This window comes from Mesorhizobium sp. M0243, assembly GCF_040321775.1.
Lineage (GTDB): Bacteria > Pseudomonadota > Alphaproteobacteria > Rhizobiales > Rhizobiaceae > Mesorhizobium.
The window spans coordinates 111684-167121 of sequence record NZ_JAMYSF010000008.1; the positions used below are offsets into that span (position 1 = coordinate 111684).

A 55438-nucleotide genomic window follows, 5' to 3' on the forward strand; every position below is an offset into this window, starting at 1 on the left:
CGCCAGCTCAACCTGCTGATGACGTCGACCGCTATTCGCGATCGAGGATAGGACAGCCGCGCTCGGTGCCAAAAGTCACGCGCACGCGGTCGCCACCCTGTCTGCCGCGGACCGTGATCTCCCGGCGGCCGATGGACTCAATTCTTGCGCGGCGGATGCCCATTCGCTCTGCCTTGTCGAGAGCCCGGTCTTCCGTGCAGCCTCGTTGACGCCGGTCGCGCCGATCGTCGCGACGGGGACCTTCGCAATCGTCGTAGGCGGGGTCGCAATCTTCCATGAGCTTCAGCCGCGGGCCATGTTTGCCCAATTGCAGCTGCAGATTGTCTGCTTGTGCCGGAAAGGCCGCCAAGGTGATGGCGCCGAGGCCGACAAGCGCCATCAGCGATGAGGTAATCGAAACCTTGCGCATTACGTCCTCCATTTGAACCAACCCATCTATCCTTAGATGGTTCGGCTCTCCACGGCTATTGCCGATAGGAGGTTTGCTGCCAAGATCGATTGTTGCGTTACGGCCGGCGCCAGCCGATGTCACCGCGCTCCGCCCCATCGAGGCGGTCGAGCAGTTCTCTGAGCCGGTCGGGGATGTCGGCCTCGGTGCGGAAGGCCGGCAAGGTGCGCAGAAAGCGGGTCACCGCCTCGGCGCCGAACTGGCGCCTGATCTCGATGGCCAGCCCCTCTGTCTGTTCGCCCATGTTGCGGGTCATCATCTCAAAATCCTGTCTCGGCTTCGAAACTCCTGCAGCAAGAGAATGGTTCCCCCATCATGCCTGTGTGGCAAGCAAAGCCGGCGGTTAAGGTAAAATTTGAATTAAAGTCGAAATGTCTTGCCTGTCATTGCCCGGCCTTGGCCGGCGGCTTCCATAGTCGCTTACCCCTTGATTTTTGGCCGCCAAACATCGATATCGGGCACAAAATCCACATCATTCGAGATTGACGGGAAACGGCGATGAGCGACCAGGCAAAAGACGAACGCGCGCCCGATGAAGTCGAGGCGACCGAGCCCACAGTCGAGCGCACGGAAGGCAGCACCGACGGTGATTATGAAGCCCTTGTGCGGCTGCTGAAGGAAAATGAAGAGCTGAAGGACCGCGCGCTGCGCGTGGCGGCCGAGATGGAAAACCTGCGTCGCCGCACGGCGCGCGATGTGCACGATGCGCGCACCTACGCGGTCGCGAATTTCGCCCGCGACATGTTGTCGGTGTCGGACAATCTGCGCCGCGCGCTGGATGCGATTCCCGCCGAGGCCAAGGCATCGGGTGACGCCGGCTTCAAGGCGCTGATCGAAGGCGTCGACCTCACCGAGCGCGCCATGCTGTCGGCGCTGGAACGGCATGGGGTCAAGAAGCTCGCGCCTGAAGGCGAGAAGTTCGATCCCAATTTCCACCAGGCGATGTTCGAAGTGCCCAATCCGGATGTCCCGGCCAACACCGTGGTCCAGGTCGTGCAGCCGGGCTATTCGATCGGCGACCGCGTGCTGCGCCCGGCCATGGTGGGCGTCGCCAAGGGCGGGCCAAAGTTCGCCGCCGCTGAAGCACCGGTCGAGCCGGGGCCGGTGAACGAACAGGCCGAGAAAGATGCGTGAGGCAGGGAATAGGCAGTAGGCAGTAGGCAGTAGGAAACTAGGGCAGTCGTATCATCGCGCGGCTTCGTGCTATTCATACTGCCTAATCCCTAATCCCTACTGCCTTGGCCTCATGAACCCTATCGCGCTTCTTGATTATGCCGGTGTCGCCGTCTTCGCGGCGACCGGGGCGCTGGCGGCTTCGCGTAAGCAACTCGACATTATCGGCTTCCTGTTCCTGGCCAGCGTCACCGGGATAGGCGGTGGCACGCTTCGCGACGTTATCCTCAACCTGCCGGTTTTCTGGGTCGCCAACTCCGGCTATGTGCTGGTCTGCGCCGCGGTTGCGGTGCTGGTCTTCTTCGGCGCGCATCGTGTCGAATCGCGCTGGAAATGGCTGCTCTGGCTCGACGCCGTCGGGCTCGCCGCTTTTTCGGTGATGGGCGCGGCCAAGGGGCTTGCGATTACAGGCTCGCCGGTCGTGTCCGTCATCACCGGCGTGCTCACCGCCACTTTCGGCGGCATTTTGCGTGATCTCCTTGCCGGCGAGCCATCTGTGCTGCTCAGGCCCGAGATCTACGTTACGGCGGCCCTTGCGGGTGCCGGCCTTTACACGCTTGGCGAACTTGCCGGACTGCCGCCGCTCGCCTCGGACCTCGCCGGTTTTGCGGCGGCGTTCCTCGTGCGCGGTGGTGCGCTCAAATTCGGCTGGTCGTTTCCGTCCTACAAGAGCCGACCCGGCAGGCGGCCGGAAGATATTCCGTGAAGAGAGGGAATAGGGAATGGGGAATAGGGAATAGGGAATAGGGAATAGGGAATAGGGAATAATCAGTAGTCACAGGAGCTTAATCGTGGCGTCATCACTACTGCCTACTGCCTACTGCCTACTCAATCTCACGCCGCGAAGCGCTGGGCTTCGCCGCCATAATAGTTGACGTAGCGTGCGCCGATCTCCTTGACCGGCATCACGACGAACACATCGACCGTCGAGAATTCGCGATCGATGACGCAACCATCGCCGATGCGGGCACCGACGCGCAGATAGCCCTTGACCAAAGGCGGCATCGCGGCGATCGCCGCCTTGGCATTGACGGCCTCGATCGGCATCAGATCCATCGAGCAATAGCGCCCGGACACCGCGCGCACGTCCCAGGCCGAGTTCGTCCGGCAGTGGTGGGCGAGGTAGGTGAGCGCCTCGGCATGCGCTGCCGGCACGGTGCCGTTAAAGGACGCGCAGCCGGTCATCACACCGATTTCGTAATGATTGATGTAAGCCCAGATGCCTTGCCACAACGCCTCGATGGTGCGCTTCGAGCGGTATTCCGGCAACACGCAGGAGCGGCCGAGTTCAAGGAAACGCTGGCCGGGGTGGCGGGCGATGAGCTTGGTCAGCTCGAATTCACCTTCGGAATAGAAGCCACCGGCCGTGGCCGCGATTTCTTGCCGCAGCAGCCGATATGTGCCGACGATGCGGCGATGTTCGGGACCGGAAAGCGTGGTGTCCAAAACCAGCAGATGGTCGCAGAGCGGATCGAACCGATCGGCGTCCCGGCGGTCATGGGCCTGGAACAGGTCCTTCCTGGCGCCAAGTTCGTCGTAGAACACCCGGTAGCGCACTTCCTGCGCGGCCGCGATCTCGGCCTCGTTGCGAGCGAGCCGCACTTCAAGATTGCCTATACGGCCCAGCGCAGCGCCCTTTATGACGGAATCGACGTTACGTCCGGCAAGCAAGGCGCTGCTGGCGTTCGGCCGAGTGTCACATTCCGGCATAACTGTATGCACGAGTGATTCTCCTTCGAGCCATCCCTCTTGGCACGGGGATACGGTGTAGGTGCAACAGGATTGTGACAGTACCGTGATACGACGTCATGGGCAATACTTCGTCGGCTGGCGAATACGATCAACCGGCTACGTTTAAGTGATCGCCCGTGCCGAATGACGGTGGAAAGCTCAGGCCGCGACGACCTGCCCCTCGACAGCATTGACCAGCGCCTCGGGGTCGAGCGGCTTGGTGACAAAGCCGCTGGCGCCATGGGCCAACACCGCATGACGGGTCTTTTCCTGGCTGTCGGCCGACAGCACCATGATCGGCACCGGCCGCACTGCACTTTCTTCCTCATGGCGGCGGATGGCGGCAATCGCGTCCAGCCCGTCCATGACCGGCATGTGCAGATCCATCAAGACCACGTCGAAGCGGTCCTTGTGCGCGGCGCCGGTGACAGCCTCGACGGCGGCCTTGCCGTTGCCGACCACCTTGACGCGATGCCCGGCCTTCAGCAGCGTGGCGCGGGCCAGCATGGCGTTGATGTCATTGTCCTCGGCGATCAGCACCGACAGGCCGCGCTGGCGGTTGCCGACGGCGCGCAGCGTCGGCGCGCCGCGCCTTTCCGGCTGCGGCGGGCCGAGGCTCGGAGCATGGCTGCTCAACAGCACACGCAGAAGTGTTCCGCCACGCACCGGTCTGGCCAGGAAGGTTGCGTAGCCGCTGGCTCGGAACTCGCCAAGCATGCCGCGATCGGTCGGCGCGATCAGCGTGATCGCCTCACAGTCGGAGAAACCGCTTTGGCGCAGGCGCTTGAGCAGCCTTCCGTCGCCTTCTTCCATCGCTGCATCGACCAGGATCGCATCGCAGCCGGCGGCGAAAGGCGCGGCCTGTGCGGCAGTGGTGGCGATGTCGACCGCGCCGCCATTGGCGCGGATGGTGCGGGCGATGGCGTCGGCCTCGACGGCGTTCTTCGACAGGATCACCGCGCGTCTGCCCGAGAGAGCATTCTGGTGGCCCTGCGGCGCTTCGGTGGCCGCTATCGCAGGGATTTCGAAGACGAACTCGGATCCCTGGCCGAGCCGGCTGGATACCGAGATCGTGCCGCCCATGGCGGCCACCAGGCGTCTGGAGATGGCAAGGCCGAGGCCGGCCCCGCCATGTGTGCGTGTCGACGTGCCGTCGGCCTGCTCGAACTCCTCGAAAATGCGCTCCAGGTCGGCATCACGCAGGCCCGGACCGGTATCGGCGATGGTGAAGCATATGCGGTCGCTGGTTTCGGTGCGTGCGCATGCTATGCTCACCAGCACGCCGCCGCTGTCGGTGAACTTGATGGCGTTGCCGATGAGGTTGAGAAGCACCTGCCTCACCTTGCCCGGATCGGCGGTGATCAATTGCGGCACGTCGGGTTCGACATGGCAACCCAGCCCGATATCCTTGGCGAAAGCCCGCGCTGCCAGCAATTCGATGATGTTGTCGGCGATCTCGCGCACCGACATCGGCTGCGGCTCGGGGTCGAAACGCCCGGCTTCGATCTTGGAATAGTCGAGAAGATCCTCGATCAGGGCAAGCAATGCGCTGGCCGAGGTCGAGACCGCGCCGACATAGGTTTGCTGCTCCGGCGACAGGCTGGTGTCGGCGAGCAACCTGGCCATCCCCATGATGCCGTTCATCGGGGTGCGGATTTCATGGCTGACGGTGGCGAGGAAGCGCGATTTGGCCTGGCTGGCATATTCGGCCCGTTCGCGTGCGGTGATCAGCGAGGATTCGGCGCGTTTGCGGGCGGTGATGTCGCGGGCGATGGCGCGGTGCGAAACCGCGCCGCTGTCCTTGTCGCGCACCGACAGTTCGATCCAGGAGAACCAGCGCTGCCCGCTCGGCGTGCTGATAGAGACATCGGTGGAACTCAGGCACTCATGGTCGGAAAAGGCGGCATCGGGAACCATGCCGACCTCGATGCCCAGTTCTGCCAGGGTCTTGCCGGCAAGGTCGCGCTGGTCGATCTCGACGAGATCGGCGAAGACCTTGTTGGCATAGACGATGTAGCCATCGCGGTCGCGATGGATGACGAGATCGCCAAGCGCGTCGATCAGGCCGCGAAAGCGCTCATCGCTCTCCTGCATCTCCCACATGCGGTCGGCCAGCGTCTCGATCTCGGCGCGGCTGCGGGCAGTGGTTTCGTCAAGAAGGGCAGAGGTGCGATGTTCGCTCCGCCTGGCGCGCAGATGCAGGGCAAGACCGGCAAGACCGGTTGCCAGCAATGCGACGCTAATGAAGATTGGTGCCCCGGTCAGATGCGCCAGCCCGGCCACCACCACGATGGCGACGAATGTCAGAAAGGGCAGGCTTTCGCGCCTGGAGAATTCCGGCTCGGGCACCACCGGCGGGAGCACCGCATCGACGTCGTCGCCAGTGTCCGCCTGTTGGCTGCCGGATTCCGCGATCATGCGAAATCCTTGCCAGACAGAGATTATGGAAAATTGCGGCGGATCGTTCGAATTTTAGCGGATGAGCGCTTTTTGCCGAGGCGCGGCGGGTTTGCCGCAGATCTGGCGATTCCATCCCTTCCGGCAGTTGGGCGGAGTCACATATCCACGACGACGCGGCCGCGGATCTTGCCGTCGACGATGTCGCGCGCGGCATCGACGATGCCGTCGAACCCGATGGTGCTGGACAGGCTGGCGAGCTTCTGAAGATCGAGGTCGGTGCCGATGCGGCGCCATGCCTCGAGGCGGACTGCTTTCGGCGCCATCACTGAATCGATGCCGAGCAATGAGACGCCGCGCAGGATGAAGGGCGCGACGCTGGTCGGCAGGTCCATGCCGCCGGCCAGGCCGCAGGCGGCGACCGCGCCGCCATAGGAGGTCATCGAGAGCACATTGGCCAGCGTGTGGCTGCCAACTGCGTCGATGCCGCCGGCCCAGCGCTCCTTGGCCAGCGGCTTGGCCGGCTGGGCAAGCTCGTCGCGCGATATCACTTCGGCGGCGCCAAGGTCGATCAGATAGGGGCTTTCGGCATTGCGGCCGGTGGAAGCAATGACATGGTAGCCGAGGCTGGACAGGATCGAGACCGCGACCGAGCCGACACCGCCGGCCGCCCCCGTCACCACCACCGGGCCGCGATCGGGCAGGATGCCGTGCCGCTCCAGGGCCATGACGCAGAGCATGGCGGTATAGCCTGCGGTGCCGACGGCCATCGCGTCATGCGGGCTGATGCCCTGCGGCAGCGGCACCAGCCAGTCGCCTTTGACACGGGCGCGGCCAGCATAGGCGCCGAAATGGGTTTCGCCGACGCCCCAGCCGTTCAGGATGGCTTTGTCACCGGCGCGCCAGTCGGGATGGGAAGACGAGATGACGGTGCCGGCGAAATCGATGCCCGGCACCAGCGGCCAGCGGCGGATCACCGGCGCCTTGCCTGTGATCGCCAGGCCATCCTTGTAGTTCACCGTCGTTGCCTCGACCGCGATGGTGACATCGCCTTCCATCAGGTCGGCGTCGGTGAGATCGGTCACGGTTACCGACTGCTTTTTCTCGGCGTCACGCGAAACGAGGATGGCTTTGAAGGTTTCGGACATGTCTTTCTCCGCGATCGTGTTTGGCGACATGAACTGTGCGGCGATGGCGGCACGGGGTCAATCCTTCGAAGACTTGGCCTTCGAAGACTTGGCCTTGGAAGGCATGGCTTTGGAAGGCTTGGCGTTGGACGGCCCGGGCTCGCGCCGCCAGCCGAACAGCTCGTCGAAGACGACCAGTGCCGCGCCCACCGAGATGAAGGCGTCGGCAAGGTTGAAGACGGCGAACGACCAGACCGTCGTGTGGAACAGGATGTAGTCGATGACGTGGCCGTAGACGGCGCGGTCGATCAGGTTGCCGAGCGCGCCGCCGACGATCAGCGCAAAGCCGGTGCGGGCAAGGATCTGGGACGGCGCGATCCGCGTCGCCAGGAACAGCACGAAGGCAACGACGGCGAGCGAAATGACGATCAGCCCGGTGTCGCCGAAGGATGAGAACATCGAGAAGGCGATGCCGGTATTGTAGGTGCGAAACAGCGCCAGGAAGGGCAACAGATCAACCTTTTCCTGAAAAGGCAGACCGGCCTCGACCAGGTACTTTATCCACTGGTCGAGCGCGATGGCCGCGACGACGAGCAGTGCGTAGGGAGTCCATGATCTCACGGGCAGGCAACCTTCATTGCTGGTCCAGGATTGGCTCGAGCTTCAGCGCGCCGCGCCGGATCTCGAACAGCATGATGCCGGTGGCGACGGCCAGATTGAGCGAATCGGCACGGCCCGCTTGCGGAATCCTGAGCAGCCTGTCGCAGCTCGCAGCCAGGCTTTCGGGCAGCCCCTGCTGCTCGTTGCCCATCATCAGCAGCACGGGCCCGCGGGAAAAATCGACCGAGCGGTAGTCGACGGCGCCTTTCAGGTGGGTTCCGGCGACGAGGCCTGAGAAGCCGCCTCGCCAGGCAAGGAAAGCCTCGGTCGTCGCCTTGGCTACCGGCACGGCAAAGATCGAACCCATGGTGGCGCGCACCGTTTCCACGGAGAATGGATCAGTGGTATCGCCGACCAGGATGACGCCTTTGGCGCCGACGGCATCGACGGTGCGGATGACGGTGCCGAGATTGCCGGGATCGCGTACCCGATCGAGCGCCACCCAGACGTCGCCATTGTCGGCGCGCACATCCTTCAAGGCGAGGAATTTCTGCGAAAAGACGCCCACCACCATTTGCGGATTGTCGCGGCGGGTGATGGCGACCAGCACCTTTTCCGACACTTCTAGCACCATGCCGCCTGCGGCAACCGTGCGTGCGGCCACCTTCTCCACCGCCGCATTGCCGCGCCCTGCCTTGGCGAAAACTAACGTCCTGATCTGCCAGCCGAGATCGAGCGCATCGATAACCAGCTTCAACCCTTCGGCCATGAAGGCGTTCTGCTGGTCGCGGAATTTCTTCTGCGCGAGCGCCTTGATGTCCTTGACCAGCGGATTGGCGAGGCTGGTGACCTCCTTCACCTGGCCAGGTGCGCCTGCATGCCGCTCGTTCATTCAGCCACCCAACGCGAAAACAGTGAGGTCGAGAGCGCCCGGCCGGCGGACTTTTCACGGATGATCAGCTCACCCGATTCCATCTTGCCGCCCATGCCGGCAAACGTATCGCGCATCAAGGCGTGGATGGCGAAGAAGGAGGCGCGGATGGAATAGGCGGTCAGCACCACGGCAAGCGGCTTCGGCGTCAGGATCGCCCGGCAAAGTTCGGTCAAATCAGGCAGGTCCTCGAACAATTGCCAGACCTCGCCCTTGGGGCCACGGCCATAGGCCGGCGGGTCGAACAGGATGATGTCGTAGCGGCTGCCGCGACGCTCCTCGCGCTCGGCGAATTTGACCGCGTCGTCGACGATCCAGCGGATCGGCTTGCTGCCGAGGCCGGCCATCTCCTGGTTTTCACGGGCCCAGCCAATTGCCTTCTTCGAGGCATCGACATGGGTGACCTCGGCCCCGGCGCGAGCCGCCACCAATGAGGCGAGACCGGTATAGCCGAACAGGTTCAGCACCTTGACCGGCCGCTTCGCCGCCGCGATCAGCCCGGCCATGTGATCCCAATGGGAGGCCTGCTCGGGAAAGACGCCGACATGACGAAACGAGGTGAAACGGCCGAGATAGTCGATGCCGTCATGCTTCATCGGCCAGGTCTCGCCGAGTGGCAGCTTGGGAAAACGCCAGCGGCCGATACCCTCCTCGTCGGTGTCGCCGGTGAAGACGGCGTCGGCGCGCTCCCATTCCTTTGCCGGCAAGGCCTTTTGCCAGATCGCCTGGCCCTCGGGCCGTACGATACGGTAGGGGCCATATTGTTCGAGCTTTTGGCCGGTGCCGCTGTCGAGGAGCGCATAATCGGCATTGGGCGCCACTTCCAGGATCACGGGAAGATGTTCGGCGGGCAGAGCGCCTTCGCGGCGGGCCAGGATGCGCGGCGCCGAGTTCGGTTCGGAACGACTTTCCGTCTTCGCCTCATGGCGCTCGCGCGGTGGCGCTTCCGGTCTGGCGGGAGCCTGGCCGGGACGCGGACGCGACACGTCCGCCGCACCCTTCGCGGATGGATGTGGACGGTTGTCGCGGCGTTTGTCGCGAAAAGACTTCAAGCGGGGGCAACTCCGAACGGGGTGGCCGCTTTTGACATAGGGCAACCGGCTTCGCAACCAAGTCCGACAGGTCGGCCTCTCCGGTTCAGGTTGGCCGCGATGGACCAATGTCAAAGAAACAGGCAAATCTACCGGATGTCCCGCTCCGAACGCCTGCTCGACCTGATCCAGTGCCTGCGCCGGCATCGCCGGCCGGTGAGCGGGCAAGCGCTGGCCGATGAACTCGGGATTTCGATCCGCACGCTCTACCGCGACATCGCCACGCTGCAGGGCCAGGGCGCGCCGATCGAGGGCGAGGCGGGTGTCGGTTATGTGCTCAAGCCCGGCTTCATGCTGCCGCCGCTGATGTTCAGCGACGAGGAGATCGAAGCCATCGTGCTCGGCTCGCGCTGGGTCGCCAAGCAGCCGGACCAGCGTCTTTCGGCCGCCGCTGCCAACGCGTTGGCCAAGATCGCGGCTGTCCTGCCGGACGATCTGCGCGAGGATCTCGACGCGAGCACACTGCTGGTCGGCCCTCCCGCCATGGCCATCGAGACCATCGACCTTGGCCTCGTACGGCAGGCCATCCGCAACGAGCGCAAGCTCGGCTTTCTTTACCGCGACGCTGGCGGCGCTGCGTCCGAGCGTGTCGTGTGGCCATTTGCGCTGGGCTTCTTCGACAAGGTGCGGGTGGTGGTGGCGTGGTGCGAGATGCGGCACGATTTCCGGCATTTTCGCACCGATCGCATTACCGAACTCCATGCAACAGATACGCGCTATCCCCATCGTCGCCAGGCGCTGCTCAAGGAATGGCGGGCAACGCTCGACACGTCGCGTGGTTCGTGACGGCTACTGCCAGAAACTGACAGTAGCGCATCCTATGTTCGCCAAGTCGAAACGCTGAACCTTGGAGAGCAGACATGACCACCCCGAATTTCGTCATCCTCTATGTCGACCAGCCGCAGCAGAGCGGCGCCTTCTACAGCGCGCTGCTCGGCCGTCAGCCGGTCGAAAGTTCGCCGACCTTCGTGCTGTTCGTGCTCGATGCCGGCTTCAAGTTCGGCCTGTGGTCGCGCCATACGGTGGAGCCGGCAGCCGCCACGTCAGGCGGTGGCGCCGAAATCGTGTTTGCGCTGGATACGCCCGATGCGGTCGATGCCGCCCATGCCGACTGGTCCGGGCGCGGGCTGACAATCCTGCAGACGCCGACCGACATGGATTTCGGCCGTACTTTTGTCGCGCTCGATCCCGACAATCATCGCCTGCGCGTCTATTGGCTGTCCGACGGCGCACAAGCCGATGGTGACCAGAAATGAGCGCGTATTGGATCGCGGTGGCATCGGCCGAACATGTCCGGCGGGGTCGCGCAGCCGGCTTCATGCAGGTCAATCACGGCAAGGCGGCACCGCTGCGTCGCGTCAAGCCAGGCGATGGCATCGTCTACTATTCGCCGACCACTGTTTTGGGCGAGAAAGATGGCCTGCAGGCCTTCACCGCGATCGGCACGGTGCGGGAAGGCGGGCCCTATCAGGGCGATATGGGCGCCGGCTTCACGCCGTTCCGCCGCGATGTTGCGTGGGCTAAGGCCGAGGAAGCGCCGATCAAGCCGCTGCTCGACAAGCTCGAATTCACCGTCGGCAAGTCGAACTGGGGTTATCAGCTTCGCTTTGGCCTGTTTTCGGTCAGCGCGGCCGATTTTGCTCTGATCGCAGAGGCGATGGGCGCCAAAACGGCTGCGGCAGCGAATTAAGTCTTCATCGCCTTGTAGACGGCAATGCCGGCGGCAAGATCCTCGAGCGCCGCGCCGACCGACTTGAACAGCGTGATCTCACCGGCGCTCTCGCGACCCTTCTTCTGCCCGCGCGCCAATTCGTGCAGATCGGCGACGATGGTTTCCGGCTTCAGCACGCCGGAGGCCAGCGGCTGGACGATGTCGCCGGCTTCCTTGGTGGCGCCGGCGCGGGTGTCGACATAGACGCGGGCAAGCCTGATCGCGTCGTCATCGCTCTCGCGCATCGTCGGCGTAAAGCCTCCGACCAGGTCGACATGGGTTCCCGGCTGCAACAGCGCACCCTTGATCAACGGCGTGGTGGTGATCGTCGCCGAGGAGACGATGTCGGCCTGCCCAAGCTCGGCATCGAGATCGCTCGCCGCGCTGGCTGCAAAACCCTCGGCGCGCAGGTCGGCGGCGACTTTCTCGGCATTGGCCGGAGTGCGGTTCCAGATGCGGATGGTCTTGATCGGCCGTACGGCCGAGTGCGCCTTGGCGAGGAAGGGCGACAGCGCGCCGGCGCCGACCACCAGCAGCCGCGAGGCATCGTCGCGGGCGAGATAGGAGGCCGCGAGCGCCGAAGCGCAGGCGGTGCGCCACTGTGTCAGCCGCTGGCCGTCGATCAAGGCCTCGGGTTCGCCGGTGGCGCCATTGAGCAGGAGATAGAGCCCCATCACCGCCGGCTTGCCGATGGCATTGTTGTCGGGGGACACGGTAACGATCTTGACGCCGACGTGACCGCCGGCCGACGTGCCGGCCGCGTTGAGATCGGTCCAGGCCGGCATCAAAAGCAGGGTGGAGGCGGCACCATCTGGCCGCTCGATCGTATGATGATGCCTGACCGGCTGCACCGCACCGTCGCGAAACGCCATGCGCAGCGTCTCGACCAGCCTGGCAAAGCTCAGGGCATGGTCAACCTCTGCGGCCGAAATGGTCAGCATGCAAAACTCCGTGGGGACAAAACCGCCAACAGGCGGTTCAAGCGGTCGGCTTCGGCAATGCGGACCCTTGGGCGGACCCGTGGGCGGAGCCTGGGGCCGTTCCCGGAGCCTGGCTTTGTGATACCGCCGGCGCACGGCTGACCGCCTGGCGCAGGTTCTCGGCCTCGACGCCGCGCTGGCGCGCCAGCTTGCGATAGCGGCCCTGCTTGACCCAGGTTGCCAGGCTGCCGACGATCATGCCGATGGCGAGTGCCAGGAACAGGAAGATGAACAGCGGCAAAGTCAGGGTCAGCTTCGGATTGCCGGGGTTGAACGGATCCAGCGTGAAGGCGACCAGTTCGCGGTTGGCAACGGCGAGTGCGATCAGGATGATCGCCAGGGGCACGAAGATCGCGATGAGCATGAAGCGATTGAACATGATGTTTTCCGTCGGAAGCTGGCCTGTCCGAAGGCCGTCAGGCGCTGACGTCGCGCCTACTTGCCGCCGTTCAGCCTTTCACGCAGTTCCTTACCAGTCTTGAAGAACGGCACCCATTTCTCCTCGACCTCGACGGATTCGCCTGTGCGCGGATTGCGGCCGGTGCGGGCGGGACGATTTTTCACCGAAAAAGCGCCGAAGCCACGCAACTCGACCCGGTTGCCGTCGGCAAGGGCGTCGGTGATTTCATCGAAGATGGCGCCGACGATGTTTTCGACGTCGCGCAGGAAAAGATGCGGATTGCGCGTGGCAATAATCTGCACAAGTTCGGACTTGATCATGAGACGGGTCCCCGTGAAAGCAGTGCGGTCAAAATTATGAGGATGATTTTATTTGCTTTTTTCACTTGCCCCAAACGGCGTCTCAAGGGTGCCAGACGGAAACGAGACCGTCAAGAAACAAGCGGTCCGCTCCGAGTTCATGGATGACGTCGCCGCTGTAGGCGGGCAGGCCGAGCGCACTGCCGATGGTTTGCGCCATCGCTTTCGAGAACAGGAAGCTGCCGCGCCGTTCGGTATCCTTCCACTCGACGACCTTGAGCTTGGCATCGACGCCCTTGGTGGCCAGCCAGTCGACCGCTACGGCCTCGCCGCCGACGGCGTCGATCAGCCCGTTGGCAACGCCTTGGCGCCCGGTGAATATCGAGCCGTCGGCAAGCGCCAGCGCTTGTTCGCGGGTCATCTTGCGGCGTTCGGCGACGATGTCGACGAACCAGTTGTAACTGTCGAGGATGAGTTTGCGAACCATGGCGCGCTCGTCGTCATTGGTCGGCTTGAAGGGAGAGGGCGCGGCTTTCAGCGGCGAGGATTTCACCTCCTCCAGCTTGACGCCGAGCTTGTCCATCAGGCCGCTGACGTCGGGATACTGGATCAGCACGCCGATCGAGCCGACGATCGAGGTCTTGCGGGCAACGATGTGATCGGCGGCACTGGCGATCATATAGCCCGCCGATGCGGCGAGCGTGCCGACTTCCGCCACCACCGGCTTGTCGGCGGCCAGCTTGCGCACTTCTTCATAGATCGATTCACCGCCAACGGTGGTGCCGCCAGGCGAATCGATCGACAGGATCACCCCTTTCACCTTCGATGAAAGACGGATGGTTTCCAGGCGCTTGATCAGTTCCTCGTCCTCGGTGATCGTGCCTTCGATCTTGACCTTGGCAATATGGTCGACCGTCGAGCCGCCGAAATCGTCGCCATAGAACCAGGTTGAAAGCGCAATCACCCCAAGGGCTACGATGCCTATGGCGACAACGCGCCAGAATGTCAGCTTGCGCCGCAAACGGCGGCGGTCGATCAGGTCGTCGGCTCTCAGTGCCATGGTCAGCCTTTCAGTCGGCGGAAGGGGACGCTTTTAGACCATGATCCTCTCATCGGGAAGCAGTTCTCTTTCCGGCAGTGTCTCAGTCTGAAGTTTGCGCAAACGGCTAATCCTTTGGCCGAGTTGCGCAAACGCCCTATATACCGGCAAAAGGCATAGGAGATTTCATGATCGCCAAACACACAACCGCCGAAGATATGGCTCGAACTGTAGGCGTCGACCCGAACACATTCCGCCAAGCGTTGCGTAATGTGAAGCACCCTCGGAAACGCAACACTGATTGGGAAGTGAAAATTGGCAGCCCATCGTATTCGGGAATGCGCACCGTTCTTGTTGGTCTCATACAGAGGAAGGCGGCCTGACGCCGACCGGATCTAAAGCCAAAAGCGTCCCGCCGACGTGATCGGCAACGCCGCATACACGATCGGCCAGGCTGGCCAGGCGGGGCATCCGACATCTCCCCTCACGTTTTTGGGCAATTACCGCGAGGTCGGGCGGCGAGACAGGCGCTGATAAATTTTACGCCGCGTGTCTGTTTCTGCTATGGAGAACACGCAGTTGTGCGGACTTCGTTTTCGTCTGTACAAAGGCGGTTGTCACACTTTTGCAGTTTTCGTGGGCTTGTGCTTGCTTGAAAGCGCCGGCGTCCCACCTATAGGCGGTGCTCAAGGGCGGGCAGGGTTAGAAGAAAGCAGTGAATGTTAGCGCGACCTATTGAACCAACCAACGCCGAGGCGGTGTTGGCTCCCCCGGCGGACGGCCGGACGCGCGGCGATGCTTTCGACCGTGCACAGCGTCATTCGCGCCGCGTGCGCGTTCTCAAATTTGCCGTGCCAGTGGCCGCGGCACTGATAGCGGTCGCTTTCCCGGTCTATTCCTATCTCGCCGCACCCGTCGCCGTGAAGGTTCAGGCGGAAGGCACTGCCTTTTCCAACGGCAAGCTGGTGATGGCCAATCCCAAGCTCAACGGTTTCACCAAGCAGAAGCAGCCTTATTCGATGACGGCGCTGCGTGCCATTCAGGATGTCAGCACGCAAGGTATCATCGAGTTGGAAGGCATCGACGCCAAGGTGCCGATCGCGCCCGACAATGTGGCGGCGGTCAAGGCCTCGCACGGCACCTACGATCGCGACGGCAATACGATGAACCTGACCAGCGACGTGACGATCACCACGACCGACGGCATGCAGGCCAAGTTCAAATCGGTCTTCCTCGACATGGGCAAAGGCACTATGAAGACGGGAGATCCTGTCGATGTTAGCCGTGGCGGGTCGCGGATCACGGCGGATACGATGTCGGTCCAGGACAATGGCAAGGTTCTGGTTTTCGAGAACAAAGTGCGCGTCAACATCGATTCCGCCGCCTTGAAGGCGGCACAGGGAAACAGCGGAGAAACCAATGCGGCTCAGTAGTTCGACGCGGCTCGCGGCTGCAACTTCAGCGTTGCTGCTGCTCGGACTCGTGCCGTCATGGGCGCAGACGACCAGTCAATCAGGCCTCAAACTGTCCGGCGACAAGCCGATCCAGATCGAGAGCGACAAGCTGGAAGTCCGCCAGGCCGACAGTGTCGCCATCTTCACGGGCAATGTCAGCGTCGTCCAGGGGCCGACATTGATGAAGGCCGGCAAGATGACGGTCTACTACGTCAAGGACCCCAACGCCGCTGCCAAGGGCACGGAGGCCGCGGGTGCGGCGATGACGGGCTCGGCCAACATCGATCACCTGGAGATCTCCGACAAGGTTTACATCAAGTCGGATGCGCAGGTCGCGACCGGCGATCAAGGCAGCTTCGATATGAAGAGCCAGGTGCTGGTGCTTTCGGGCAAAAAGGTCGTTCTGTCGCAAAACGACAATGTTCTGGTGGGCTGCAAGCTTACGGTGCAGATGAAAAGCGGACTGGCTCAGGTGGATCCATGTGCTGGGCAACGCGTCCAGATGTCGATCACGCCGCCGCCGAAATCGGGAGCGACGAACCCCTGATGGCCAGCCTGTCGTCGTTGACGGCGCGTCTTCCGGGACGGGCCGCCGGCAAGCTTTCGGCGCCGGCCACGGTGACCGTCGATGCGGGAAAGTTCAAGGGAACCCTGATCGCCAAGGGGCTGACCAAGAGCTACAAGGGCCGCAAGGTCGTCAGCGGCGTCACCATCGGCGTGCGCGCCGGCGAGGCCGTTGGACTGCTCGGCCCCAACGGCGCCGGCAAGACGACCTGTTTCTACATGGTTACCGGCCTCGTGCCGGTGGATGAAGGCACGATCGAGATCGACGGCTTCGACGTCACGTCGATGCCGATGTACCGTCGCGCACGCCTCGGCATCGGCTATCTGCCGCAGGAAGCGTCGATTTTCCGTGGGCTCAATGTCGAGCAGAATATCCGCGCGGTGCTGGAAGTGGTCGAAAAGGACCGCAAGGTGCGCGAGCGCAATCTCGACGAACTGCTCGAGGAATTCCACATCAGCCATCTGCGCAAGGCGCCATCCATGTCGCTTTCGGGCGGCGAGCGGCGACGCCTGGAAATCGCGCGAGCGCTGGCGACGCGTCCGGCCTACATGCTGCTCGACGAGCCTTTCGCCGGCATCGATCCGATCGCTGTCGCCGATATCCAGCAACTGGTGCGCCACCTGACAGCGCGCGGCATCGGCGTCCTCATCACAGATCATAATGTGCGCGAAACGCTCGGCCTGATCGACCGCGCCTACATCATCCATGCCGGCCAGGTGCTGACCCATGGCAGGGCCGACGAAGTGGTGGCAAACCCGGATGTGCGGCGACTTTACCTCGGCGAGGGTTTTACGCTCTGAACGGTTCGTCGTTCATGGAAAACGCCAATCCCCTCCGTCTTTTCGTCTTGACGCAATTCCCAAGGGAAAGCGCTATGCGCTTTTCCGGGAAAACCGTTTCACACTTTTCCTGGAATTGCTCTGAGCGTGAAATTTGTTTCCTGACACGATTTTTGCGGTTCGCGCGGCGCTTTTTTCTCGATTTTGCTCCGGGATAACGCTCCGGTAAGCGCGTTTTGCTACCAATTGCCTTGACAAGCAAAAGCCGGGCCAGTTTTTATGGCCGGCTGCAAAATTCTTGCCCGGAAGTCGGGATGCGTAGACGAGGCGTTTGAAACCGAACCATGGCGTTGGCGGCCAAACTACAGCTACGACAATCGCAGTCGCTGGTGATGACGCCGCAGCTGATGCAGTCGATTCGGCTGCTGCAGTTCACCCATGTCGAGCTTGAGCATTTCATCGACGAGGAAATCGAGCGCAATCCGCTGCTGGAACGCGCCGAGCCGCAGGACGATGCCGCCAGCGACCAGGCGCAGAAGATCGAGGCGGAGCCGCAAGCCACCGCCGAAGGCGACTGGTTCGAAAACGAGACGCAGTGGAGCGCCGAGGCGATCTCGGACAAGCTCGACACGTCGCTGGAAAACCTGTTTCCCGACGACCCGGGCACCAGCGAGCGGCTCGGTCCCGACCTGACGGCACAATGGAAGTCGGCTTCGGGCAATGGCGCGGGTTCCTCATCCGAGTGGTTTGATGCGGGCGATATGGCGACTGCTGTGATCACGCTGCGCGACCATGTCGGTGAACAGGTGGCGCTAGCCTTCGCCGATCCGGCTGCACGGCTGATCGCCGCCGAACTCGCCGACGGCCTTGACGAGAGCGGCTATCTGCGTGCCGACCTGGCCGAGATCGCCGTTCGTCTCGGTGCGGATGCCGCCGCCGTCGCGAAGGTGCTGGCGGTGTGTCAGACCTTCGAGCCGGCCGGCCTGTTTGCCCGCGACCTAGCCGAATGCCTGTCGCTGCAACTTGCGGTGCGCAACCGGCTCGATCCGGCGATGAAGGCGCTGGTCGCCAATCTCGAACTCCTGGCACGGCGTGATTTTCACGCATTGAAACGGATCTGCGGTGTCGACGAGGAGGATCTGCTCGACATGCTGGCGGAGATCCGGGCGCTCGATCCCCGGCCGGGCATGGCGTTTTCGGGCGGCGCCAGCGACGCGATCGTCGCCGATGTCGAGGTGCGCGCGGCCAATGACGGCAGCTGGACGGTCGAGCTCAATGCCGAAACGCTGCCGCGGGTTTTGGTCGACCATATCTATTTCGCCCAGGTCTCACCGCAGGCCAAGAACCAGGCGGAAAAGGATTTTCTGGCCGAATGCCTGCAGAATGCAAACTGGCTGACGCGCAGCCTCGACCAGCGGGCAAAGACCATCCTCAAGGTCGCCTCGGAAATCGTTCGCCAGCAGGATGCCTTCCTCGTCCATGGCGTGCGGCAGCTGAAGCCGCTCAATCTGCGCACGGTGGCCGACGCCATCGGCATGCACGAATCGACGGTCAGCCGGGTCACAGCCAACAAATACATGCTGACGCCGCGCGGCGTGTTCGAGCTCCGGTATTTCTTCACCGCCTCGATCGCCGCCTCGGGCGGCGGCGATGCGCATTCCTCGGAAGCCGTGCGTGACCGCATCAAGCAGTTGATCGACGAGGAAAAACCCGTCGACGTGCTTTCCGACGACGCAATCGTCGACATGTTGCGTGAAAGTGGCGTCGACATTGCAAGGCGTACGGTCGCCAAGTACCGGGAAGGCATGAATATCCCCTCTTCGGTGCAGCGCCGACGCGAGAAACGGGCGATGGCCAGCGCCGGGCGCTGAGCGGGTCGATTTTCCACAGGCCGGCACTTCATTGACAAGCCGCGGTGAAGTGGCTAGAAGCCCGCCCGCATGAGACGGGCTAGATGCCCGCATGCGGATGGTCCGTCACGACGTTGGCCTCGGGACGGTCAAAGGGCGGCTTGTGATCAACCGGAAAGTTTGGATTTAAAATCGGCGCAAGTGACGCCGCAAAGCTTGTGCGCACGGATCACGAGTATAAACTCGGGCCAGTTTGAAGCCTGAGCAGGAAGGTCAGTTTTCAGATGAATCTGCGCATATCGGGAAAACACATGGACATCGGCGATGCGTTTCGGACACGCATCAATGATCGCGTCGGCGAAGCGATCGGCAAATATTTCGATCGCGGCTTTGCCGGACATGTCACGGTCATCAAATCGGGCTCGCGCTATTCGGCGGACTGCATGATCCGGCTGGATTCCGGCGCTTCGCTGCAGGCCACCGGCGATGCCCAGGATCCGACATTGGCCTTCGAGGCCGCGGCGGATCGTCTGGAAACCCGCCTGAGGCGCTACAAGCGCCGGCTGAAATCGCACAATTCGGGCGCCGCCAACGGCCAGCCGACCGACATAGCCTACACGGTGATGGCGCCGCTTGCCGATGACGACGAGGACATTCCGGAGAATTTCGCGCCGGCCATCGTCGCCGAATCAACCATGACGCTGAAGACCATGTCGGTGGCGTCGGCGGTCATCGAGCTCGACACCAAGGACAGCCCGGTCTTTGTCTTCCGCAATGCGGGAACCGACCATCTCAACATCGTCTATCGCCGACCCGATGGAAATATCGGCTGGATCGACCCGTCGACGACCAAGGTCGCGCAAGCGTGACGACAAAGGTCGCACGGATGTGACGACCACGGTCGCACTGGGATAAGAGCCGGCCGCACGAGGGGTGGGGACTGGTGACGGCAGGCGAACAAGGGATTTTCAAGCATGGATCTGAGCGATCTTATCAACGTTCCGGCGATACTGCCGGCGTTGAAGGCGAACTCCAAGAAGCAGCTGCTGCAATTGCTGTCCGAACGGGCAGCGGCGATTTCCGGCATTCCGGAGCGGGAGGTGTTCGACACCATCCTGCAGCGTGAGCGGCTGGGTTCGACCGGCGTCGGCAACGGCATCGCCATTCCGCACGGCAAGCTGGCCGGCGTGAAGCGCATCGCAGGTGTTTTCGCCCGGCTGGAGACGCCTGTCGATTTCGAATCGCTGGATGATCAGCCCGTCGATCTCGTGTTTCTGCTATTGGCGCCGGAAGGGGCGGGCGCCGACCACCTCAAGGCACTGTCGCGCATCGCGCGGGTGCTGCGCGATGCCGACACGGTGGCCAAGATCAGGGGTACGCGCGACGCCGCCGCTATCCACGCGCTTTTGTCGGACACCCAGGCTTCGCACGCGGCCTGAATTTCGAGAATGATATCGCCACAGGGCCGCCATGGGCGGCCCTTTTCCGTTTCAGCCGGAATCGCTGTCAGTGAATGGCGACGGTGGTCAGGTCGTTTTCCATGGCGCCGGCCAGAGCGCGGTCACGCGCATCGGAAAGCAGGATCGGCTGACCATTGGCGGCAAACAGCGCCCACAGTTCCATGCCGGGGGCGATTTCGCCGAGATTGGGGAAACGGCCGAGCAATTCGTCGCTCGAGACCTTTCTGAGATAAGCGACCGAGCCTTCGCCGAGATGAGCGAATTCGCCATTGGTCATGGTGATGTTTTCAGTTCTGGTCATTTCAAAGCCTCCTTGGCGCGAGGACGCCGCTCAAGGCCATCCCGCATGAGAGCCATTCAATTTGCTGCATCGTGCTTTCGAAAAATCGGTGCCGATTTTCCGGCCGATGCAGTGGTAACGATCAGTCTTTCACCGATATGTTTATTTTCCGTACCAGCCGTTCGGACTCCGGCCGATCGAGGTCGATCGACAAAAGACCGTTCTTCAACTCCGCCGCGATCACCCGCATGCCGTCGGCCAGCACGAAACAGCGCTGGAACTGGCGCGCGGCGATGCCGCGATGAAGAAATTCGCGCTCGGTGTCGTCGGTCTGACGGCCGCGCACGACCAGCTGGTTTTCCTCCGTGGTGACATCGAGATCGCTTTCGGCGAAACCGGCGACCGCCAATGTAATGCGCAACCTTTCGGTCTTGCCGTCGGCGCCGCTGAGGCGTTCGATGTTGTAGGGAGGGTAGCTGTCGCCGGATTTCGCCAAGCGTTCCAGGGTCTTTTCCATGGCGTCGAAACCAAGGAGAAGCGGGCTGGAAAAGGGCGTCATTCGGCTCATGTTACACTGTCCTCTCAAGAGCGACATAAAGTGGAAAAACCCAGATGGCATTTTTCCCGATGGCCTTGATATGGTCCGCCCCGCGACCAAGTTCAAGCCGTCAACAGACCCGCCCAAAAAGACCAGGCGTGGACTCACAGGAATGACCGACATGGCGCTTGAAACGGCGAGCAGATGCAAGGAGAAGCGCGCAGGTCGGGGATTGTCTTCCCCGGTCGAGCGGTTCGGCGTGGCAGCTCGCGGCCGCTTCGGCGTCATTTGGATGCTTCGATCGGATCGGTTCAAGCCCACGACCTCGCCAAACAAGGAATTGAAATGCCCCAGTCACGCAAGATCATCATCGACACGGATCCCGGTCAGGATGATGCCGTCGCCATATTGCTGGCGCTCGGCAGCTCCGAACTGGAGATCGTCGGCATATCAGCCGTTGCCGGAAACGTGCCGCTGAAGCTTACCGAAAAGAATGCCCGCAAGATCTGCGAGTTGGCTGGCCGTCCGGACATCAAGGTCTATGCCGGCGCCATCCGGCCCCTGATGCGCGAATTGGTCACCGCCGAGGAAGTGCATGGCAAGACCGGTCTCAACGGACCGCAACTGCCCGAACCGACGATGAAGCTGCAGGACCAGTACGCGGTCGATTTCATCGTCCAGACGCTGATGAGCGAAGAAAGCGGCACGATCACGCTTTGCGCGCTCGGCCCGCTCACCAACATTGCGCTGGCGCTGATCCGCGAGCCGCGCATCGCACCACGCATCAAGGAAATCGTGCTGATGGGCGGCGGCTTCTTCGAAGGCGGCAACGTCACCCCGACCGCCGAATTCAACATCTACGTCGATCCGCAGGCCGCCGATGTCGTGCTCAAATCCGGCATCCCGATCGTGATGATGCCCCTCGATGTCACCCATAAGGCGCTGACCACTGCCAAGCGCACGCAAACCTTCCGCACGCTCGGCACCAAGGTCGGCACCGCCACCGCCGAGATGCTGGAGTTCTTCGAGCGCTTTGACGAGGAGAAATACGGCACCGACGGCGGCCCGCTGCACGACCCTTGCGTCATCGCCTATCTGTTGAAGCCGGACCTGTTCAAGGGCCGCAACTGCAACGTCAGCGTGGAAACGGCCTCCGAGCTCACCATGGGCATGACCGTGATCGACTGGTGGGGCGTCACCAAACGGCCGAAGAACGCCATGGTGATGCGCGACATCGACCATGACGGCTTTTTCGCGTTGCTGGTGGAGAGGCTGGGGCGGCTGTAGGTTCTTCCTTCTCCCCGTTCACGGGGAGAAGGTGCCGGCAGGCGGATGAGGGGCGGCACAAACGTTAATATTTTGTCTGCAGACCCGGCGTTGCCCCTCACCCGATCGCTTCGCGACCACGCTCTCCCCATAAACGGGGCGAGGGAAGAGGCACACCTTACTTCGCCTTTGAAAACGCCAGCCAAAGGCCGCCGCCGACCATGAAGCTGCCGCTGATCCTCGACAGAAGTTTTATGCGCCCGGCCGACAACAGGCGCCCGGCGCGGCCGGCGGCCAGCGCATAGGTCGAATCCGAGAAGGCGGCGAAGATCATGGCGGTGAGGCCCATGACGGCGATCTGCAGCGAGTAGTTGCCTTGCGGCGAAATGAACTGCGGAAAGAAGGCGCCGAAGAAAATCAGCGTCTTGGGATTGCTGAGCGCCACCAGCAGGCCCTGCAGGAAGAAGCCGCCGCGCGGCTTTCTCGCCGTTCCATCGGCATTCAGCGTGCCCTTGGAACGGAACATCTGCACGCCCATCCAGATCAGATAGGCGGCGCCGATCAGCCTGACCCATTCGAACCAGTGGCCCATGCCTGCGATCAGCGTGTTGAGGCCGATGCCGACGATAGCGATCATCACGGCAAGCCCGGCCTGCGTGCCGGCGACATTGGCGAGGCCGGCGCGCGAGCCATGGCGAATGCTGTTGGCGATGATCAGCGTAACCGTCGGACCGGGCACCAGGATGATGACGATGCAAGCGAGGACATAGGCGGCGTAGAGTTCGAGCGACATGATTTTTCCCCAGGAATACCGCCGAGGCGGCGCGGCTTAGGATAATCAATGCATAGCAGCGCAGCCGGTGCAAGCCGCTACCTAGCGCCCTGCGACACGCCAGTCCGCCCGGTTCAGGCGCCGGTCGGCCAGGGCAGCGTCGCCTCATAGGCGGCTGCCGCCTTCAGCACGGCAAGGTCGCCGCGTGGCCGGCCGATCAGTTGCATGCCCATCGACCTACCCTTGTCGTCGAAGCCGACCGGCACGTTGATCGCCGGGCAGCCGCCCAAGGTCGCAAAGGCGGAAACCTGCATCCAGCGGTGATAGCTGTCCATTGCGCGTCCGGCGATCTCACGCGGCCAATGTGTATCGACATCGAAGGGGAAGACCTGCGCTGTCGGCAGCGCAATCAGATCATAGCGATCGAAGATCGACAGCAGCGTGCGATGCCAGGATGTACGGGTCACGGAGGCGGCGCGGATCTGCGGCGCCGTCAGCCGCATTGCGTTTTCCACTTCCCAGATGGCTTCCGGCTTGAGCAGGCCGCGCTTCGCGGGATCGTCATAGTGGGTTTTGAGCGCACAGCCGCTGCTGGCCTGGCGCAGCGTCACGAAGGCCTGCCACAGCGCTTCGAAATCGAAATCCGGCAGCAACGGTTCGGTCGCGAAGGACGCTTCCGCAAAGCGGCCGAGTGCCGCCTCGCACAGGCCGAGAATGCCTGTTTCAACCGGCAGATGACCGTGGAGGTCACCGAGCCAGGCGATGCGGCCAGCAGTTGCCGGTATTCCAAGCCCTTCGAGGAACGAGCCGGGTTTCTCGTAGGACAATGGCGCGTGCGGGTGGTAACCGGCCTGCACATCGAGCAGCAGCGCCATGTCACGGACGTTGCGGCCCATCGGCCCGTCGACGCCCATCTGCGCATGGAAGACTTCAAAATCGGGTCCGCCGGGAACAAGTCCTTGCGATGGGCGGAAGCCAAAAACATTGTTCCAGGCGGCGGGATTGCGCAGCGAGCCGCCGAAGTCGCTGCCATCGGCGACGGGCACCATGTCGAGTGCCAGCGCCACCGCCGCGCCGCCGCTCGAGCCGCCGGCGGTCAGGGCCGGATCGAAGGCGTTCAGCGTCGGCCCGAACACGGCATTATAGGTGTTGGAACCAAGCCCGAATTCCGGGACGTTGGTCTTGCCGATGATGATGGCGCCGGCATTGCGGATGCGCTCGACGAAGAAATCGTCTTCCTGCGGCACGAAATCAGCGAAGATCGGCGAGCCGAACGAGGTCCTGAGGCCCGTGGTCGAGGCGAGATCCTTGATGGCGATGGGCAGGCCGAAGAGCGGGCCGGTTCTGGCTCGTGTTGGGCTGGCATCGGCCGCATCGGCTTCGCGCAGGATATTGGCGCGATCGCGCAAGGAGACGATGGCGTTGACCAGCGGATTGACCGCCTCGATGCGATCGAGGAATGCCGCCACCACCTCCCGCACGGAAAGCTCTCTCTCCCGGATCACGCCGCCGAGCTCGACCGCGGACAGGCGGCAGATGTCGCCTGCCGGCGGCACGGCATGTTTCGTTTGAGGACGCAGCATTTAACGGGTTTCCTGCAGCGCCTGATCGACGTCTTTGGCCAGCGGGATCGCCGGTTGGGCGCCAGGCTTCAGGCAGGCCAGCGAGCCGGCCGCGCCGGCGCGCGCCAGCGCCTGTTCGAGCGTGAGGCCCGACGACAGGCTGGCGGCGAAATAGCCGCAGAACGTGTCCCCGGCGCCGACCGTGTCGACCGGGGTGATCTTGCGCGCAGGAACGGCCAGGAACTCGGTCGGTGTCACCGCCATCACGCCGTCGCCGCCGAGCGTGACGACGACGGTGCGGCCGGTCTTTCCGGCAAAGTCGCGCATGCGGGCCGCCCGGTCGCGGCCTTGCAACGACAGCGCTTCGCCATAGAGGTCGAACTCGGTTTCGTTCGCGACGACATAGTCCGCCTTGCCGAGAAAGCCGGCTGCTTGCCCCTGGAACGGCGCTGTGTTGAGCACGGTGATGGCGCCGGCCGTCCTTGCCTGGTCGAGGGCGGCATCGACGGTGCCCAGCGGAATCTCATTTTGCAGCAGCACGACGTCGCCTTTTTTCAGAAAGGCCTTGGAGAGATCGCCGGGCACCACGGAAGCGTTGGCGCCCGGCACCACGGCGATGATGTTCTCGCCGTCGTCGGCGACCATGATCAGTGCCGTGCCGGTCGAGGCGTGAGTCTCGGCAACGCCGGACAGGTCGACCTTGCCGTCGCGCAGCAATGCCAGTGCCTCGGCTGCGAAGCTGTCCCTGCCGACGGCGCCGACCATGCGCACCGAGGCGCCGGCGCGTGCGGCGGCCAGCGCCTGGTTGGCGCCCTTGCCCCCGGGCGCGGTGGTGAAGGCCGAGCCGCCTACCGTCTCGCCGGGGCTCGGCAAGCGGTCGACCTTGGCAATAAGGTCGAGGTTGATCGAACCGATGACGATAATCAAGCAAGGCCTCCTGGCAACGCAAATTCAAATGTCGGAGCATCCTTGTGCGTCCAAGCGAACCCAGGTCGTTCCGATTGCGCGGAAGCTAACCTGTAAGGCCGCGGCTTGCCAGACCACGCGCATGGTCCAGCCCGATTTGGGGTGTCGTGGCCTTATTCGCAGCGCAGGGTGACCGTGCCCTGATAGTTGCCGGCGGGAAAGATACCGCTCGACCTGGTGGCGGTGAGGTCGACCTGCATCGTGTGGGTGCCGTTGGCAACCCTCTGCGGCACACTTCCGTTGACATCTGCCCCCGAGCCATCGAGGCGGAAGACCGAAGCGAAGGTCACGTTGGTGCCGCCGCCGCTCGGCGCGGACGAGAATGCGGCAGGCGCCGGCGCCGAAACCGAATAGCAGTCAAGCAAATTAAGTATCGAGCACAACAGGGAGCTTGCCACCACGGTGGCGCTGGCGCTCGATCCGCCTGCCTGTTTGGAGCCCAGTATGCTGATGGCGGGATTGGCCTTCATCGTTCCGGACGCCCCGACCATGATGGTGCAGGTGCCGATGATCGCCGCCTGCACCGGAAGGCAGGAACCGGCAAGTGCTGCCATCGCAAGCAGCGCGCGACTACTGCTTCTTCTTTTTCTTGCCATCACCACTTCCGGTCCTGATGCTCCAGCCTTCGTTGGCCCACCCCGGTGACGCGGCCGTAGAAGTGCTGGCAGCCACGCTCGCCGTCTGGCCGTCGGCGCCGAGGCCCATTTTGAGGAGCTTCAGTTCCAACTGCAGGCGCTCGACCTCAAGCTCATAGAGACGGCTGCAATCGACGCGCTTCGGCGTGCGCCCGATCGGGATCACCACCCGACCATAGGTGGCAACGCTGTTGTCCGACTGGCTGTTGCCTCTGATAACGCCGAGATCGACATAAGCGCCGGAACCGGAGACGGCGGAACGGCAAGTGGTACCGTCCGCGGCATGGACCTCGTCCTGGCCCTGGGGCAAGGTGACGCCGGGCAGGTTGAAGCCGCTCTCATTCTGGTTAAGGTTGTAGACGTCCTCGGCCCCGGCCGGCGACGCACCCGCCCAAGCAGCCGCGAGCGCCAGTGTCAGGACTTGCGGCGCCCAAAAAACTTTCCGCATATCTGTGCCCTTATCTGCGTCTGTTGATTGGGAAAGGGGATGCTTTCGGTACAGATACGCACTTTACGCTCGGCAGCGCCGTCAAAAGGCACAACCACAAGGACAGAACGGGAGGCCTGGGAAGCCAGCTGGAATATATCTGGAGAGATTCTGGCATCTACCGGCTGAAAATCCTGATCGTAGACATGGATTTCGACCCGGATCTTCCGGTCGTAGGGATTGGCGGGGAAGACGCGAACCGCGAAGACGTCGGTGAAGCTGTTGATCTCGCCACGCATCGGCGACATCGACTGGGCCTTGGCGGCAATGGGCGCCAATCCGACGGCCAGTGCCGTCGCCAGGATTCGAGCATGTTTCACGACCCCCTCCTTCGCTCGCGTCATTCGCAGCGCAGCGTTACCGTTGCCTGATAATTGCCGTTGGCGAAGCGATTGCTGCCGCCCTTGGTGCCGGCGAGGTGGACCGAAACGAGGTCGGCGCCGGGGGTGGTGATGCTGCTTGCCGAGCCGGTCTCACCGATGGCATGCGCGCCGGCGGCTGAGTAGGTGGGCGTCCAGGTCGTCGACGTGCTGTCTGCCGATGGCACCGTCATGGTGGTGACCGGGTCGACACTCAGCGACACACCTCCGGTCGTCGTCAGCGTCACGGTTCCAGCCGAGCCGCCGCTGTTGTGCGAACTGAGGGACTGGAGATCGGGGCTGGCCGTCATCGTGCCGTTGGTGGCAACGACAAGTGTGCAGGTGGGCGCGATCGTACCATTGAATATGACATTCTGCGTCGTGGCCAGCGCGGCCTCGTCGATGCTGGCAACCAGCAGAGCTGCGCCGCAGACGGCGCGAAACAACGTCATCGGGACCTCCTATCAAGCCGGATCGTCCGGATTAACATGGGGTATCATCACTTTATCGTGGTTAATTTAGAGTTACCTAAAATAAAGGCTCGAAATAACAATTACAGGAACCGGAGGTTGTCCTCGGTTGCAAAGGCGAAAACCACAGTGGAAATCGCGCTTATACTTAATAACGCCGACATACCCATGGTTTTCTTCCTAATATCGAAAAAAATCGATATTACGATACCTGTCCGGCTTCCCAGCCCAGAATGGCGCGCTTGCGGGTCAGGCCCCAGTGATAGCCGGTGAGGTCGCCTGATTTACCGATGGCGCGGTGACAAGGCACCACGAAAGAGAGCGGATTGGCGCCGTTGGCCGCACCGACCGCACGGCTGGCGGACGGTGCGCCGATGCTGGCCGCAATCGAGGAATAGGTGCGGGCCTTACCCATCGGGATCTTGAGCAGCGCCTCCCAGACACGAACCTGGAAATCGGTGCCGATCATGACGACATGTAGCGGCTGGTCGGGGCGCCACAGCGTCGGATCGAAGATGCGCGCGGCATAGGGGCCTGTAGCAGTCATGTCCTCGACATAAATGGCGTTCGGCCAGCGGCTGGACATGTCGGCAAAGGCGGCGCGCTCCTCGCCCGGATCATTGAAGGCGAGGCCTGCAAGCCCGCGGTCGGTCGCCATGATCAGGGCAGTGCCGAACGGCGAGGGATGGTAGCCGTAGCGGATGGTGAGTCCGGCGCCGCGCGTCTTGTAGTCGCCCGGCGACATCGCCTCATGCGTGACGAACAGGTCGTGCAGCCGACCGGGGCCGGACATGCCCAGTTCGAAGGATGTTTCGAGCAACGGCATGCCGGAATCGAGCAGCTTGCGCGCATGGTCCAGTGTTACCGCCTGCAGGAACGCCTTGGGCGACAGGCCGGCCCAGCGGGTGAAGAGCTTTTGCAATCCGGTCGGCGTCTCGCCAACCTCCTCGGCCAGCTCTTCAAGGGAAGGCTGATCACGATAGTCGAGACTGATCTTCTCGATGGCACGGCGCACGATTTCGTAGTCGCTGCCTTCAGGCGTGATGTCCTTTTTGAGGACCGCGGTGTGTGTGCTCATGGAACTGTCTCCTTGAGCCGGAATATCGCCCCTCGGGGCGTCGATCGCCACCCGAAACTTGCCTTCTTGCGGCGCATACCCAGATGGACACGGGATTCGAGCCCTGGAGTCGCTCGTGGCTGGCTCAGCGTGCCTTGGCGGTCGCCAGCGCCCGCGAAAAGGCGGCGGCAAAACTCTCGCGGGAATCGGGGTCGAGGAACGATCCGATCGGCACGTTCTGCCCTTGGCCTTCCACCGTCATCCCTGTGATGCCGATCTCGGCGTGACGGGCCACCGAAAACCGCGCCCAGAACGGATTGAAGCGATGCGCTTCCGATTTCCCCGAAGGCGCTGTCTTGCGGATGTCGAGGCTGGTGCGCGAGACCGAGACTTCTTCGCGGGCGCGAGCGGCACGATAGTTGATGCGAAAGGCGATGTAGACGGCGGCCACGTCGAGGCCGAAGAAGCCGAACACCGGCCAGGCGCCGCGCGACAGGAAAAACGCGCCTGTCACCAGCCAGCCGAACAGCAGCGCGCCCATCAGGATGAAGAAGCCTGTCCGGCCCAGCGACCGGTGCGGGGTGAGTAGCGCCTGAAAGAATGGCTCGTCGGCCTGAAACGAGGCGTTTGTGTCGCTCATGAGGGGATATTATAGGAGGGAAATGGCAAGCCCCAAGTCCAAAGATTCTTCCCTGTCCAAAAAAGAGCTGTTGCCCGCACGAAGCGATGGGTCGAACGCCAAGCCGCGTCCGCGGCCGGTGCGAAGCGCGTCACGCTACAGCCCGGCCGAAGTGAACGAGATATTCCGGCGCTTTTCCGTCCAGCGGCCCGAGCCGAAGGGGGAGCTCGAACATGTCAACGCCTTCACGCTGCTGGTCGCGGTGGTGCTGTCGGCGCAAGCGACGGATGCCGGCGTCAACAAGGCGACGCGGGCGCTGTTCAAGGCCGCCGATACGCCGCACAAGATGCTGGCGCTGGGGGAGGCAAGGGTCGGCGAATATATCCGCACCATCGGGCTGTGGCGCAACAAGGCGAAGAATGTGATTGCGCTGTCGCAGGCGCTGATCCGCGACCATGGCGGCGAGGTACCCGACAGTCGCGATGAATTGGTCAAGCTGCCCGGGGTCGGGCGCAAGACCGCCAATGTCGTGCTCAACATGGCCTTCGGCCAGCACACGATGGCGGTCGACACGCACATTCTCCGCATAGGCAACCGGCTCGGGCTGGCGCCCGGCAAGACACCGGAACAGGTCGAGCAGGGATTGTTGAAGATCATTCCGGACGAATATATGCGCCATGCACATCACTGGCTGATCCTGCATGGCCGCTACGTCTGCAAGGCGCGCAAGCCGGATTGCCCGGCCTGCGTCATCGCCGACATCTGCAAGGCCGAGGTCAAGACGACCGATGTGCCAGCACCGCTGGTGCCGATCGCACCGCTCGATCCTGTCGAAGAGATACAGGACCGAAGCGGAACGACGACGTAGTTCAACTCTCCTCCACAAACACCTCTTCGCGCTTTTTCTTGACCGCCGGCAGGAAGACGATGACGAGCACGGCGAGCGCGATGAGCAGCAGGCCGGCGCTGATCGGTCTCGTCACGAAGGTGCTTGGGTCGCCGCGCGAGAGGATCATGGCGCGGCGCAGGTTTTCCTCGAGCAGCGGGCCGAGCACGAAGCCGAGCAGCAGCGGTGCCGGTTCGCAGCGCAGCTTGGTCAGGAGGTAGCCGAGGAAGCCGAAGAAGGCGACGGCGTAGAGGTCGTAGACGTTGCTGTTGACGCTGTAGACGCCGATCGAGCAGAACGCCATGATGATCGGGAAAAGCACGTAGTAGGGGATCGTCAGCAGCTTCACCCAAAGCCCGATCAGCGGCAGGTTGAGGATGATCAGCATCAGATTGCCGATCCACATCGAGGCGATGATGCCCCAGAACAGCGCCGGCTGTTCGGTCGCGACATTGGGGCCGGGCACGATGCCCTGGATGATCATGGCGCCGATCATCAGCGCCATGACCGGGTTGGCTGGAATGCCGAGCGTCAGCATCGGGATGAAGGAGGTCTGCGCACCGGCATTGTTGGCCGATTCCGGTCCGGCGACGCCTTCGATGGCGCCCTTGCCGAACTCCTGCGGGTTTTTCGAGACGCGTTTTTCGACCGTGTAGGACGCAAAAGCTGCCAGGATCGCGCCGCCTCCCGGCAGGATGCCGAGCGCCGAACCGATGATTGTTCCGCGCACGATGGGCGCTGCCATGCGCCGAAAGTCCTCGCGGGTCGGCATAAGGCCGGTGACCTTGCGGATCATCACGGAACGCTCATCCTCGTTTTCGAGGTTGCGCAGGATCTCGGCGACGCCAAAGACGCCGACCGCCACCGCAACGAAATTCAATCCGTCGGCATATTCCCGGATTCCAAGCGTGAAGCGCGGCGTGCCGGTGTAGATGTCGGTGCCGACAATGCCGAGCAGCAGGCCGAGCACGACCATGGCCAGGGCCTTGACGATAGAGCCGTGGGCGAGCGCGACGGACGAAACCAAGCCGACGATCATCAGCGAAAAATACTCGGCCGCGCCGAATTTCAGCGCGATCGCCGTCAGCGGCGGGGCAAAGATGGCGACGAGGAACGTCGACACCGTGCCGGCAAAGAACGAGCCGATGGCCGCGATCGCGAGGGCCGCTCCGGCGCGGCCGTTCCTGGCCATCTGGTAGCCGTCGATCGCGGTGACGGCGGACGAGGATTCGCCAGGCATGTTGATGAGAATGGCGGTGGTCGAGCCGCCATATTGGGCACCGTAATAGATGCCGGCGAGCATGATGAGGGAGGAAACCGGGTCGCCGATCTGGAAGGTGATCGGCAAAAGCATGGCGATGGTCGCGGTGGCGCCGATGCCGGGCAGGACGCCGATCAGCGTGCCGAGAAGGACGCCGATCAGGCAGAAACCGAGGTTGGTCAGCGACGTCGCCGTCGAAAAACCGAGCGCGAGGTTGTCGAGCAGATCCATGCTCATCGCCTCACGACACCAACCATGGGGCCAGCCACGGGCCGAAGCGGCGGAACGGCAGGCCGAGCGCGTAGCTGAAGACGAGGTACGCAAACAATGTCAGGCCGGCCGACAGCACGAGCGCGGTCAACGGCTTCATGCGGCGGCTGGCAAACGACGCGATCAACGCCGTCAGGAAGATCGACGGGATGAAGCCGAGGCCGCGCACCGTCAGGCCGAAGAAGATCGGAGCAGGCAGGATGAGCAGCATGCCGCGCCACGCAATATACCCGATTGCTTCGCCCCCGACGCGTACGGCCTGGACGAGAATGACGGCGCCAAGCAGGATCAGCACGATCGCCAGGACCAGCGGAAAATAGCCTGGACCCATGCGCAAGGCGGTGCCGATTTCGAGGCCGAGCGATTGCAGCGCGAACCATGCGCCGAAACCGATGAACAGGGCGGCGCACAGGCCGTTGGCCCTGTCGATCGCGAAAGGTTTCATGATGGTTCTCCCAAGCCCGCAGTGGCTAGCGGATGCCGAGCGAACAGGGGCGCGCTGGTGGCGCCCCTGTTCAAACCTCAGTCGGCGTACTGGCCGGCGGCTTCGATGATCGGCTTCCAGCGCGCGATCTCGCTTTCCAGCTTGGCCTTCAGTGCGGCGGGCGTCGCATCGGCCTCGGGCGACGGCTTGGTGCCGAGTTCGGCGAAGCGGGCCGCGACGTTCTGGTCCTTCAGCGCGACCTGCAGCGATTTCGACAGGCGTTCGGTGATCCCGGCCGGCGTGCCCTTGGGTGCATAGAGACCGTGCCAGATGCCGACCTGCACTTCGGGAAGGCCGCCTTCCACCGTCGTGGGCACGTCTTTCAGCACATCGAGGCGCTCCGGCGAGGTGACGGCATAGGCCTTGATGGTGCCGCCCTGGATCTGCTTGGTGGTGTTGGTCGTCTGGTCGCACATGATGTCGACCTGGCCGCCGAGGAGATCGGTCATGGCCGGGCCGGTGCCCTTGTAGGGTACGGTGACCAGCGGCGTCTTGATGGCGCTCATGAACAGCATGCCGCACAGATGCGAGGCCGCACCGATGCCGGCATTGGCGACGGTTATGGAATCCTTGTTGGCCTTGGCGTACTCCACCAATCCCTTGAGATCGGTCGGCTCCAGGTCCTTGCGGCCGACGATGGTCATCGGCACCTCGGTGACGAGGCCGACATATTCGAAGGCGTTCAGCGTGTCGTAGGCGAGCTTTCTGTACAGCGTCGCACTTGTCGCCATGCCGATATGATGGAGCAGCAGCGTATAGCCGTCAGGCTCGGCGTTGGCGACGCGGCCGGCACCCAGCGTGCCGCCGGCACCGCCGACATTCTCGACGATGACCTGCTGGCCGAGATCCTTCGACATGGCTTCGGCGACGAGGCGCGTGACCGTGTCGGTCGGGCCGCCGGCCGCAAAAGGCACCACAACGGTGATGGTGCGTTCGGGATAGGTCTGCGCGCCGGCAGTGAACCCATAAAGCGCGACGGCCGCGGCAGCAGCCAGAGTGGCGACAAATCTTCTCATCGTGATCTCCTCCCAATACGTAAATCTCCAACCGCTGCGCGGGGTCCTCTCAACACCCTGCAGATGGAGCAACAACTAGCGCAAATTAACAGATTGCAAGCGGAGGCAAACGGCAAACTGCTGATCGGCCCTCTCCTAGTAGCCGTAGCCGCGCGCCATCGCCGCCGCGAAGACCGGGATGAGCAGGAAGATGAAAGCTTCGGCTCGGATGTAGGTCTTCACGGACGCAAGCTCGGCCGCCGGCACCTGGAACGAGGCATTGCCGCTCGCCTGCCTGTTCCAGGATATGAAGCGGACGGTTGGGATGATCGACAGCAGGCCGACAGTGCCGAACGCCGCTATCTTGGCCCAGAACACCCAGTTGTAGACGTAGAATTCCCAACCCTTGAGGCCATAGAAGACGCGGCCGACGCCGACGACGATGATCAGCGCGGCGATGACGCCGTAATGGCGGTCGATGCCGGCGAGCCTCTTGAGCGTCGCAGAGCCCAGGTCGCCGCGGATCAGGACGAATTCGGCGCCGATGATCCCCGCCAGCGAAAACACCAGCAGATGATGGAAGATCGCAAGCACAAGATCGGTGGTGTCCATGCTCTTTCCCTGGGTTTGACTGCGCCAATGCGCGCCTGAAAAAGGTCGCGCTGGCAGGTGTTGAATCAGCCTGCCGTGAAAAATAACACCGTCTCACAAAATTCCCATAGCGGCGCCTGGATGATGGGCCGTGTTGCCTTGGCCCCTTGCGCAGCACCGGCGATTTGCTAAGCGCTGACGATCCGTGCGAGGCAGATCCCATGAACAGTCCACAAGCGACCAGCGCTCCTGTCATCGAAACGAAGCGAACCATCCTGCGGGCACACCGGCTGGACGATTTCGACGCCTATGCCGCGATGTGGACCGATCCAGTGGTCACCCGTTTCATCGGGGGCAAGCCGCGCACGCGCGAAGAGAGCTGGATGCGCTTCCTGCGTCACGCCGGCCTGTGGTCGCTGCTCGGCTATGGCTTCTGGGCGATCGAGGAGAAGGCGACCGGGCGCTTCATCGGCGAGGCCGGGTTTCACGATCTGAAGCGCGACATGGAACCATCGATCGAAGGCATTCCCGAGGCCGGGTGGGCGCTGGTTCCGGCCGTGCACGGGGCGGGCTTCGCCACCGAGGTGGTTGCCCGCGTCCTGGCGTGGGGCGAAGCGATTTTCGGGCGCGAGAAGACCGTCTGCATCATCGATCCGGAAAACGGCGCTTCGCTGAGGGTGGCTGCCAAGTGCGGTTACCGGGAAGTGGTGAAGACCACCTATCATGACACTCCGACCATCCTGCTGGCGCGGTGACCTGAGCGGCGAGGCTGCCCGCTGCCGGCGCCGGCATGATGGCGCCTGTCGCCAGCAATGATGACGAGGCGGGCCCCGCCAAGAACCGCCGTGTGGTTCTGGTCAAATTGACCCTGAGCGAGCCTTCCAACCGGGACGCATTCTACGGCATGGCGTCCGCTGCCAGGCTTGCCCGCTCCAGCATGGAGGCGTCCTCGCCGAAGGCGCGGGTGGCGCGGGCCGCCGCCTCGAGCAGCGGACGCTTCATGCGCTGCAGAAATGCCGCGTCGACGCGCGTGCTGGGCCCAGCCAGGGTCAAGGCGCCGAGCAGGACGCCTCCTGGGCCGAACACCGGCGCCGACACGCCCCCCGTCTCGGGGTCCCGGTCGCCCACGGCGAGGCAGTTGCAGGTCTTGCGGATGGTCTCGTAGGGTTCGCCCTGCTGGCCCGAAAACGCTGCGAGCACGCGGCCGCCCGAGCCCAGCAGCAAAGGCAATACGTCGCCTTCGCGTATCGTGTAGCGGATCGGGTGCTTGGATTCGACGCGGTAGAGACAGGTGCGGACATCGCCCGAGCGAACATAGAAGGCAACGCTCTCCCAGCTTCGCTCGGAAAGATCGCGCATGATCGGCAGCAGGATATCGACCGCCACGACCGAACGCTGGTAGAGCGCACCGAGCCGAAAGGTCGCGGGTCCGACGCGGTAGCGCCCGTTGTCGAGGCGCTCGAGCAATCGTCCGCGCAAAAGGGAATTCGCAAGCCGCAGGATGGTGCTCTTGTAGAGGCCGGTGCGCGCCGCGATTTCGGCCAGGCTGAGCGACCGGTCATCCGTGGTGAAGGCATCGAGGATGGCAATGGCCCGATCAAGCGCGGCAACACCGTCCGCCGAGGTGCGATCTATTTCCCCATTTGCCGATTTGCTTGGCGAGTCCATGGCGGTTCCAGTTTGAAGAAAGCCGAGCACGCGACTCTGTCGCGCCGCCAAATCGTTCTGTCCAGTAGAATATCGTTTCCGTTGACAGAACTCCGTAACATCTGCTTGAAATCGATGACGGGTCTGGATGCAGGCGCGTTTTGGCGGGCACCGGAGGAGGTGTCGTGATTTGGAGGAATCCCCATGCTGAACAGACGCAGATTTTTGATGAGCACCGCAGCCGTGGGTGCCGGGCTGATGACGTCGCATCTTTCTCCCGCTTTCGCCGAAGGCGCGCCCCAGATACAGCTCTTCGTGCCTGCCGCACCCGGTGGTGGCTGGGACCAGACGGCGCGCACGATCGACCAGGTGCTGCGCAGTGAAAAGCTCATCTCGGGTTCGCAGATCACCAATGTCGGCGGCGCCGGCGGCACTGTCGGGCTGCCGCAATTCATCAGCCAGTGGAACGGCAAAGGCAATTCCCTGATGGTTGCCGGCATGGTCATGGTTGGCGCCATCATTGCCAACAAGGCCGCGAACAATCTGACGCAAGTCACCCCGATCGCCCGCCTCACCGGCGAGTTCGAGGCCTTGGTCGTGCCGGCGGAGTCGCCGTTCAAGACGGCCGCTGATTTCGTCGCCGCGCTCAAGGCCGATCCGACAAAAGTTCCCGTCGCCGGCGGCTCCGCCGGCGGTTCGGATCACATCCTGTTCGGCTTGATTGCCAAGACGGTCGGCGTGCCGGCGACAAACCTGTCCTACGTGCCGTTCGCCGGCGGCGGTGAGGCATTGTCGGCGCTGCTCGGCAACCAGGTCGCGGCCGGCATCTCCGGCTTTGGCGAGTTCTCCGAGCAGGTCAAGGCGGGCGCGCTGCGGCTGCTCGCCATCTCGGCAGACAAGCGCCAGGACGGCATCGATGCGCCGACGCTGAAGGAGGCCGGCATCGATGTCGAGCTGTTCAACTGGCGCGGCGTCTTCGCACCGCCGGGCATTTCCGACGCCGACAAGGCGGCGATGGTCACAATGATCGAGACCATGGCCAAGAGCGATGCATGGGCAACCGAGTGCAAAAACCGCAACTGGACGCCCATCCTTTTGACTGGCGACGACTACGCAAAATTCCTCACCGAGGACACGGCCCGCATCACCGCGATCCTCAAGGATCTCGGCCTCGCCTGATGTCTTCAGGGGGCGGTTAGAGTGCCGCCCCCTTCCCATCTCGCCTGCCGCATGGACATATGATGCGGCGAAACTGCGGATGCGGTCGGCTGGAGGATGCCGGCCACCTTGGGAGGACACCGATGAGCACCAGCGACCCTCAGGCGGCGCCCCCGCGCCTTGCCATGCCCGAATTGTTGATCGGCGTCGGGCTTCTCGCCTGCGCCGGGGCCGTAGCCTGGCAGACCTTGGCGATCCCGGTGTCGCCGCTCTATTCCAAGGTCGGGCCGACCGTCTTTCCCTATATCACCACGACCGGCATGATCGTGCTTTCGCTGCTGCTCATCCTCGCAGCGCTGCGCGGCGGCTGGCAGCCGGAGGAAGAAAAGGAAACGCCGACCGACTGGAAGGCGATGGGCATCGTCGTTATCGGGCTGGTGGCAAACCTGGTGCTGATCCAGCCGCTCGGCTTTACCGCCGCCTCGGTCATTATGTTCGTTCTGGTCTGCTACGGCTTCGGCAGCAAGCGCACACTGCGTGACGCAGTGCTCGGCCTGATCCTGGCGCTGGCCGCCTATTTCGGCTTCGCCAGGGCGCTTGGCGTCAACATCGGTGCCGGTTTCATCGAGAACCAGCTGAACACGGTCATCGATGCGTTCATCACCGTGTTGAGGGGCTGACGCCATGGAAACGCTCGGACATCTCGCACATGGCTTCTCGGTCGCCTTCACCCCGGTCAACCTTCTGTGGTGCCTGCTTGGCACCACGCTTGGCACCGCCATCGGCGTGCTGCCCGGTCTTGGGCCGGCGCTGACCATCGCGCTGCTTTTGCCGATCACCTATCAGGTGGCGCCGGAGGCATCCTTCATCCTGTTCGCCGGCATCTACTACGGCGCCATGTACGGCGGTTCGACGACGTCGATCCTGCTCAACACGCCCGGCGAAAGCGCCACCATCGTCACTGCGTTGGAAGGCAACAGGATGGCGCGTTCCGGCCGTGGCGGTGCAGCACTCGCCACGTCGGCGATCGGCTCGTTCGTCGCTGGCACGATCGGCACGATGGGCGTTGCCTTCCTGGCGCCGGTGGTGGTCAAATTCGCGCTGGCCTTCGGTCCGGCCGAATATTTCTCGCTGATGGTGCTGGCCTTCATCACCGTTTCGGCGGTGCTCGGCTCGTCGTCGGTGCGCGGCCTGACCAGCCTGTTCGCCGGCTTCGTCATCGGCATGATCGGCGTCGACCTGCAGACCGGCCAGCCGCGCTTCACCTTCGGCACGAACGAACTGCTCGATGGCGTCGATGTCATCATCGCCGCCGTTGGCCTATTTGCCGTCGGCGAGACACTGTACATGGCCTCGCGCCGCTATGCCGGCAAGGACGAGATCGTGCCGCTGAAGGGCTCGCTCTACATGACGGCAGCCGAATGGGGGCGTTCGTGGAAACCGTGGCTGCGCGGCGCTGCGATCGGCTTCCCGATCGGCGCCATGCCGGCCGGCGGTGCCGAAATCCCGACATTCCTGTCCTACGCCATCGAAAAGAAGCTGTCGAAGCACAAGGAGGAGTTCGGCACGGTCGGCGCCATCGAAGGCGTCGCCGGCCCGGAAGCCGCCAACAATGCGTCTGCAGCCGGCGTGCTGGTGCCGATGCTGACGCTCGGCCTGCCAACGTCGGCGACGGCGGCGATCATGCTGTCGGCCTTCCAGAGCTACGGCATCAATCCCGGACCGCTCCTTCTCACGACCCAGGGCGATCTCGTCTGGGGGCTGATCGCCAGCCTGTTCATCGCCAACGTCATCCTGGTCATCCTCAACCTGCCGTTGATCGGGCTGTGGGTGCGGTTGCTGAAAATCCCGGCGCCGCAGCTTTATGCCGGCATCCTGGTGTTCGCGACGGTCGGCACCTATGGTATTTCGCAGTCGCCCATCGACCTCGTCATCCTCTATCTGCTGGGAGCGGCCGGTTTCCTGATGCGGCGGTTCGATTTCCCGACCGCGCCTGTCATTATCGGCATGATCCTTGGGCCGCTCGCCGAAACCCAGTTCCGCCGGGCGATGACCATCTCGAATGGCGACTGGTCGGTGTTCTACACCCACAAGCTGTCGCTGACGCTGCTGACGCTCGCCTTCATCGGCCTCGCCGGCCCGCATATCTGGGCCTTCATCGAGCATCGGCGTCGGCGCGGACCGGAGCATGTGCCCGGCGATGCCTGATCGATCCATGATGCCATGACAGAACTGCTTTCCGGTATCCGCGTCCTCGACCTGACCAATGTGCTGGCCGGTCCCTACTGCGCCTATCAGCTGGCGCTGCTCGGCGCCGATGTGATCAAGGTCGAGGCGCCGCAAGGCGGCGACCTGGCCCGCCAGCTCGGCGGCTCGCCAAAGCTGAACAGCGCCGGCATGGGCGCATCGTTCCTGGCGCAGAACGCCGGCAAACGGTCGGTGGTGCTCTACCTCAAGAAGCAAGCCGATCGCGAGCGTTTTCTCGATCTGGTGGCCAGCGCCGACGCATTGGTGGAGAATTTCCGCCCGGGCGTGATGGATCGGCTGGGGCTTGGCTACGAGGCGCTGAAGGCGGTCCGTCCCGGCCTCGTCTATTGCGCGATATCAGGTTTCGGCCAGACCGGGCCGATGCGCGACAATCCCGCCTATGACCAGATCATCCAGGGCCTGTCGGGGATCATGAGCATCACCGGCACACCGGAAACGGCGCCGCTGCGGGTCGGCTATCCCGTGGCCGACACGCTTGGCGGGCTGGTCGGCGCGTTCGCCATTACCTCGGCGCTGGTGCGGCAGAAGACGAGCGGCGAGGGTGCCTTTCTCGACGTCTCGATGCTCGAATGCACACTTTCCGCGCTTGGCTGGCCGGTTTCCAACTATCTGACCGCAGGCATCGACCCCAAGCCGATGGGCAATGAGAACATGACGGCGGCACCCTCCGGTGCGTTTCGCACCGGCGACGGGCTCATCAATATCGCCGCCAACAAGCAGGAACAGTTCGTGACGCTGTGCCGGCTGATCGGCCGGCCGGAACTGGCCTTGGATGCCCGCTTTGCCGAGCGCGAGACGCGCAAGCGCAACCGTGCGGCGCTTAAAGTCGAGATCGAGCACGCCCTGGCGGGCGCGCCGGCTGCGGCCTGGGAAGAGATGCTCAATCGCGCCGGCGTGCCTGCCGGCAGGGTGCTGACGATCCCGCAAGTGCTGGCCGAGCCGCAAGTCCTCGAACGCCAGGTGACCGCGAATTTCGACGATGTGGCTGGCATGGACAAGCCGCTGACCGTTCTGCGCGGCGGCTTCATGGTCGATGGCGAGGCGCCCTTGCCGACAAAGCCGCCGCCGGCGCTCGGCGAACATATGGGCGAGGTGTTCGCCGACCTGCCACCGCGCGCCAAGACAAAGGCAAGCGCATGAGCGGCACGGAGAAGAAGACAGGCCGTGAGCGCGGCGAGGAATGGTGGCAGACCGACATCATCGAGATGCGGCCTGGTGTCATCCGGCTGCGCGGCTACGAGATCCAGGATCTGATCGGCCGCGTCAGCTTCCCGGCTGTCATCTGGCTGATGCTGCGCGGCGAACTGCCCAGCGAGGACCAGGCAGAGTTGCTCGGCATTGGCTTGGCTGCCGCCGTCGACCACGGACCGCAGGCGCCATCGATCGCCATCGCGCGCATGGCTGCAACCTGCGGCGTCGGTATCAACAGCGCCATGGCCTCGGCCATCAACGTTCTCGGCGACGTGCACGGTGGCGCCGGCGAGCAGGCGCTTTCCTTCTATGGTGACATTGCTGGGGCGATCGATGCCGGGATGACGCTGAATGAAGCAGTCTCCGCGCGGCTCGACCGGTTCTTCGCCGAGGAGAAGGGCTATGTGCCGGGGCTCGGACATCGCTTCCATCCCGTCGACCCGCGCGCGCCGCGCTTGCTGGAACTGACCCGCGAATTTGCCGCACGCGGTGCCGTCAATGGACGTTTCGCCGATATTGCAGAAGCGATCGAGGCGGACGTCGCGCGGCGCAAGGGGAAAAAGATACCGCTCAACATCGATGGCGCCACCGCCGTCATCTATGGCGAACTCGGCTTTCCACCGCCGCTGACGCGCGGGCTTTTCGTGCTGTCGCGTTCGGTCGGCATCCTGGCGCATGCCTGGGAGCAGTCGCAGCAGGCCGAGCGAAACAAAGGGCCGCTGCCGCGCGAGTGGCTGTGGGCCTATACCGGCACGCCGGTGCGGCCGTTTCCCGAAAGCGATGAGCCTGGCGAGTGAGGCTTTACGCCTGGTCCACCTGCATAGGCTGAGGAAGCTTCAGCGTTTTCACCAACGTTGAAAGATCCGGCTCGTCGATGAGCATGGCCGCGTCGGCCGGCGCCAGCCAGGCCCGCTGGCGTCGTTTGGCTTCCTGCCAGTCGGCCAGTTCCTCCGTTACCTCGAGCAGAAAGACGATGACGTCGACGCGGACAAAGCGATTGGCCAGCCGCTTCCAGTAGGAATAGGTGCCCGCCGGCTGCTTCAGCGTCTTGCCGAGTACGCCGGCTTCCTCCTGCGCCTCGATGGTGGCCGCCTTGCGCCCGCTCTTGCCCTTCATCGGCCAGCCCTTGGGGACGATGAAGCGCCTGGTGGTGCGTGACGTGACCAGCATGACCTCGATGTCGCCGTGCGCGGTCAGCCGAAAGGGAATAGCCGCCACCTGGCGGATCCTCTCACCCTTCTTTGCCTTGCGTACGGCCTTCTTCTTGGTGGCTGCCATTCGTCAATCCAGTCGATGCAATGCCGCATAGCGCGACAAGGCGTCGTTGCAAAACCAAAACTTTCGCATGTGCCGCCAAAACTTTCGCATATGCCGAAAGACACTCGAAATACCTAAGTCGGCTAAATAAATGAAAAAGGCCTTGTTGTCAGCGGCAATTGCTCACGGCGGTGGTGCCGATTATCTGGGTCTGGCAGCTTGGCTTGAGCTGCTGCACGACCGGGGGCGGTTGCTGAACGATCTGGCGGTCCTGGGCGCGGTACTGCTGCTGTTGCTGCTGATATTGCTGCCGCTGTATCCTGTTTTGCAGGATTTGCAGGTCGTTCTGCCGGATCAGCGCATTGTTGCCGGTAGCGGAATTGAGCGCTTGTGTGGAAGCCGGCAGGCAAACGCCCGCCAGCACTGCCGTGGCCAGCATTGCCACTGTGAAGATCGTTGATGGCCGAAGTGCCGACATTCGCTCATTCCCGCGCAAAAAACTCTGCCCACTGATATAGGACGTTTGCGCGGCGATGCCATGGCCAGCGGGTCGAGCATCACGAAATCGGGCAGTCCAATCGCTTTGTTCTGCGATTCCAGCCGCGAACCGCAGATAGTCGTCATATGACGACTATGAAACGCCAGCGGCTTTAGTCAGTGTTCCCACGTAAATTTTCGGTTTCATCCGGCATAAGTTAATGTATTCTAATTGAGTCAGAGCTCCGCAAGTGGGAATGCGGATGCTCTGTTTTAATGCATTGAACCTTATTGCACAGTGCCGGCATCCTTATTGCAATTGCATGAGCAGAGCATAGCGGCGGCGTCGGACTCAACCAGGCATTGAGGCGCGCCCCGTTAAACGGGGGGTAGGTGCATGGCTTTGTTTCCAAAGCGTGGTGGCTTTGCCATCAAACACGCATTCGCGGTTTCGGGTTCCGATATCGACGCTGCCGATACCTACTTGGCAGAGGTATCCCAGCAAGCAGCGCTTGGCCAAGCGCTGCTTGACATCATCTCGCCTTGTGCGCTCCGTGCGGCGCAAACGTGGACTTTGTTCAAACTGGGGCCGGCGCCACGAGTGCCATAAGCGTCGGGCTCGGCTCACCGTCACCGGTCAGTGATTGCCGGACGGTTGATAGTCCTCCTCGGCGCCACCGCGCTGGTGGATTTTCCGCCGATACCGGCGGCGCATGCTCAGTTCGTCATAGACAAGAACGGCCCGGATGCTCCGGACAGGGGACCTGGTGGTTTTGACGCAGATGGCGATAATGGCGATCCCGGCGGATCGATTACAAATGCGACCCCTGGAGCCGTAAACAACGCTCCGCAGATAAACGTCAACGCATCTGGATTCGTCGGTACGGCGAATGGCGGCGATGGCGGTGATGGCGGCGAGGGCCTGGCTGGAACGCCCTTCGAAACCAATGGCGGTGAGGGCGGCAATGGCGCTGTTGGCGGATCCGTCGATATTCTCAACAACGCTACGATTTTGACCACAGGCACTGGCCATCACGGCTTCGTTGCTTCGGCGGTCGGCGGGGATGGCGGCAGCGGCGGCGGCGCGCTTCCCGCGATCGTGAACCTCGGCGGTGACGCCGGAAGCGGCAACACCGGCGGCAGCGCCAACGCCGTTGCGTCTGGCACCAGCGACATCACGACGACGGGCGACTTCTCCTACGGCATCTTTTCCAACGCCAGCGGCGGCAATGGCGGCCAGGGCGGGGACAACATCGTCAGTCTTGGCGTCGATGCCGGTGATGGTGGCGATGGCGCCTCGGGGGGCACCGCATCGGCAAGCAACGCCGGCAAGGTGGAAACATCGGGATTCGCCTCCTACGGCATGCTGGTACGATCGGCAGGCGGTGTGGGTGGCAATGGCGCTGATGGCGTCGGCGTGGTCAGCGGCGGCGGCAATGGCGGCGGCGCAACTTTGGGCGGAAATGCTACGGGCAGCAACTCGGGCAGCATCATCACGCATGGCGATTTCGCCAGCGGCATGGCCGTGCAATCGGTCGGCGGCGGCGGTGGCGGCGGCGGCGACGCCTTCGGCCTGTTCGGCGGCGGTGGCACCGGCGGCGCGGGCAATGATGGCGCCAATGCAACCGGTAGCAACACCGGGACCATCACCACCAACGGTCTCGGCGCTATTGGCATGCTGGTCGAATCGGTCGGCGGCGGCGGCGGTGATGGCGGCGGGGCAGCCGGCATCGTGTCGATCGGCGGCTCGGCCGGCGGCGGCGGCAAAGGCGGTACCGTCACCGCCAATGTCGGCGGGATGATAACAACCGGCGCTGACGGCAGCGGCGATGGCGCGCATGGCGTTCTGGCTCAGTCGGTCGGTGGTGGTGGCGGCAATGGCGGCTTTGCCCTGTCGGTCGCCCCGGCAGTCGCTGTCGCGATCGGCGGCGGCGGCGGAACCGGCGGCAATGCCGGAGCCGTCAACGTCAACCAGGCCGCGACCGGTCCGACGGTCGACACCAACGGTCGTTCGGCCATTGGCATCCTCGCACAGTCTGTGGGAGGCGGCGGCGGCAATGGCGGGGGCGCCTTTGCGCTTGGCGGCATCGTGTCCGTTTCTGTCGGCGGCTGCGGCAGCGCGGCGGGCAACGGAGACGAGGTCACCTACAACATCGCAAACGCCAAGGTCACGACGCGCGGCACCGATTCCATCGGCATCCTCGCCCAGTCGGTGGGCGGCGGCGGCGGCAATGGCGGCTTCGCTCTCGGTGGCGCGGGTCTCGTGGCTGTCGGCGTGGGCGGTTCGGCTGGCTCAGGCGGCTTCGCCAGGAAAGTCGACGTCACCACCGGCGGCTTCGTCGAGACCATGCAGGACAGGTCGGGAGGCATTGTCGCCCAGTCGCTTGGCGGCGGTGGCGGCAATGGCGGCTTTGTCGTGGAAGGCGCGCTCTTCGGCGCTAGCGTCGGTATCGGAGGCAAAGGCAGCGGCGGCGGCGATGGCGGCGACGTGTTCTTCCGCACCGCCAATGGCGGACAGCAATCGATCACCACGCACGGCACCGACTCGATCGGCCTGGTGGTGCAATCCGTCGGTGGCGGTGGCGGCAATGGCGGCTTCGTCGGCACGTTTGGCGCGATCGCCAATCTGGGCATCGGTGGTGGCGGCGGCGCGGCAGGCGCGGGCAAGACAGTCGATGCGACCTATAATGGTTCGGTCGAAACCTTCAAGGAAAGGTCGGCCGGTATCATCGTGCAATCGATCGGCGGCGGCGGCGGCAATGGCGGCGGCGTCATCGGTGTCGGCCTTGGCCTGACCGTCGGCATCGGCGGCAGTGGCGCCGGCGGCGGCGCCGCGGGCAAGGTCGCCTACAACTCCACGACGACCACCATCACCACCCATGGAGCCGACTCGGCCGGCCTGATCGTTCAATCGATCGGCGGCGGCGGCGGCAATGGCGGCTTTTCTTTCAACGGCGCTATCGCCGCGACCATCGGCATCGGCGGCAAAGGCGGAGCGGCCGGCGAGGCCGAGACGGTCAGGGCCACAATTGGCGCGGCTTGATCCATACGATCGGCGATCGCTCGACGGGCATTGTCGCACAATCCATTGGCGGTGGCGGCGGCACTGGCGGCGGCTCCGCAGGGCTGAACCTGGGCCTCGGCATCGGGATCGGTGGCAAGGGCGCCGGCGGTGGCGGCGGCAAGACCGTCGATGTCATCAACGGCGCCATCGTGCAGACCGAAGGCGTCCAGTCGCACGGAATCATGGCGCAGTCGGTCGGCGGCGGCGGTGGCTCCGGTGGCTTTGCGGTGACGGTTGGCGGGCCTTCCTTCTCGATTGGCGGCAACGGCAGTTCCGGCGGCGGCAGCCAGAAAGTCTATGTCGAAAATACGGGCAGGATCACCACTGACAGGGACCTTTCGATCGGCATCTTCGCGCAGTCGGTCGGTGGTTCAGGTGGTGATGGAGGCCTGGCGGGCGCCGGTGGCGCCTTTGCCGCTGTCGCTGTCGGTGGCCAGGGCGGCGCTGGCGGGGCGGGTGGCCAGGTCGAGGTCAAGAACACCGCAAACATAATCACCAAGGGCGCGCTCGCGCACGGCATCCTGACGCAATCGGTCGGCGGCGGCGGCGGCAATGGCGGCAGCGCCGGCGCGGTCGGTGTCTTCGGTGCGGCTGGCGTCGCGATCGGCGGCGGCGGCGGCGACGCGAACCTGAGCGATCAGGTCACCGTCACGCACAAGGGTGACATCCATGTCGCAGGCGCGGGCGCCAAAGCCATCCTGGCGCAATCGGTCGGCGGCAGCGGCGGCAATGGCGGCAATGCCTATTCCGGAGCCTTCAGCGCGGGTTTCTACGCATCGGCAGCGGTCGGCGTTTCGGTTGGAGGCGAGGGCGGCGATGGCGGCCCTGGCGGCAAGGTTACGGTCAGGGCGGACGGCAACATCATCGCCGACACCGACGCGGTCGGTTCGGGCGGCATCGTGGCACAGTCGATTGGCGGCGGCGGCGGCAATGGCGGCCGTGCGGCCACGATGGCCGGCTCGGTCAGCAACGGCGTCAATGTCAGCCTCGGCGTTACTGTCGGCGGCTGGGGCGGCGACGGTGGCCGCAGCGACCTGGTGATCGTCGATACCGGCCTCAGCGGCGGCGGCAGCATCGTCACCAAGGGTTACCAAGCTGGCGGCATTCTTGCCCAGTCGGTTGCCGGCAGCGGCGGCAATGGCGGCGATTCCTGGGCTGCGGCTGGCGGCTATGGCGTCAATGTCAGCGTCAACGCCACGGTGAGCATCGGCGGCGGCGGCGGCGACGGCAATGTCAGCGACGATGTGCTCGTCCACAATGCCATGGCGGTGCAGACGGATGGCGACATGAGCGCGGCGATCCTTGCGCAGTCGATCGGCGGCGGCGGCGGCAATGGCGGCTCGACCAACGGTGCGACCGCCGATCTGGGCGGCGGCCAAGGCGTCAACGTTGCGGCCAATGTGACCGTCGGAGGCGGGGGCGGCACCGGCAATATCTCCGGCGCGGTCGACGTGATCAACACCGGTAATTTGACGACCAAGGGCGATTTCTCCTCGGGCATCGTCGCGCAATCGCTGGGCGGCGGCGGCGGCATGGGCGGATCGAGCAACGCCAAGGCGTTCCATCTTGGTGGCACCAGCGAGACGAGTGTCACCGTCAATGTCGGCATTGGCGGTTCGGGCGGCTCCGGCAACGATGCGGCGTTGTTCCGCCTGGATGACGGCAACAACGTCATCGGCGCAGGTGTGCATGTCGACAATTCCGGAGTAATCCGGACGCAGGGCTTCAACTCCATCGGTATCCTGGCGATGTCGGTCGGCGGCGGCGGTGGCGGCGGCGGCGCGGCGATCGGCCTCGCCGCGGGTGGCGCCGGCAATGGCGGCACGGTCTCTGTAACCAACCGGAGCCTGATCGTGACCGACGGCGCCGATTCGTATGGTATCAGCGCCAACTCGATCGGCGGCGGTGGTGGTGTCGGCGGCTCGGCGACATCGGGCGTATTGGGTAAATATGCGATCGGTGGCGCGCTTGGCGGGGCAGGCGGCGGCGGTGGCAGCGCTTTCCAGGTCGACGTCTTCAATCTCGCCACGGCCGGCATCTGGACCCAGCAGGAGCGTTCCATCGGCATCTTCGCACAGTCGGTGGGCGGAGGCGGTGGCGCCGGTGGCGCCGGCGAAAGCACCGGTCATACCGATGAATCGGAAGTCAGTGTCAACCTGTCACCGGGCGGGTCCGGCAACGTTGGCGGTAATGGCGGCAAGGTCAATGTCGAAAACAGCGGCTGGATCCAGACCGAAAAGGCCTATTCGCACGGCATACTGGCGCAGTCGATCGGCGGCAGCGGCGGCGTCGGCGGCGCTTCGGGCACCTCGGCCAAGGACTCCAATGTGGCCATAACCTTGAGCCTCGGCGGCGCCGGCGGCACCGGCGGCAAGAGCGGCGAAACCGTTCATGTAACCAATTTCGGGTCGGGCGAGATCCTGACCAAGGGCGACAATTCGCACGGCATCTTCGCGCAATCGGTGGGCGGTGGCGGTGGCGCGGCCGGCGCCGGCTCGACCGAGACAGGCAGCGCGGAAACGTCGGTGACGCTGGCGATTGGCGGGCTGGGCGGTGGGGGCAGCAGCGGTGGCGACGTAATCGTCGACAATCATGGCAAGATCACCACGCTCGGCTATCTTTCGCACGGCATTTTCGCGCAATCGGTAGGCGGTGGCGGCGGTGCTTCGGGTGCCGCGGCCAACGCTTCGGAGGCCGACATGACGATCGGCGGCGCGATTTCTCTGCCGAGCGGCGACGGCTCCAATGGCGGCCATGTCACGGTCAACAATGACGGCATCATCGAAACCTGGAAGGATGGGGCGCTCGGCATCTTCGCCCAGTCCGTCGGCGGCGGCGGCGGTTATGGCGGCGTGGTATCGGCCGACACGGCGGGAGATGATTCGGTCGCGCTGCAGCTTGGCGGCTTTGGCGGCAATGGCGGCAATGGTGGCAAGGTCGATGTCACGGTTTCCGGCACCATCATCACCCATGGCGAGCGCGCGCACGGCGTGGTCGCGCAATCGGTCGGCGGCGGTGGCGGCTATGGCGGCGACGCCAAGGGCAAGAGCTCGAATGCGTTGGCCATTGGCGGTCTCGGCGGCAATGGCGGCGATGGCGGGGATGTTACCGTCATCCGCACCGGCATGATCACGACGACGGGCAAGGATTCCATCGCTATCATCGCGCAGTCGGTCGGTGGCGGCGGCGGCATCGGTGGTGCCGGTTTCGGCCGCTTTGGCGCTGACGACGACGGCGGCGGGCCAAACGCCATCGGCTTCAACACGCCTGGCGGCACTAAGGGCACCGGCGGCAAGGTGACCATCATCCAGTCCGGCGCCATTGAGACCGATGGCGACCGTGGCCACGGCATCGTTGCCCAAGCGGTGGGCGGTGGCGGAGGCGCCGGCGGCATGGATTCGCTGGCCATGGGCCAGTCGGCGGCCGGCTCGCAAGGCGGTATCGGCGACGCCGCGGCGTCGGCCGCAAGCACGGACAGCCAAGTCTGGGTCAAGGGCGCAAGTTCGTATGCGATGTTCGGCCAGAGCGCCACTGGCGCCGGCAATGCCCATGCGGTCGATTTGACGGCAGGCGACAGCCTCTTCGCGCAAGGTGCCGATTCTGTGGCTGTCTATGGCGAGAGCACGGCCAAGGGCGCCAAGGGCAACATCACCATCAACCTGAATGGCCAGTACACGATTGGCGGTGCCGGAACCGGCGTGGCGGCGATGCTTGTCGGCGGTGCCGACAACAATCTGATCAATCACAGCCTGCTCTATGCGATGGGCGCAACGCCGAGCTTCACCATCCAGGCATCGCAATTCCAGGCATTTCAGGCCTTCCTGTTGGCTCCCGGTCCCGTCGTGCCGACGAATGCGATCCTGGAATCGCTTCTGGACGATTTCAGTCCACTGGCTATCACCGGCACATCGGGCGATGACCATGTGGAGAATTCGAAGATTGCCGACACGCTCGGACGGGTGATCGGCAACATGGATCTCGGCGGCGGCACGAACAGCTTCCACAATATCGCCGACGCCTCGATGGTCGGCCTCAAGACCATCGATCTCGGCGGCGGCAAGTTCACCAATGACGGGCTGTTTACCAACCAGGGCATCGGCGTCGTGGCCAAAGTGGATGTCACCGGCGGCTTCACCCAGATATTCTCCGGCGACTTCGTCACCGACGTCGATCTCAACAACCAGATCACGGATGCCCTTGCACTAACGGTGGCTGGCGACTTCGATGGCGAGGCGCCGTTGAACTTCCTGTCGATCGACAAATTGTTCGCCGAATATGTGCTGGCCACCGGATCGGCGATGACCGATTCCGGCATCACGCCGACGACGCTGCATCCGGCGGTCGGCTTCAATTTCCTGACCAAGGTGGTCGGCGGAACGGATCTGGTTCTCTATGCCGACAATCCGACTTTCCTGGAGTTGGCACAGGATCCTAACTCCGGCACGACCGATCCCGGCGTCTTCCAGATGGCGCAGTATCTCGACGATGTCGAGGCTTCATCGAGCCCAGACAATCCGATGGCGCTGTTGATCAACATGCTGCGCTTCCTGCCCGATGAAATGGAGCTCGGCGCGGCCCTGACGCGGCTGACGCCGCACTATGCCGTGCACACATTCGAGATGATCAACCGCTCCACGGACATCATGCTGGAGGCGGCGCGCGAATGCACCGGCGTTCCCGCCTACAAGGATCCCGACGGACGCTGTGTCTGGGCGTCGATCAGTCCGCAAGCCGAGTACAGCCGCGACGCGGGGGGGCGGAACCACCAGCCGCGACGACGTGTTGAAGACGATGTCGCTTGGCGGTCTTGGCGAGGTCAGTCAGCACTGGTCGCTTGGCGCAACCATAGGCCGGACCGAATTCGATTCGAAGATCGATTTCAACGGCGAGCTTCTGTCGGCGACGACAGGCGAATCCTGGCAGGCGTACGCGCTGGCGAAATATGCCGACAAGAACTATTTCATCGACTTTGCACTCGGCGGCGGCACCGGCTCCTTCAAGGGCGAGCGCGATACGCATCTCGATCAGGTGGCCTTCATTCCGGGCGAAACGCTGATCGGCGATTATCTGCCGGAGGCATTGCTGCCTGGCATCGGCAACAGTGTCACCTACACACAGAAAACCGCCCAGTTCGGCGGTTCGGCGCGGCTCGGCATAACGCAGGAGATGGGTGCTTTCTACCTGCAGCCGACCCTGCAGTTCGACGCGCGCTGGCTGCGTGTTTCCGGCAAGGAAGCGGGCTCGGTTGCCGCCTTCAACTTCGACGGCAGCGCCAACATGTATTATTCGGCGACGCCGGCTTTCGAGATCGGTACCGACCTTGCACTCAGCGACATTGCCAGCCTTCGCGTCTATGGCAAGGCTGGCGTGGAGTTTTCCGACAAGGAGTGGGAAATCGAAGGTCGCTTCGCGGCGGCGGAGAATCTGCCTGGCAACCCCGCATTGCACTTGACGGAGACCGTCGATTCGCCGCTCTATCGGGTCGGCGCCGGCCTTGAGCTGAATGGCGTCAATGGCGTCGGCATGTCCGTCAGATATAATGGCGCCTTCGGCGAAACGGTTAAACAGAACGCGATCAGCGCGTCTCTCAAGGTCAGTTTCTAGCTGGCCCGAGGCGGAGCCGGGCGGGAGGGATCTTGATGAGGAAGTACGCGTATTTCGTGGCGATGCTGGGTGTTGCCTGCACCGTGGGCGTGGCCGCCGTGGCGGCGCAAACCAAGAGCGACAAGGCGGTCGCGGCACCCGCTGCCGCGGATGCGCCGCAGTTGCCCGGCGGCGCGTCGGCACTGTCTGAAACCCACGGCGACTGGACGGTCAATTGCCAGATATCGGGCACGGCCAAGACCTGCAGCCTGTCGCATCAGCAATTCAACAAGCAAAGCAATCAGCGGCTGCTGGCGATCGAGCTGGTGAGCAAGACCGGCGAGGATGCCACGGGCACGCTTGCGTTGCCGTTCGGCCTGGCGCTGGCCAAGGGGGTCAGCCTGACCATCGACGATCAGAAGCTGGACGGCAGCCTGGCGTTCAACACCTGCCAGGTCGTCGGCTGTCTGGTGCCGGTGGTGTTCGATGCGACTGTCACGCCACTGCTGAAATCAGGCACCACACTGAAGATCGACGCTTTCGCGGCAGACACCGGACAAGCGGTGAGCTTCTCCATTCCGCTCAACGGCTTCGCCGGCGCGCTTGCCCGGACCGCCGAGCTTTTGACCAATTGATGTAGGCCGCAGGACTTAAAGCGCGCCGCCTGAATGCCATCTCGCGGCAGGGCGGTGCGTCACTGCAGCAGAACGTCTTTCAGCTCAAACGACGATCGTTTTAAGCCTTTCGGCGATCAGGGCGGCGAGCCGCGCCGCCACATCATCCTTGCTCATCTCCGGCCATTCCTCGACGCCAGCCTTTGACACGATCCGCACCCGGTTGCGATCGCCGCCCATCACGCCCGAAGAACCGACGCCGCTTCCCTGCGACACGTCGTTGGCGACGATGAGATCGGCGCCTTTTTTCTTGAGTTTGGCCTCGGCGTTGCGCAGGAGATCCTGCGTCTCGGCGGCGAAGCCGATAACCAGGCCGGGTCGCTGGCTGTGATGGCCGACGCTGGCGAGAATGTCGGGATTCTCGACCATGCGCAGCACCGGCGGCCCTTCGCCGGCGACCTTCTTGATCTTCTCACCGGCTGAATTCTCGGTTCGCCAGTCGGCCACGGCGGCGACGAACACCGCCGCGTCTGCGGGCAGGAGCTGTTCCACCGCGTCGCGCATCTCTTGCGCACGTTCGACATGGATGGTCTTCACGCCAGCCGGATCGACGATGCCGACAGGGCCGGAGACGAGGTGCACATCGGCGCCGAGCCTGGCCAGTGCTGCCGCGATGGCATGGCCCTGCTTGCCGGACGAACGGTTGGCGATGTAGCGCACCGGGTCGATCGGCTCATGCGTCGGGCCGGAGGTGACGATGATCTTGCGCCCCGACAGCGACTTCGGGCCGACGTCGAGCAGTGCCTCGATGGCGGCGACGATCTCCAGCGGCTCGGCCATGCGGCCTTCGCCGGCTTCATTGCTTTCGGCCATCTCACCCCTGGCCGGACCGACGAAGGTGACGCGGTCCTTCTGCAGCGTCGCGCGATTGCGGCGGGTGGCCGGATGCGCCCACATTCTGGTGTTCATGGCCGGCGCCATCAACACCGGCTTGTCCGTGGCGATGAGCACCGTGGAGGCCAGATCGTTGGCGTGGCCGTTTGCGAGCTTGGCCATCAGGTCGGCGGTGGCGGGCGCCACCACCAGCAGATCGGCCTCGCGCGACAGCCTGATGTGGCCGACATCGTGCTCGTCCTGGCGGTCGAACAGTTCGGTAAAGACATGGTCGGCGGAGAGCGCGCCGGCCGACAGCGTGGTGATGAATTCCTGTGCCGCCGATGTCATGATCACCCGCACCGCCGCACCACGCTCGCGCAGCCGGCGGATCAGATCGAGCGCCTTGTAGGCGGCGATGCCGCCGCCAATGATGAGCAGGATGCGCTTGCCGGAGAGGCTCATGCCTGAGACCAGTTCCTGTCCAGTGTCATGCCGGCTTCAGCGCCGGTTCGATATCGGTATGGATGAAATCATTACCCTTGAAAAGCAGCGGCAGGTTTCGCGTCTTGGCCAAGGCGTAAGCGAAACAGTCGCCCATGTTGAGATCAGCACGATGATGAGATCCACGGCCATAGAGAGAGTAGGCAAGCCGTGCGACTTCAAGCTGCGCTAAATCAAAAGGAACTACCGTCAACTCGAGAAGATCGATTAGCAGTTTGAGTTCGTTGACGTTAACGCCATCACTCGACCGGCTCGCGACACAATGCGCCTCCAGCAGCGTCGCTGCGCTTACCAGTGCAACAGATGAGGTACCGAAAACGTCGACGAATGCAGCGGCATCCGGCTCCGCGCCAAGGATTGCGATCAACGCCGAGGTATCGACCGCGACTGTCACAGAAGTCCCTCGTCCCACATATGGTCAGTAATCGCTTTGAGATCAAAAGGGCGTTCCAGCTTCCGCCCGAGCGCCAAGATTTCGTCACGGGAAGCCTTCAGTCGCCACGCCCCATTCTCAAGCCTGGTTTTTGGGATTGCCGCCTCACGCAAGGCATCCCGCACTTCCTGCTCCATCGAAACGCCGCGCGCGGCGGCGCGCTCGCGGAGCACCTGCTTCACGTTGTCGTCAAGGTTGCGGACTGTTATCGTGCTCATGGTCTTGCTCCATGCCGCTTAATATAGGCAACAAGCAGCGTGCATGCAATGACAGCATTGCTGTCATTGCATGCACTCAGATGATCTTCCAGGCGATATAGACGAGCGTCAGCGCGATGACCCACAGTGCCCAGCGGCCGGAGCGGCTGTAGCGCGCCTCGGCCTTGCCAATGGCGTGGGCGGTGGTTTCGTCGAAGCGCAGGCCGTGCTCCGCCATCAGGTCGATCTCGCGCGACAGCCGGTCGGTGCGCGCCGCAAGCTCGGGAATCTGGCGGGCCAGCGTGAGCAGCGCCCTGGCGCCGTCACGCGCATCGATCATCATGCCACGCGGCCCAAGATTGCCTGATATCCAGTCGCCGACCACCGGCTCGGCCGTCTTCCACATGTTGAAGGCCGGGTCGAGCGTGCGCGCCACGCCCTCGACCACCACCATGGTCTTCTGCAACAGGATCAATTCGGGCCGCGTCGCCATGTCGAAGAGTTCGGTGACCTCGAACAGCAGCGTCAGAAGCTTGGCCATCGAGATGGTCTCGGCCGGCTGGCCATGGATCGGCTCGCCGATGGCCCGGATCGCCTGCGCGAAGGCTGCAACATTGTGCTGGCGCGGCACATAGCCGGCCTCGAAATGGACCTCGGCGACACGCAGATAGTCGCGCGTGATGAAGCCATAGAGAATTTCGGCGAGGAAGCGGCGCTCCTTCTTGCCGAGCCTGCCGGCAATGCCGAGATCGACGGCAACGATGGTGCCGTTTGCCTCGACGAACAAATTGCCCGGATGCATGTCGGCATGGAAGAACCCGTCGCGCAGCGTGTGGCGCAGGAACGACTGGATGAGGTTTGCTGCGATCGCCTTCAGTTCATGGCCGGCGGCCTCCAGGCCGGCAATGTCGTTCATCTTGACACCGTCGACCCATTCCATGGTCAAGACGTCGCGGCCGGTGCGCTCCCAGTCGACGGACGGCACGCGAAAGCCGGAGTCATCCCTGGTGCTTTCGCCGAGCTCCGAGAGAGCCGCCGCCTCGAGGCGAAGATCCATCTCGATCTTGGTGGTCTGTGCCAGCGTCTGGGTGACCTCGACCGGCCGCAGCCGGCGTGACGAGGGGATGTATTTCTCTTGCAGGCGAGCGGCGAGGAAATAGCTTTCGAGATCCTGGAAGAAACGGCGGCGCACGCCGGGCCGGATCACCTTGACCGCCACCTTGGTGGCAATGCCGTCATGGAGAGCGTCGGCGGCATGGACCTGGGCGATGGAGGCGGCGGCGACCGGGTCGCCGAATTGCGTATAGAGATCGCCGACCTTGCGCCCGAGCGAAGCCTCGACCGCCGCGATGGCCTCGGCCCTGGGGAAGGTGTGCATCTTGTCCTGCAACGTGGCGAGATCGAGCGCCATGTCGTTGCCGACGACGTCGGGCCGTGTCGCCAGGAACTGGCCGAGCTTTACATAAGATGGACCGAGTCGGACGACCGCCTTGGCCAGCCGGTCGCTGCGCTCATAGGCCAGCGCGCGGCGGCGGGTGAACAGCCGCGCCATCCGCCAGCCGAACTTCGGCAGGCCGGACAGCTCCTCACCCGGCAAGGCGGCGACGACACCCTCGCGGACCAGCACCCAGCCGGCCCTTACGAGCCGGAATCCTGCACTGACATTGCTCATGGCAGCGCCAATCCTGCCGGCTCTTTGAACCGGCATAGCACGCGTCGATTATGAGAAATGCGGTCCGGCCTCAAAGCTTCCAGCCCGAATGAAGTGCTGCAATACCGCCGGAATAGTTGCGGAAGGAAACGCGGTCGAAGCCGGCGCGGGAAATCATCGTCGCGAAATTCTGCTGATTGGGAAACCTGGCGATCGATTCGACCAGATAGGAATAGGGTTCGCCGTCGCCAGTGACCATCTTGCCGATCTTGGGAATGGCGTTGAACGACCAGGCTTCATAGGCCTTGTCGAGCAGCGGCATCTCGACCTCGGAAAATTCCAGGCACAGGAAGCGCCCACCGGGCTTCAGCACGCGAAACGCTTCGCCCAAGGCCACCTCGATGCGCGGTACGTTGCGGATGCCGAAAGCGATGGTGTAGGCATCGAATGTGGCATCAGGGAAGGGCAGTTCCTCGGCATTGGCCTCGACGAAATCGGTGTTGCCGGACAGGCCCTTCTTTTCGGCCCGGTCGCGGCCGACAGCCAGCATCGAGCCATTGATGTCGAGCACGGTGGCATGAGCATTGCCGTGGCTGGCATCGACGATGCGGAAGGCGATGTCGCCGGTGCCGCCGGCAACGTCCAGCACGCGCCAGCCGATCCTTTTGGGAGGATTGAGCCAGGTGACCATGGCGTCCTTCCACAGCCGGTGCAGGCCGGCCGACATCAGATCGTTCATCAGGTCGTAGCGGTTGGCGACCTTGTGGAAAACATCGTTGACCAGGGACTGCTTGTCGCCAGCCCCTACACGCTTGAAACCATAGGAGGTTTCCATGCCGCCCGCGGCCGTGGTTCTCTCAACTGACATTTTTTTGATCCGTCATAAAACCGGCGGGACCATAGCCGATCGATGGTGCGGGCGCTATTGTTTAAGGCGCGGTGTTCAGCCGCGCTTCCAGGTGGCGGGTTTTCGAGACCTGGACGGACC

The 55438-nt window shown here is 63.6% G+C and carries 59 protein-coding genes; 24 read left to right on the forward strand and 35 right to left on the reverse strand.

The genetic code is table 11. The features are described 5' to 3' along the window. Positions 1-31: 31 nt before the first annotated feature. Entirely contained in the window at positions 32-409 is a 378-nt protein-coding gene (locus NKJ11_RS13160; RefSeq protein WP_023812522.1) for a hypothetical protein, read from the reverse strand. A 97-nt stretch (positions 410-506) separates the two neighbouring features. Continuing rightward, entirely contained in the window at positions 507-707 is a 201-nt protein-coding gene (locus NKJ11_RS13165; RefSeq protein ID WP_352610170.1) for a hypothetical protein, read from the reverse strand. Positions 708-946: 239 nt separating this feature from the next. Between NKJ11_RS13165 and grpE the strand changes: the two genes are divergently transcribed. Beyond that, positions 947-1582 (forward strand): nucleotide exchange factor GrpE, encoded by a 636-nt coding sequence (gene grpE / locus NKJ11_RS13170; RefSeq protein WP_352610173.1) that lies wholly within the window; start codon positions 947-949, stop codon positions 1580-1582. A gap of 112 nt (positions 1583-1694) precedes the next feature. Then, positions 1695-2327, forward strand: a complete 633-nt coding sequence (locus NKJ11_RS13175; protein ID WP_352610176.1) for a trimeric intracellular cation channel family protein — start codon at positions 1695-1697, stop codon at positions 2325-2327. 128 nt (positions 2328-2455) lie between these two features. On the opposite strand, the gene olsB is transcribed toward NKJ11_RS13175, so the two are convergent. The 6 genes from olsB to NKJ11_RS13205 form a co-directional block, all read right to left on the reverse strand. Beyond that, positions 2456-3331 carry a l-ornithine N(alpha)-acyltransferase gene (gene olsB, locus NKJ11_RS13180; protein ID WP_352610380.1) on the reverse strand — a complete coding sequence of 292 codons (876 nt, stop codon included), beginning with the start codon at positions 3329-3331 and terminating at the stop codon, positions 2456-2458. A 180-nt stretch (positions 3332-3511) separates the two neighbouring features. Continuing rightward, complete coding sequence (locus tag NKJ11_RS13185) at positions 3512-5770, reverse strand: response regulator (RefSeq protein WP_352793479.1); 2259 nt, start codon at positions 5768-5770, stop codon at positions 3512-3514. A 137-nt stretch (positions 5771-5907) separates the two neighbouring features. Then, positions 5908-6897 (reverse strand): acrylyl-CoA reductase (NADPH), encoded by a 990-nt coding sequence (gene acuI, locus NKJ11_RS13190; protein ID WP_128303215.1) that lies wholly within the window; start codon positions 6895-6897, stop codon positions 5908-5910. A 57-nt stretch (positions 6898-6954) separates the two neighbouring features. Then, the gene (lspA, locus tag NKJ11_RS13195; protein WP_352610182.1) at positions 6955-7497 is read right to left on the reverse strand and encodes a signal peptidase II; all 543 of its coding nucleotides are present in this window, start codon (positions 7495-7497) and stop codon (positions 6955-6957) included. Positions 7498-7510: 13 nt separating this feature from the next. Next, on the reverse strand, positions 7511-8368 hold the full coding sequence (locus NKJ11_RS13200) for a TrmH family RNA methyltransferase (RefSeq protein WP_013529576.1): 858 nt from the start codon (positions 8366-8368) through the stop codon (positions 7511-7513). Next, positions 8365-9459, reverse strand: coding sequence for an RsmD family RNA methyltransferase (locus tag NKJ11_RS13205; RefSeq protein ID WP_352440855.1), 1095 nt, complete (start codon positions 9457-9459; stop codon positions 8365-8367). The genes NKJ11_RS13200 and NKJ11_RS13205 overlap by 4 nt, the downstream gene beginning before the upstream one ends. Positions 9460-9594: 135 nt before the next feature. Here NKJ11_RS13205 and NKJ11_RS13210 point away from each other — a divergent pair, with 135 nt between their 5' ends. The 3 genes from NKJ11_RS13210 (at position 9595) to NKJ11_RS13220 (ending at position 11188) form a co-directional block, all read left to right on the forward strand. Next, positions 9595-10284, forward strand: coding sequence for a helix-turn-helix transcriptional regulator (locus NKJ11_RS13210; RefSeq protein ID WP_128303212.1), 690 nt, complete (start codon positions 9595-9597; stop codon positions 10282-10284). Positions 10285-10358: 74 nt separating this feature from the next. After that, positions 10359-10754 (forward strand): VOC family protein, encoded by a 396-nt coding sequence (locus tag NKJ11_RS13215; RefSeq protein WP_128303211.1) that lies wholly within the window; start codon positions 10359-10361, stop codon positions 10752-10754. Next, a complete protein-coding gene (locus NKJ11_RS13220) occupies positions 10751-11188 on the forward strand; it encodes an EVE domain-containing protein (protein WP_023812532.1) in 438 nt (145 codons plus the stop codon). Before NKJ11_RS13215 ends, NKJ11_RS13220 begins: the two co-directional genes overlap by 4 nt. On the opposite strand, the gene lhpI is transcribed toward NKJ11_RS13220, so the two are convergent. The 4 genes from lhpI to sppA form a co-directional block, all read right to left on the reverse strand. After that, a complete protein-coding gene (lhpI, locus tag NKJ11_RS13225; RefSeq protein WP_023812533.1) occupies positions 11185-12150 on the reverse strand; it encodes a bifunctional Delta(1)-pyrroline-2-carboxylate/Delta(1)-piperideine-2-carboxylate reductase in 966 nt (321 codons plus the stop codon). The genes NKJ11_RS13220 and lhpI overlap by 4 nt on opposite strands. A 37-nt stretch (positions 12151-12187) precedes the next feature. Beyond that, positions 12188-12568 (reverse strand): LapA family protein, encoded by a 381-nt coding sequence (locus tag NKJ11_RS13230; RefSeq protein ID WP_023812534.1) that lies wholly within the window; start codon positions 12566-12568, stop codon positions 12188-12190. Between the two features lie 56 nt (positions 12569-12624). After that, the gene (locus tag NKJ11_RS13235; RefSeq protein WP_056111776.1) at positions 12625-12909 is read right to left on the reverse strand and encodes an integration host factor subunit beta; all 285 of its coding nucleotides are present in this window, start codon (positions 12907-12909) and stop codon (positions 12625-12627) included. An 82-nt stretch (positions 12910-12991) separates the two neighbouring features. Next, entirely contained in the window at positions 12992-13948 is a 957-nt protein-coding gene (gene sppA, locus NKJ11_RS13240; RefSeq protein ID WP_023812535.1) for a signal peptide peptidase SppA, read from the reverse strand. 167 nt (positions 13949-14115) lie between these two features. Here sppA and NKJ11_RS13245 point away from each other — a divergent pair, with 167 nt between their 5' ends. From NKJ11_RS13245 to ptsN, 7 genes are all read left to right on the forward strand, one after another. Continuing rightward, complete coding sequence (locus tag NKJ11_RS13245; RefSeq protein ID WP_127296383.1) at positions 14116-14310, forward strand: hypothetical protein; 195 nt, start codon at positions 14116-14118, stop codon at positions 14308-14310. 336 nt (positions 14311-14646) lie between these two features. After that, positions 14647-15360 carry an LPS export ABC transporter periplasmic protein LptC gene (gene lptC / locus NKJ11_RS13250; RefSeq protein ID WP_128303210.1) on the forward strand — a complete coding sequence of 238 codons (714 nt, stop codon included), beginning with the start codon at positions 14647-14649 and terminating at the stop codon, positions 15358-15360. Beyond that, on the forward strand, positions 15347-15928 hold the full coding sequence (locus NKJ11_RS13255) for an LptA/OstA family protein (RefSeq protein ID WP_023812537.1): 582 nt from the start codon (positions 15347-15349) through the stop codon (positions 15926-15928). The genes lptC and NKJ11_RS13255 overlap by 14 nt, the downstream gene beginning before the upstream one ends. After that, complete coding sequence (gene lptB / locus NKJ11_RS13260) at positions 15928-16746, forward strand: LPS export ABC transporter ATP-binding protein (protein ID WP_013529586.1); 819 nt, start codon at positions 15928-15930, stop codon at positions 16744-16746. The genes NKJ11_RS13255 and lptB overlap by 1 nt, the downstream gene beginning before the upstream one ends. Before the next feature lie 323 nt (positions 16747-17069). Further along, positions 17070-18596 carry an RNA polymerase factor sigma-54 gene (gene rpoN, locus NKJ11_RS13265; protein WP_128303209.1) on the forward strand — a complete coding sequence of 509 codons (1527 nt, stop codon included), beginning with the start codon at positions 17070-17072 and terminating at the stop codon, positions 18594-18596. A 263-nt stretch (positions 18597-18859) separates the two neighbouring features. Next, entirely contained in the window at positions 18860-19444 is a 585-nt protein-coding gene (gene hpf / locus NKJ11_RS13270; RefSeq protein ID WP_013529588.1) for a ribosome hibernation-promoting factor, HPF/YfiA family, read from the forward strand. A 105-nt stretch (positions 19445-19549) separates the two neighbouring features. Then, positions 19550-20014 carry a PTS IIA-like nitrogen regulatory protein PtsN gene (gene ptsN, locus NKJ11_RS13275; protein WP_013529589.1) on the forward strand — a complete coding sequence of 155 codons (465 nt, stop codon included), beginning with the start codon at positions 19550-19552 and terminating at the stop codon, positions 20012-20014. A 67-nt stretch (positions 20015-20081) separates the two neighbouring features. On the opposite strand, the gene NKJ11_RS13280 is transcribed toward ptsN, so the two are convergent. Both NKJ11_RS13280 and NKJ11_RS13285 read right to left on the reverse strand, forming a co-directional pair. Then, positions 20082-20336 carry a BQ00720 family protein gene (locus NKJ11_RS13280; RefSeq protein WP_023760740.1) on the reverse strand — a complete coding sequence of 85 codons (255 nt, stop codon included), beginning with the start codon at positions 20334-20336 and terminating at the stop codon, positions 20082-20084. Positions 20337-20457: 121 nt separating this feature from the next. Next, the gene (locus NKJ11_RS13285) at positions 20458-20883 is read right to left on the reverse strand and encodes an Hsp20 family protein (protein ID WP_023760739.1); all 426 of its coding nucleotides are present in this window, start codon (positions 20881-20883) and stop codon (positions 20458-20460) included. 315 nt (positions 20884-21198) lie between these two features. On the opposite strand from NKJ11_RS13285, the gene NKJ11_RS13290 reads away from it, so the two are divergent. Next, positions 21199-22140, forward strand: coding sequence for a nucleoside hydrolase (locus NKJ11_RS13290; protein ID WP_023812539.1), 942 nt, complete (start codon positions 21199-21201; stop codon positions 22138-22140). A gap of 157 nt (positions 22141-22297) precedes the next feature. On the opposite strand, the gene NKJ11_RS13295 is transcribed toward NKJ11_RS13290, so the two are convergent. The 9 genes from NKJ11_RS13295 to NKJ11_RS13335 form a co-directional block, all read right to left on the reverse strand. Next, positions 22298-22912, reverse strand: a complete 615-nt coding sequence (locus NKJ11_RS13295) for a LysE family translocator (protein ID WP_352793482.1) — start codon at positions 22910-22912, stop codon at positions 22298-22300. Positions 22913-23025: 113 nt separating this feature from the next. Next, a complete protein-coding gene (locus tag NKJ11_RS13300; RefSeq protein ID WP_352793483.1) occupies positions 23026-24474 on the reverse strand; it encodes an amidase in 1449 nt (482 codons plus the stop codon). Next, complete coding sequence (locus NKJ11_RS13305; protein ID WP_352793484.1) at positions 24475-25380, reverse strand: ribokinase; 906 nt, start codon at positions 25378-25380, stop codon at positions 24475-24477. Positions 25381-25532: 152 nt separating this feature from the next. Next, on the reverse strand, positions 25533-26015 hold the full coding sequence (locus NKJ11_RS13310; RefSeq protein WP_023812543.1) for a hypothetical protein: 483 nt from the start codon (positions 26013-26015) through the stop codon (positions 25533-25535). Next, positions 25990-26502 carry a hypothetical protein gene (locus NKJ11_RS13315; protein WP_023812544.1) on the reverse strand — a complete coding sequence of 171 codons (513 nt, stop codon included), beginning with the start codon at positions 26500-26502 and terminating at the stop codon, positions 25990-25992. The genes NKJ11_RS13310 and NKJ11_RS13315 overlap by 26 nt, the downstream gene beginning before the upstream one ends. Further along, positions 26469-26861 carry a hypothetical protein gene (locus tag NKJ11_RS13320; protein WP_023812545.1) on the reverse strand — a complete coding sequence of 131 codons (393 nt, stop codon included), beginning with the start codon at positions 26859-26861 and terminating at the stop codon, positions 26469-26471. Before NKJ11_RS13320 ends, NKJ11_RS13315 begins: the two co-directional genes overlap by 34 nt. 20 nt (positions 26862-26881) lie before the next feature. Continuing rightward, entirely contained in the window at positions 26882-27352 is a 471-nt protein-coding gene (locus NKJ11_RS13325) for a hypothetical protein (RefSeq protein WP_023812546.1), read from the reverse strand. 220 nt (positions 27353-27572) lie between these two features. Next, entirely contained in the window at positions 27573-28448 is an 876-nt protein-coding gene (locus tag NKJ11_RS13330) for a methylated-DNA--[protein]-cysteine S-methyltransferase (RefSeq protein WP_352793485.1), read from the reverse strand. A 124-nt stretch (positions 28449-28572) separates the two neighbouring features. Further along, positions 28573-29067: a DUF2244 domain-containing protein gene (locus NKJ11_RS13335; RefSeq protein ID WP_352793486.1), complete on the reverse strand. Its 495-nt coding sequence runs from the start codon at positions 29065-29067 to the stop codon at positions 28573-28575. Positions 29068-29089: 22 nt separating this feature from the next. On the opposite strand from NKJ11_RS13335, the gene nth reads away from it, so the two are divergent. After that, positions 29090-29914, forward strand: a complete 825-nt coding sequence (nth, locus tag NKJ11_RS13340) for an endonuclease III (RefSeq protein ID WP_023812549.1) — start codon at positions 29090-29092, stop codon at positions 29912-29914. A gap of 1 nt (position 29915) precedes the next feature. Here the strand turns inward: nth and NKJ11_RS13345 are convergent, their stop codons facing one another. The 4 genes from NKJ11_RS13345 to NKJ11_RS13360 form a co-directional block, all read right to left on the reverse strand. Continuing rightward, positions 29916-31424, reverse strand: a complete 1509-nt coding sequence (locus NKJ11_RS13345) for a tripartite tricarboxylate transporter permease (protein WP_023812550.1) — start codon at positions 31422-31424, stop codon at positions 29916-29918. A 10-nt stretch (positions 31425-31434) separates the two neighbouring features. After that, the gene (locus NKJ11_RS13350; protein ID WP_352774395.1) at positions 31435-31908 is read right to left on the reverse strand and encodes a tripartite tricarboxylate transporter TctB family protein; all 474 of its coding nucleotides are present in this window, start codon (positions 31906-31908) and stop codon (positions 31435-31437) included. A gap of 77 nt (positions 31909-31985) precedes the next feature. Next, positions 31986-32963, reverse strand: coding sequence for a tripartite tricarboxylate transporter substrate-binding protein (locus NKJ11_RS13355; protein WP_352793487.1), 978 nt, complete (start codon positions 32961-32963; stop codon positions 31986-31988). A gap of 135 nt (positions 32964-33098) precedes the next feature. After that, positions 33099-33554, reverse strand: a complete 456-nt coding sequence (locus NKJ11_RS13360) for a DUF2214 family protein (protein ID WP_352793488.1) — start codon at positions 33552-33554, stop codon at positions 33099-33101. Positions 33555-33754: 200 nt separating this feature from the next. Between NKJ11_RS13360 and NKJ11_RS13365 the strand changes: the two genes are divergently transcribed. Next, positions 33755-34288, forward strand: coding sequence for a GNAT family N-acetyltransferase (locus NKJ11_RS13365; RefSeq protein ID WP_352793489.1), 534 nt, complete (start codon positions 33755-33757; stop codon positions 34286-34288). A 142-nt stretch (positions 34289-34430) separates the two neighbouring features. Here the strand turns inward: NKJ11_RS13365 and NKJ11_RS13370 are convergent, their stop codons facing one another. Then, positions 34431-35201 carry an IclR family transcriptional regulator gene (locus NKJ11_RS13370; protein ID WP_023812555.1) on the reverse strand — a complete coding sequence of 257 codons (771 nt, stop codon included), beginning with the start codon at positions 35199-35201 and terminating at the stop codon, positions 34431-34433. 183 nt (positions 35202-35384) lie between these two features. Here NKJ11_RS13370 and NKJ11_RS13375 point away from each other — a divergent pair, with 183 nt between their 5' ends. The 5 genes from NKJ11_RS13375 to NKJ11_RS13395 all read left to right on the forward strand — a co-directional run bounded on the left by NKJ11_RS13375 (position 35385) and on the right by NKJ11_RS13395 (position 40594). Further along, positions 35385-36359, forward strand: coding sequence for a Bug family tripartite tricarboxylate transporter substrate binding protein (locus tag NKJ11_RS13375; RefSeq protein WP_128303197.1), 975 nt, complete (start codon positions 35385-35387; stop codon positions 36357-36359). A gap of 122 nt (positions 36360-36481) precedes the next feature. Further along, a complete protein-coding gene (locus NKJ11_RS13380) occupies positions 36482-37018 on the forward strand; it encodes a tripartite tricarboxylate transporter TctB family protein (protein WP_352793491.1) in 537 nt (178 codons plus the stop codon). 4 nt (positions 37019-37022) lie between these two features. After that, entirely contained in the window at positions 37023-38546 is a 1524-nt protein-coding gene (locus NKJ11_RS13385) for a tripartite tricarboxylate transporter permease (protein WP_023812558.1), read from the forward strand. A 15-nt stretch (positions 38547-38561) separates the two neighbouring features. Continuing rightward, positions 38562-39746 (forward strand): CaiB/BaiF CoA transferase family protein, encoded by a 1185-nt coding sequence (locus tag NKJ11_RS13390; protein ID WP_352610204.1) that lies wholly within the window; start codon positions 38562-38564, stop codon positions 39744-39746. Continuing rightward, positions 39743-40594: a citryl-CoA lyase gene (locus tag NKJ11_RS13395; RefSeq protein ID WP_352610207.1), complete on the forward strand. Its 852-nt coding sequence runs from the start codon at positions 39743-39745 to the stop codon at positions 40592-40594. Before NKJ11_RS13390 ends, NKJ11_RS13395 begins: the two co-directional genes overlap by 4 nt. A gap of 4 nt (positions 40595-40598) precedes the next feature. On the opposite strand, the gene NKJ11_RS13400 is transcribed toward NKJ11_RS13395, so the two are convergent. Continuing rightward, positions 40599-41075: an NUDIX hydrolase gene (locus NKJ11_RS13400; RefSeq protein WP_352610210.1), complete on the reverse strand. Its 477-nt coding sequence runs from the start codon at positions 41073-41075 to the stop codon at positions 40599-40601. Between the two features lie 130 nt (positions 41076-41205). Between NKJ11_RS13400 and NKJ11_RS33820 the strand changes: the two genes are divergently transcribed. Beyond that, positions 41206-41514: a hypothetical protein gene (locus NKJ11_RS33820; protein WP_164780000.1), complete on the forward strand. Its 309-nt coding sequence runs from the start codon at positions 41206-41208 to the stop codon at positions 41512-41514. A gap of 654 nt (positions 41515-42168) precedes the next feature. On the opposite strand, the gene NKJ11_RS13410 is transcribed toward NKJ11_RS33820, so the two are convergent. Continuing rightward, positions 42169-42564, reverse strand: coding sequence for a hypothetical protein (locus tag NKJ11_RS13410; protein ID WP_352610213.1), 396 nt, complete (start codon positions 42562-42564; stop codon positions 42169-42171). Between NKJ11_RS13410 and NKJ11_RS13415 the strand changes: the two genes are divergently transcribed. The 3 genes from NKJ11_RS13415 (at position 42544) to NKJ11_RS13425 (ending at position 50813) form a co-directional block, all read left to right on the forward strand. Further along, positions 42544-44574, forward strand: a complete 2031-nt coding sequence (locus tag NKJ11_RS13415) for a hypothetical protein (protein ID WP_352610216.1) — start codon at positions 42544-42546, stop codon at positions 44572-44574. The two genes, NKJ11_RS13410 and NKJ11_RS13415, sit on opposite strands and share 21 nt — an antisense overlap. Further along, complete coding sequence (locus NKJ11_RS13420) at positions 44571-50093, forward strand: beta strand repeat-containing protein (protein ID WP_352793494.1); 5523 nt, start codon at positions 44571-44573, stop codon at positions 50091-50093. The genes NKJ11_RS13415 and NKJ11_RS13420 overlap by 4 nt, the downstream gene beginning before the upstream one ends. Positions 50094-50234: 141 nt before the next feature. Then, positions 50235-50813, forward strand: coding sequence for an invasion associated locus B family protein (locus NKJ11_RS13425; RefSeq protein WP_352610222.1), 579 nt, complete (start codon positions 50235-50237; stop codon positions 50811-50813). Positions 50814-50897: 84 nt separating this feature from the next. On the opposite strand, the gene coaBC is transcribed toward NKJ11_RS13425, so the two are convergent. The 5 genes from coaBC to ubiE form a co-directional block, all read right to left on the reverse strand. After that, positions 50898-52130 carry a bifunctional phosphopantothenoylcysteine decarboxylase/phosphopantothenate--cysteine ligase CoaBC gene (coaBC, locus tag NKJ11_RS13430; RefSeq protein ID WP_352610225.1) on the reverse strand — a complete coding sequence of 411 codons (1233 nt, stop codon included), beginning with the start codon at positions 52128-52130 and terminating at the stop codon, positions 50898-50900. Positions 52131-52155: 25 nt separating this feature from the next. Then, a complete protein-coding gene (locus NKJ11_RS13435; RefSeq protein WP_127290735.1) occupies positions 52156-52563 on the reverse strand; it encodes a type II toxin-antitoxin system VapC family toxin in 408 nt (135 codons plus the stop codon). After that, a complete protein-coding gene (locus NKJ11_RS13440) occupies positions 52560-52820 on the reverse strand; it encodes a FitA-like ribbon-helix-helix domain-containing protein (protein WP_023812567.1) in 261 nt (86 codons plus the stop codon). The genes NKJ11_RS13435 and NKJ11_RS13440 overlap by 4 nt, the downstream gene beginning before the upstream one ends. Before the next feature lie 76 nt (positions 52821-52896). Next, positions 52897-54471: a 2-polyprenylphenol 6-hydroxylase gene (gene ubiB, locus NKJ11_RS13445; RefSeq protein WP_128303194.1), complete on the reverse strand. Its 1575-nt coding sequence runs from the start codon at positions 54469-54471 to the stop codon at positions 52897-52899. A 70-nt stretch (positions 54472-54541) separates the two neighbouring features. Then, positions 54542-55318, reverse strand: a complete 777-nt coding sequence (gene ubiE / locus NKJ11_RS13450; protein ID WP_127328341.1) for a bifunctional demethylmenaquinone methyltransferase/2-methoxy-6-polyprenyl-1,4-benzoquinol methylase UbiE — start codon at positions 55316-55318, stop codon at positions 54542-54544. Positions 55319-55438: the final 120 nt, after the last annotated feature.

Bases quoted from the DNA above. Each gene is read 5' to 3' on its own strand.
- NKJ11_RS13245 (WP_127296383.1), top strand. From the start codon at position 14,116: ATGATCGCCAAACACACAACCGCCGAAGATATGGCTCGAACTGTAGGC.
- NKJ11_RS13255 (WP_023812537.1), top strand. From the start codon at position 15,347: ATGCGGCTCAGTAGTTCGACGCGGCTCGCGGCTGCAACTTCAGCGTTG.
- NKJ11_RS13185 (WP_352793479.1), bottom strand. From the start codon at position 5,770: ATGATCGCGGAATCCGGCAGCCAACAGGCGGACACTGGCGACGACGTC.
- NKJ11_RS13200 (WP_013529576.1), bottom strand. From the start codon at position 8,368: ATGAACGAGCGGCATGCAGGCGCACCTGGCCAGGTGAAGGAGGTCACC.
- NKJ11_RS13325 (WP_023812546.1), bottom strand. From the start codon at position 27,352: ATGACGTTGTTTCGCGCCGTCTGCGGCGCAGCTCTGCTGGTTGCCAGC.
- ubiB (WP_128303194.1), bottom strand. From the start codon at position 54,471: ATGAGCAATGTCAGTGCAGGATTCCGGCTCGTAAGGGCCGGCTGGGTG.
- acuI (WP_128303215.1), bottom strand. From the start codon at position 6,897: ATGTCCGAAACCTTCAAAGCCATCCTCGTTTCGCGTGACGCCGAGAAA.
- NKJ11_RS13215 (WP_128303211.1), top strand. From the start codon at position 10,359: ATGACCACCCCGAATTTCGTCATCCTCTATGTCGACCAGCCGCAGCAG.
- coaBC (WP_352610225.1), bottom strand. From the start codon at position 52,130: ATGAGCCTCTCCGGCAAGCGCATCCTGCTCATCATTGGCGGCGGCATC.
- NKJ11_RS13160 (WP_023812522.1), bottom strand. From the start codon at position 409: ATGCGCAAGGTTTCGATTACCTCATCGCTGATGGCGCTTGTCGGCCTC.
- NKJ11_RS33820 (WP_164780000.1), top strand. From the start codon at position 41,206: ATGAAAAAGGCCTTGTTGTCAGCGGCAATTGCTCACGGCGGTGGTGCC.
- ptsN (WP_013529589.1), top strand. From the start codon at position 19,550: ATGGATCTGAGCGATCTTATCAACGTTCCGGCGATACTGCCGGCGTTG.
- nth (WP_023812549.1), top strand. From the start codon at position 29,090: ATGGCAAGCCCCAAGTCCAAAGATTCTTCCCTGTCCAAAAAAGAGCTG.
- NKJ11_RS13440 (WP_023812567.1), bottom strand. From the start codon at position 52,820: ATGAGCACGATAACAGTCCGCAACCTTGACGACAACGTGAAGCAGGTG.
- ubiE (WP_127328341.1), bottom strand. From the start codon at position 55,318: ATGTCAGTTGAGAGAACCACGGCCGCGGGCGGCATGGAAACCTCCTAT.
- NKJ11_RS13385 (WP_023812558.1), top strand. From the start codon at position 37,023: ATGGAAACGCTCGGACATCTCGCACATGGCTTCTCGGTCGCCTTCACC.
- NKJ11_RS13290 (WP_023812539.1), top strand. From the start codon at position 21,199: ATGCCCCAGTCACGCAAGATCATCATCGACACGGATCCCGGTCAGGAT.
- NKJ11_RS13210 (WP_128303212.1), top strand. From the start codon at position 9,595: ATGTCCCGCTCCGAACGCCTGCTCGACCTGATCCAGTGCCTGCGCCGG.
- NKJ11_RS13335 (WP_352793486.1), bottom strand. From the start codon at position 29,067: ATGAGCGACACAAACGCCTCGTTTCAGGCCGACGAGCCATTCTTTCAG.
- NKJ11_RS13400 (WP_352610210.1), bottom strand. From the start codon at position 41,075: ATGGCAGCCACCAAGAAGAAGGCCGTACGCAAGGCAAAGAAGGGTGAG.
- hpf (WP_013529588.1), top strand. From the start codon at position 18,860: ATGAATCTGCGCATATCGGGAAAACACATGGACATCGGCGATGCGTTT.
- grpE (WP_352610173.1), top strand. From the start codon at position 947: ATGAGCGACCAGGCAAAAGACGAACGCGCGCCCGATGAAGTCGAGGCG.
- NKJ11_RS13315 (WP_023812544.1), bottom strand. From the start codon at position 26,502: ATGCGGAAAGTTTTTTGGGCGCCGCAAGTCCTGACACTGGCGCTCGCG.
- lhpI (WP_023812533.1), bottom strand. From the start codon at position 12,150: ATGCTGACCATTTCGGCCGCAGAGGTTGACCATGCCCTGAGCTTTGCC.
- NKJ11_RS13425 (WP_352610222.1), top strand. From the start codon at position 50,235: ATGAGGAAGTACGCGTATTTCGTGGCGATGCTGGGTGTTGCCTGCACC.
- NKJ11_RS13280 (WP_023760740.1), bottom strand. From the start codon at position 20,336: ATGACCAGAACTGAAAACATCACCATGACCAATGGCGAATTCGCTCAT.
- NKJ11_RS13390 (WP_352610204.1), top strand. From the start codon at position 38,562: ATGACAGAACTGCTTTCCGGTATCCGCGTCCTCGACCTGACCAATGTG.
- NKJ11_RS13220 (WP_023812532.1), top strand. From the start codon at position 10,751: ATGAGCGCGTATTGGATCGCGGTGGCATCGGCCGAACATGTCCGGCGG.
- NKJ11_RS13410 (WP_352610213.1), bottom strand. From the start codon at position 42,564: ATGGCCAGTGCCTGTGGTCAAAATCGTAGCGTTGTTGAGAATATCGAC.
- NKJ11_RS13330 (WP_352793485.1), bottom strand. From the start codon at position 28,448: ATGAGCACACACACCGCGGTCCTCAAAAAGGACATCACGCCTGAAGGC.
- NKJ11_RS13395 (WP_352610207.1), top strand. From the start codon at position 39,743: ATGAGCGGCACGGAGAAGAAGACAGGCCGTGAGCGCGGCGAGGAATGG.
- NKJ11_RS13285 (WP_023760739.1), bottom strand. From the start codon at position 20,883: ATGAGCCGAATGACGCCCTTTTCCAGCCCGCTTCTCCTTGGTTTCGAC.
- NKJ11_RS13295 (WP_352793482.1), bottom strand. From the start codon at position 22,912: ATGTCGCTCGAACTCTACGCCGCCTATGTCCTCGCTTGCATCGTCATC.
- NKJ11_RS13310 (WP_023812543.1), bottom strand. From the start codon at position 26,015: ATGGCAAGAAAAAGAAGAAGCAGTAGTCGCGCGCTGCTTGCGATGGCA.
- NKJ11_RS13360 (WP_352793488.1), bottom strand. From the start codon at position 33,554: ATGGACACCACCGATCTTGTGCTTGCGATCTTCCATCATCTGCTGGTG.
- NKJ11_RS13345 (WP_023812550.1), bottom strand. From the start codon at position 31,424: ATGGATCTGCTCGACAACCTCGCGCTCGGTTTTTCGACGGCGACGTCG.
- NKJ11_RS13230 (WP_023812534.1), bottom strand. From the start codon at position 12,568: ATGTTCAATCGCTTCATGCTCATCGCGATCTTCGTGCCCCTGGCGATC.
- NKJ11_RS13375 (WP_128303197.1), top strand. From the start codon at position 35,385: ATGCTGAACAGACGCAGATTTTTGATGAGCACCGCAGCCGTGGGTGCC.
- NKJ11_RS13165 (WP_352610170.1), bottom strand. From the start codon at position 707: ATGATGACCCGCAACATGGGCGAACAGACAGAGGGGCTGGCCATCGAG.
- NKJ11_RS13355 (WP_352793487.1), bottom strand. From the start codon at position 32,963: ATGAGAAGATTTGTCGCCACTCTGGCTGCTGCCGCGGCCGTCGCGCTT.
- NKJ11_RS13175 (WP_352610176.1), top strand. From the start codon at position 1,695: ATGAACCCTATCGCGCTTCTTGATTATGCCGGTGTCGCCGTCTTCGCG.
- olsB (WP_352610380.1), bottom strand. From the start codon at position 3,331: ATGCCGGAATGTGACACTCGGCCGAACGCCAGCAGCGCCTTGCTTGCC.
- NKJ11_RS13370 (WP_023812555.1), bottom strand. From the start codon at position 35,201: ATGGACTCGCCAAGCAAATCGGCAAATGGGGAAATAGATCGCACCTCG.
- NKJ11_RS13380 (WP_352793491.1), top strand. From the start codon at position 36,482: ATGAGCACCAGCGACCCTCAGGCGGCGCCCCCGCGCCTTGCCATGCCC.
- sppA (WP_023812535.1), bottom strand. From the start codon at position 13,948: ATGGCACTGAGAGCCGACGACCTGATCGACCGCCGCCGTTTGCGGCGC.
- lptC (WP_128303210.1), top strand. From the start codon at position 14,647: ATGTTAGCGCGACCTATTGAACCAACCAACGCCGAGGCGGTGTTGGCT.
- rpoN (WP_128303209.1), top strand. From the start codon at position 17,070: ATGGCGTTGGCGGCCAAACTACAGCTACGACAATCGCAGTCGCTGGTG.
- NKJ11_RS13350 (WP_352774395.1), bottom strand. From the start codon at position 31,908: ATGAAACCTTTCGCGATCGACAGGGCCAACGGCCTGTGCGCCGCCCTG.
- NKJ11_RS13365 (WP_352793489.1), top strand. From the start codon at position 33,755: ATGAACAGTCCACAAGCGACCAGCGCTCCTGTCATCGAAACGAAGCGA.
- NKJ11_RS13300 (WP_352793483.1), bottom strand. From the start codon at position 24,474: ATGCTGCGTCCTCAAACGAAACATGCCGTGCCGCCGGCAGGCGACATC.
- NKJ11_RS13235 (WP_056111776.1), bottom strand. From the start codon at position 12,909: ATGATCAAGTCCGAACTTGTGCAGATTATTGCCACGCGCAATCCGCAT.
- lptB (WP_013529586.1), top strand. From the start codon at position 15,928: ATGGCCAGCCTGTCGTCGTTGACGGCGCGTCTTCCGGGACGGGCCGCC.